The sequence below is a fragment of the Sphingomonas koreensis genome, from assembly GCF_002797435.1.
GTDB lineage: Bacteria > Pseudomonadota > Alphaproteobacteria > Sphingomonadales > Sphingomonadaceae > Sphingomonas > Sphingomonas koreensis.
In genome coordinates this window covers 1,672,501-1,730,171 of record NZ_PGEN01000001.1, presented here as the reverse complement: position 1 = coordinate 1,730,171, position 57,671 = coordinate 1,672,501, and the positions used below count along the sequence as shown (strand labels likewise).

The window sequence follows — 57,671 nt, the reverse complement described above, 5'->3', positions numbered from 1 at the left end:
AGAATGCCCTCGGGGTCATAGCCTTCGGGCCCCTTCACATAGAGGTGGTCGCCCAGCAGCACGCGATCGACCGATGCGACGAAGTTATGCCCGCGCTGCCAGATGTCGTTCGGCAGGCCGTCAAGGGCGGGAAGCAGGGCCAGCGGCCAGTATCCGATCAGCAGCACCGCGATCAGCGCCATGCGCACCCGCGGCCCGGCGAACAGGAAGAGCAGTGCGCACGCGCCATAGACCAGGCCGATTCGCTGGAGCACGCCGAACAGCCGCCAGTCGCGGTCGCCGAAATCGGCGAACCAGTAGAGGTTGGAGAGGATGAAGCCGAGCAGGATCAGCCGCCCGGTGCGGCTCAGGATCGGGCCGGTCGGCGCACCGGTTGCCGCGCGCTGCCGCAGCGAGAAGGGGATCGCGATACCGACCATCGTCAGGAACGCCGGGAACACCAGATCCGCCAGCGTCAGCCCCTCCCAGGATTTGTGCAGCAGGATCGGCGCGACATCCGCCTCGGCGCCATATTTCATCCCGGCCGCCGCGTTGACGAGGATCATCCCCGCCACGGTCAGGCCGCGCAATACATCGAGCGAAATCAGGCGCATCGCATCTCCCCCCTATTGTCTTCCAATGCCGCGGAGCAATTTCATTACGCTGCCATAAATTTGCAATGGACAGACCGCGTAATTTGTAGTCTATTGGTAATAGTCCAATTGCGCAATTGGTCTCATATAAAGGATCGATCGAACGATCCGGGGGTATTAGGGAAGGGAATCGGGGAATGATCGGATCGACGGTCAAGGCGATTGGGGCTCGCCGCCATAATCTGTTTCAGGGGATCTGCGTCACCGCGCTCGCCAGCGCGATCGCGATGCCCGCCTCGGCGCAGGACGCCGCCGTCCAGACCGCGGCGAGCGAAGAGGCCGCGGCCGAGGACGTGGTCATCACCGGCGCCCGCCGGAACCTTGAATCGGCGCAGAACCGCAAGCGTAACGCCGATACGGTGGTCGATTCGATCACGGCTGAGGATATCGGCTCGTTCCCGGACAAGTCGGTGGCCGAAGCGCTGCAGCGCGTGCCCGGCATCACCGTCAACCGCTTTTCCGGCACCGACGATACCTCGCACTTCTCCGCCGAGCCGTCGGGCGTCATCATCCGCGGCCTCAACCAGGTTCGTTCGGAATTCAATGGCCGCGACACGTTCAGCGCCAATTCCTCGCGCGGATTGAGCTGGCAGGACATCTCGCCCGAACTGCTCGGCGGCATCGATACCTACAAGAACCAGACCGCCGACCTGATCGAGGGCGGTATCGCCGGCACGGTCAATCTGCGCACGCGTCTGCCGTTCGACAGCAAGGGGCGGCTGATCTCACTCTCGATCAAGAACACTTATGGCGACATCGCCAAGAAATCGTCGCCGGAGGTTTCGGGCATCATCTCCGATCGCTGGGAAACCGGGATCGGTGAGATCGGTTTGATGGTGAACGGCGCTTATGCCCACGCGATTACCGCGAGTCAGGGCGTGCAGTTTGGCCGCATGGGCGTCTTCCGGAATGCGTTTGGCGAACTGAAGCCGACGGACCCGGCCGGCACGCAATATCTTAAATATATCCCGAGCGGCATCTATCTTCGCGAGAATGAGTATGACCGAAAGCGCTACGGCGTATCGGCTGCATTCCAGTGGAAGTCGAACGATGAGTCGATGCTGTTGACTGGCCAGTATAACAGGTCGCAGTATAACAATAGCTGGCGTGAATATTCGGTATTCTCCAACGTACTTGATCTTTTCGGTCGGCCGTCCGATTCTACGATTGGCCCGCCGCCCACCCCGGACGATCTTGCCGAGGTCTTTCCGCTCGATGGAACATCGTTCAAGTTCGATGACGATGGTGACTTCCTGAGCGGTTGGTGGTCTCCGCCACGCGCCTATTTGGGCGATCCAACTGCAACTATCCCAGACAACGCGTATCTTGGGCTTGGTTTGAACTCCGCTGGGCAGCCGTTCTACAACCGTTGCTATGGTTGGACCGGGTGTGCCGGCGCGACGTTGCGGCGTGCGCCGTCGGTCGATACGCAGTCCAACGCGCTGCGTAACAAGCAAGTTACTCAGGACTTCGGCCTGAATTTCCGTTGGGATGTCACGGATCGGCTGCGCGTGACGGTCGACGGCCAGTATGTCGATGCCAGTGTGGGCAACTACAATGCGTCGGTAACGACGCGAAGCTATGCCGACACGTTCGTAGATCTGACCGGAAAATATCCCCGGCTGGAGTTCAAGCCGACGGTTGCCACCAATATCAACCTGTCACCCGGCGGCCTCGTCAATCCGAACAACTATCATTACTACGCGATCACCGATCACACCGAAGACAGTGATGGCCAGGAATTCGCGTTCCGCATGGACGCGGAATATGATGTGGATTCGGGCTGGCTCGATGCGATCAAGGTCGGCGCGCGTTATGCGGATCGCGATCAGACCGTGCGCTGGGGCGCGTATAACTGGGCGAATATCTCGAACACCTGGACCAATACCCAGGCGTCCTATTTCAACCTGGACAAGCCGGTCTATCCGACGGGCAACTACGCAACCCACAGTTTCAGCAGCGATTTCTTTGCCGGCAATCAGCTGACTCACAACTCGTTCGTGTTCTTCAACATGGACAAGCTGGCGAATCGCGAGGATCTGGCCAAGGCGCTGGGTCGGCCTGCGATCGGTGTCGGTGACTATTTTCCGGTCTGTTCGAACGCCGGCTATCGCGCGGGCGAAACGGTCAAGGACAAGTTCGGCTGCTATCTGCCGAGCGAGATCCATAAGGTCAGCGAACGCACGGTCGCAGCTTATGCGATGGCCAAGTTCGGCGGCGACGGTCTGACGATTGGGGGTGTCCGGGTCTCGGGCAATGTCGGCGTTCGCCTGGTCTGGACCAATAACGCAACGCAGGGTGCAGCGACCTTCGCCAACCCATTCACTGCGGCTGACCGGATCTGTACCCCGGGAACCGACGGAGATACGGGGCGGCCCACGGCAACCGCCGGCTGCGTCATCGGAGCGTCCGAGATCGCGTTCAACAATGGTGCGACAGTGGCGGGCACGACCGATGTCAACCATTTCCACGCATTGCCGAGCTTCAACATTAAGTTCGATCTGACGGATAAGCTGGTCTCGCGCTTCGCCTATTCGCGGGCGATGTCACGACCCGATTTCGGCTTGCTCCGCAACTTCCTGACGGTCAGCCGGGTTTCGCCCAATGTCAACGATTTCAATAATACGAGGGTGACGCGCGACGCCGATGGAAGGCCCATTGCCTATGACTGGGATTATACCGGTCAGATGGGCAATCCGAGGTTGAAGCCGATCACGGCGGACCAGTTCGACCTGACGTTCGAATATTATATGTCGTCGGCCGGATCGCTGACGCTGACCGGCTTCTACAAGAAGTTTTACGATTATATTCAGCAGGGGTCGTTCGATCTTTCGGTGACCAACAATGGTGTCACCGAGCCGATCCGGGTTACCGGTCCGGTCAACGGAGAAGGCGCGGCCATCTATGGCGCTGAAGCAGCATTCCAGACCTTCTTCGATTTCCTGCCCGCGCCGTTCGACGGGCTCGGGGTGCAGGCCAACTACACCTATGTGAAGAATGACGGGATCGAGACCGTTGCGCTGACCAATGAGACCGCGGGCGGCATCGCGGGCGGCGGTCTCCAGTATAGCACTACGGCGGTGAAGGCGAAGGCGCTGGAGGGTGTCTCCGAACATGCCTTCAACATCGTCGGCATGTACGAGAAGGGCAAATTGTCGGCGCGTCTCGCGTACAACTGGCGCTCGAAGTTCCTGGTTACCGCGATCGACTGCTGCGTCGCCTTGCCGGTCTGGCAGGAGGCCGCCGGCTATATGGACGCGTCGATCCGCTTCCGGGCGACCAGCAATATCGAGTTCATCGTCGAGGGTACCAACCTGCTGGGGACCGACACCGTGCTCAAGCAGCAGGTGAACAACGACGGACTGCTCAAGGACAATGCCTGGTTCAAGAATGATCGCCGCTTCCAGATCGGTGCGCGGCTGACCTTCTGATCTAAGCGCCGGCGCCGGTTCGGGGGGACTGGCGCCGGCAACCTTGTGCGGTAAGGTTGATGACGATGGGGCGACCGTTCGAACTGGTGATTGTCGGCGGGGGGACCGCCGGCTGGATGTGCGCAGCGGCGTGCGCGGCGAAGCTGGTGCCGACGGGGGTGCGGGTGCGGCTGGTCGAATCCGAAGAGATCGGCACCGTCGGCGTCGGCGAGGCGACGCTGCCGCAGATGAAGGACTTCAACGACTTTCTCGGGCTCGACGAGGTCGAGTTCATGAAGGCGACCCAGGCGAGCTTCAAGCTCGGCATCGAGTTCGTGAACTGGGGGCATGAAGGGCATCGCTACATCCATCCGTTCGGCACCTATGGCCGGCCGGTGGGGGAGGCGGACTTCTTCAGCTACTGGATCCGCGCGCGGCGCTCAGGCATTGCGTCGCGGCTCGACGACTATTGCTTCCCGATCGTTGCCGCCTGGCAGAACCGCTTCATGCTGCCCAATGGCGATCCGAACGACGTTCGCAATGCCTTTGCCTATGCCTATCACCTCGATGCCTTTCTCTACGCCCGTTACCTGCGCGGCTGGGCTGAGGCGCGCGGGATCGAACGCGTCGAGGGGCGGATCGTCGATGTCGAGCGCGATGGCGGAAGCGGCGCGATCGCCGCCGTGACGCTCGCCTCGGGCGAACCCGTCGCGGGGGACTTCTTCATCGACTGCTCCGGCTTCCGTTCGCTGCTGCTCGGATCGATGCTGGGTGTCGAACTGGAAGACTGGTCGCACTGGCTGCCCTGCGACAGCGCGCAGGCGGTGCCGTGCGCGCGCTCGCAGGATTTCACCCCCTATACCCGCTCCACGCGGCGCAAGGCCGGCTGGCAGTGGCGCATCCCGCTGCAGCATCGCACCGGCAACGGCTATGTCTATTCGAGCGCGCATGTCTCGGACGACGAGGCCGCCGCGACCCTGCTCGCCAATCTCGACGGCGAGGCATTGGCCGAGCCGCGCGTGTTGCGCTTCAAGGCGGGCAAGCGCCGCCTCGCCTGGTCGCGCAATTGCATCGGTATGGGGTTGGCGGGCGGATTCCTCGAGCCGCTTGAGTCGACCAGCATCTACCTCGTCCAGATGGCGATCATGCACATGCTGACGCTGCTGCCGTCGACGGAGGGGATCGATCCGGCGCTGCCCGCCGAATTCAATCGCGTGATGGATGTCGAATATGACCGGATCCGCGACTTCCTGATCCTCCACTATATCGCGAACGAGGCCGATGCGCCGCTATGGGCGCATGTCACTGCGGTCGACTTGCCCGACACGCTTCAGGACAAGATCGATCGCTTCCGCCATCGCGGTCATGTCCAGGCCTATCGGGACGGGCTGTTCGGCCCGCCGAGCTGGCAGGCGGTATTCGTCGGGCAAGGGATCGAGCCGCTCGCGGCGGACCGGCTCGCCGATGTGCTGCCGGCCGAGGCTCTCGCACAACGTCTCGAAATGCTCGCATCGACGATCGCGCGCGGTGCCGGGTCGGCACCGTCGCATGCCGACTTCATCGCCCGCTACTGCCCGGCGCCTGCGCCGTGAGCGGTCCGGTCGAACGGGTAGCGGTCTATGGCGGGGGCGTCGCGGCACCGATGGCGGCGCTTGCGGTCGCCCGGGCCTATGGCCGGCTGGGCACGCAGGTGACCTGGGTCGATACCGGGGAAGCGCCGCCGCCGCATGCCGCACTGGTCGCCGTGCCCGACCTTGCGGCGTTCCATCGCCTGCTCGGGATCACCGACGCGGCGTTGATCGAAACGGCATCGGCGACGCTCAACATGGGCCAGCAATTCGCCGGCTGGTCGGGCGGAGACGATGCGTTTCTCCATGCTTATGGCGATGCGGGAACCCCTTTTGCGTCGTTGCCGCTGGTCCAGCACTGGACACGCGCGCGTCAGGCCGGGTTGCGCGTCGCGCTGGAGGACTTCTGCCTTGCCGCCGCCGCCGCGAAACAGGGACGGGCGGGCGAGGCGCGCGATCCGGCAACGCGGCAGGCGGTCAAGCATGGCTGGCATCTGGATGCCGCGGGCTATACCGAACTGCTGCGTGCGGCGTGCAAGGGCGCGGCTGTGACGATCGTGCAAGGCGGGGGCGCACAGCCGCACGCTGCGGATGGCAGAGTGGACCGGATCGTGCTCGCGGACGGCGCAGCGGTGACGGCGGACCTGTTCGTCGACGCTGATGGCGCGCTGACCCGGTCGCTCGATCCGCACGGTGCGGAGGAAGGAAATGGCCTTTGCGACCGGATTCTCTGCGGTAGCGCCGCGCGGCTCGATCCGCTGCCGCTTTACAGTCGTGTCGCCGCGCATGAAGCGGGGTGGGTGACGCTGATCCCGCTGAGCGACCGGCTGGCGGTCGAAATCGCATATGACAGCCGACAGATGCCTGACGACGCGGCGCGTATGGTCATGGAGCGGGCTGCGGGCCGTGCTGTCGAAACGGGCGGGTCGGAAGCGTTCTCCGCAACGCTACGGCCGCGCCCCTGGTTCGCGAATTGCGTCGCGATCGGGCGCGCGGCGAGCGATGCGCCGCGGCTCGACGGGGCGGAACTGCTGCTGCTCCAGCTCGCCGTTGCCCAACTCGTGCTGCTCTGGCCGATCGATCGCGATGCGATGCCTGAGGCGGACATCTACAATGAGGAGCTGACAGGCTCATATGCGCGCGTGCGTGACTTTGCTGCGCAGCATTTCCGTCTCAACCGACGCCATGGCGAGCCTTTCTGGGATGCCGCGCGCGCTGCTCCGGTCTCCGCCGAGCTGGCGGCCAAGATTGACCTGTTCGCCGCGCGCGGCATGTTCGCGCATTTCAACTACGAGGCGCATGTCGAGGATGGCTGGGCCTTGTGCATGACCGGCCATGGCGTGGTTCCGCACAGCTTCGATCCGCAGGCGCTGCTGGTCGAGGATCAGGCGCTGATGGCGGAATTTCAGCGCCAGCTGCGCGCGATCGCCGCCGAGGTTCGCAGCATGGAGACGCATGCGGAGGCGCTCGCGCGGATCCGGAGCGGCGGGCGTTGAGCGCGCGGCCGGTTCGCCGGATCGTCATCGTCGGCGGTGGCAGCGCAGGCTGGATGACGGCGGCTGCGCTCGGCCGTGCGCTGGCGGGGCAGAGCCACAGCATCACGCTGGTCGAATCCGAGGCGATCGGCACGGTGGGGGTGGGTGAGGCGACGGTGCCGCCGATCCTCGACTTCAATCGTTATCTGCGGATCGACCCGGACGAGTTCCTTCGCGAGACCAATGGCTCGATCAAGCTTGGCATCGAGTTCGAAGGTTGGGGCGGTGCCGGTCACCGCTATTTCCATCCCTTCGGCTTCTTCGGCGTCGAGATGTCGGGGATTCACTTCCATCATTTCTGGCTGCGCCATGTCGCGGAGGTGGGGCCTCGGGACCACAGCGAGTATCATCTCGAGGCGATGGCCTTACGCGAAGGCCGCTTCGCGCGGATGACCCGCACGGGGCCTGTCCATCATGCGGTGCATTTCGATGCCTCGCTCTACGCGCGTTTCCTGCGCGGCCGTGCCGAGGCGTCGGGCGTGGTTCGGGTCGAGGGCAAGGTCGTCCATGTCCGCCTCGATCCTGAAAACGGCTATATCGACGCGCTGGCGCTCGATGACGGCCGCAGCATCGAAGGCGACCTGTTTATCGATTGCTCGGGGTTCCGCGGCTTGCTGATCGAAGGCGCGCTGGAGACCGGCTATGAAAGCTGGAATCACTGGCTGCCCTGCGACAGTGCCGTGGCCGTGCCCGCGGCGAACGCCGGCGACCCGCTGCCCTTCACCCGCTCGACCGCGCGCGAGGCGGGCTGGCAGTGGCGCATTCCGCTCCAGCATCGTGACGGCAACGGCTATGTCTATTCGAGCGCGCATCTGCCGCATGCCGAAGCGGCACGGCTGCTGAGCGAACGCTTGCCCGGCCCGGCGCAGGCGGATCCCAATTTCCTCCGCTTCACCGCCGGGCATCGCCGGAAAATCTGGAACCGCAACTGCGTCGCCATCGGGCTGGCGGGCGGATTTCTCGAACCGCTCGAATCGACCTCGATTCATCTCATTCAGACGACGATCATCCGTCTGCTCGCGCTGCTGCCCCGCGACGGGATCGATCCCAATGTCGTTGCGCGCTTCAACCGCGAATCGCTGCATGAATACCGGACGATCCGGGATTTCGTGATCGCGCACTACGCATTGGCCGGGCGCGACGACACGCCTTTCTGGCGCGATGTCGCCGCCACCGGAGTGCCGGACACGCTCGCCGAGCGGATCGAGGCGTTCCGCGCCACCGGCAACATCCTGTTCGAGCCGGGCGACCTGTTCGGCCCGACGAACTGGTACTGGGTGATGACGGGGCAGGGCGTATGGCCGCGCAGCTGGCACCCGATCGCCGATGGCCTGTCTTCGGCCGAGCTCACTGCGCGGCTGGCGGTGCTCAGGGGGCGGGTCGCCGAGCAACTCGCGGAGCTGCCTCCCCACGTCGAATTCCTGCGGCGGCTGTCGGCCTAACCCCGTTCACCGGGGCGCGACCGGCCAGGGACGCGTCAGCCGTTCAGTTCGGCGACCACGTCATAGGCATCGCCGCGATAGTAGCTCTGGGTGAATTCGGCGGTGCGTCCGTCGGACAGGAAGCCGCGGCGCTCGATGAACAGCCCGGGCGCGCCGGGCTCGACGCCCAGAACCTCTGCCTGTTCCTCGGTAAAGGCCACGGCGCGCAGCCGCTGGAGTGCGCGCACGGGGAGGTGCCCCGCCGCCTCGAGCGCTTCGTAGAGCGACGCTCCGACCGTTTCGACCGAGGGGAGGCAATAGGCCGGGATCGTCGCATATTCGAGCGCCATCGACGTATCGTCGGCATAGCGGATGCGGTGGAAGCGATAGACCAGCGAGCCGGGCGAGAGCCCCAGCGACAGCGCCTCCTCAGGCGTCACCGCGCCTGCCGTCTTGCTCACCCATTTGCTGTGCGGCCGCCGTCCGCGCGAAACCATGTCCTCCGAGAAGGAGGTGAGCTTGGAGAAGCTCTTCTCGACGCGCGGCCGGGTGACGAAGGTGCCCGCGCCGCGCCGCCGCGCGACGATGCCGTCCGCGACCAGCCCGTCGATCGCCTTGCGCACGGTGATGCGCGAGACGTCGAACTCTTCGGCGAGGTCGCGTTCGGTCGGGATTGCCTCTTCGGCCTTGACCACCTGTCCCTCGATCGCGTCGCGCAGGATCTTCTGCAGCTGGAGGTAGAGTGGGGTCGGGTCTTCCTTCTGGAGGGGACCAACACGTTCGATCAGCGACAAGGCTTGATGCTCCACCTTCACGGCTGCGCCTGGCGATAGTACCAGTGCGATCCCACCATGTGTTGCATTGGTATCGCAGCGTCAATCGTTAGCGCGCACAATGGGCGCCGAAAGCCCGCGATGGATGGCGCGAGTCAGCGCATGGTCCGGCGAATCCTGTGAAACTTCCCAAACCATGACCCCACCGGCCCTGGCCCGGGCGAGTTTTGCCTTGGCCTCGATCGTCGCCGGGCCGTTGTGGGTGACATAACGGCAGCCCGCGCACGCCTTGCCGACGACATCGGCCTTAGCGGCATCGGGCTGGGCTGCGACGAGGTCACGATAGGACCAATTGGCCTTTTCCCCGCCAAAGCCATAGCCATAGAAAGGAACCCCCAGCACCAGCCGCTCCGGAGCGACGCCGCGGGCGAGCCAGAGGTCCAGGTCGCGCTCTGCCATCGCCAGCGGCGAATGCTCTGCGCCTGCCGGCCCCCAGAACGGCCCGATCGCGTCATAGGACATGACGTTGACCAGATCGAAATAGCGGATCGATCCGACCGGGATCATCCCGCCCTCATAGGATCCGGTGGCGCAGGTGAGCAGCTTGCCGCGCGCCTTGAGCGCCTTGGACAGCGTTTCGATGAAGGGGACGTAGTTGCCCGCGCGGTCGATGGCGGTGAGCAGTTCCCCTTCGAGATCGATATCGACCCCGTCCAGGCCGAGTTGGTCGGCCAGCGCGACCAATGCCGCCGCGGTCGCCTCGCGCCTGTCGGGGGCGAGCAGCGCCTTCCAGTCGCCCGAACAATCCGGGATGATGCCGCCGGCGACCGAGATCAGCACCTTCGCGCCGCTTGTCTTGAGCCGGGCCACGCCGGCTTTCAACGAATCGGCCGTCACACGCGATCCGAATGCGCCGATCATGCAGGTCATGGCGCCGTCGCGAACGAAGACGCCGTCCGCATCGGGATTGGCGAAAGACAGGTTGAAATGGGTGAAGCTCGGCAGGTGCGTCCGGTCGATCGAGAGGTCCAGCCCTTTGAAGATGGCCACGTAGCCGACCGTGACCGGCTTCGCCGATGCGGCGGCCGGGCGCGGCGATAGGACTAATATGAAACCAATTGCCAAGCCGCACAGCCATTGTGCCAGCGTGATATGTCTCATGCCCCTGACATCCCCCTTGAAATGCCGCTCTTCGAAAGAGCGTTGACCCTGCGTAATGAGCATGACAAATTGAATACAAATTGTCGAGCGGGAGAGAGTGATGCGTAAAGCGGGCTGGGCGTTGTTGTCGGCTATGATGATTGCGGCGCCTGCCGTGGCGCGCGTGGAGGCGCCGGCGCAGGCCGCGCTCGATACGCTTGCGGAGTCACTCGGCTACCGGTTCGAGGTGGTCGACAATCAGCCCACCTGCCCTGAGAAGTCGCCGGCCTGCTTCCTGTCGACCATCACGCTGACCGTCCCGCAGGCGCTGCCCGCCGGGGTGCCGGGGAAGGGCCTGTCGCTCTATTTCAGCTTCCCCACCCAGCTGCCGATGATCGAAAGCGACATCTTCGAGCTGGAGTTCATCAATGGCGACCTTCAGCGGCTGAAGCTCAAGCCAGGTGCGGTGCTTAAGCCCGGCTCGACGCATGTCGTGAAGCTCTGGGGCACGGGCAAGTTCTTCTCCAAGGCATTCCCGATGCCTAACGCCTATCTCACGGCAGACGGGCTCAAGGCGCGGACGATCGCGGCGTCGCGCGCCAAGATCGATCCCGAAACGGGGCTCGAAGTGCTGCCCTTCGTCGCGCCGATGACCAATGAAGCGAAGCTCGCCACCAAGGGCGGCGCTGACCGCACCCGCTGGCTCACCGCCGAGCGCGCCTTCGATCTTCAGGCCGGACGGACCGCCCCCGCGGCGACGGGCGTGGTGATGCTGCCCAAGCCGGTGCTGGCGGTTCAAGGGGCCGGCACCGTCGATCTGCGCGGGGGCGTCGCGGTGACGCTTGCGGGTCTCGGCCAGGACTCGGTGGCGCCGGCATTGGCGGCGCTCGCCCGGATCGGGGTGAAGGAGGGCGGCAAGCTGCCGCTGTCGGTCCGCGTCGATCCGTCGGCGAAGCTGGCTGCGGAGGGCTATGTGCTCGACGTCAAGCCGGCAGGCATCACCGTCACCGCCGCCGATGCGGTCGGCGCCAGCCATGCGCTGCGCTCGCTCGCGCAGCAGGCGGCGTTCGAGAAGGGCATGATGAAGCCGCTACGGGTCGAGGATGCGCCGCGCTACGGGTTCCGCGGACTGCATCTCGATGTCGGCCGCAACTTCCACGACCGCGCCGAGATCCTGAAGCTGGTCGATGCCATGGCGGCGTTCAAGCTCAACAAGCTGCACCTCCATCTCGCCGAGGACGAGGGCTGGCGCATCGAGATTCCGGCGCTGCCCGAACTGGCGCAGATCGGCGGCAAGCGCTGCCATGATCCCGAGGAGAATGTCTGCCTGCTGCCCCAGCTCGGCGCCGGGCCGGACGGGACCAGCGACGTCAACGGCTATCTGACCACCGCCGACTATGTGACGATCGTCAAGGAAGCGGCGGCGCGCGGGATCGAGGTGATTCCGTCGATCGACACGCCAGGCCACTCGCGCGCGGCGGTGACCGCGATGGAAGCACGCTATCGCCGTCTTGCCGCTGCGGGCAAGCAGGCCGAAGCTTCGGAATATCGCCTGATCGATCCGGCGGACACGACCAAGTACAGCAGCGTTCAGCACTATACCGACAACACGCTGAACGTCTGTCTGCCGTCCACCTATCGCTTCATGGACACGGTGGTGGATGCGCTGGCGGAGATGCACCGCCAGGCGGGCGCACCGCTCAAGACCTTCCATCTCGGCGCCGACGAGACCGCGGGCGCCTGGGTCAAGTCGCCTGCGTGCGCGACGATGATCGCGGAGAATGGCGGGGACGCGACCAAGCTCACCTCGCGCTTCATCGAGAAGGTGACCGCCAATGTCGCGGCCAAGGGTATCCGCACCGGCGGGTGGAGCGACGGCATGGGCCATACCGATCCGGCCCGGATGCCGAAGAACGTCCAGACCAACATCTGGGGCGTGCTGCACAGCGGCGCGATCCGCGAGGCGCACGACCAGCTCAACCGGGGCTGGAACGTGGTGCTGTCGATCCCCGATCTCGGCTATTTCGACATGCCCTATGCGCCGCATCCGGACGAGGGCGGCTATGACTGGGCGTCGCGCGGGGTCGATCCCTATCAGGTGTTCGGCTTCATGACCGACAACCTCCCCGCCAATGCGGCGCTGGTGCGCAACATCCAGGCGCAGGAGAAGTCGATCGAGGACAAGCCGGTGCGCGAGCCGGGCCGCGGTATCGTCGGCATCCAGGCGCAGCTGTGGAGCGAGACGATCCGCACCGACGCCAATGTCGAATACATGCTGTTCCCGCGCCTGCTCGCGCTGGCCGAGCGCGCCTGGACGCCGGCGACCTGGGCCCCGGCCTATCAGCCAGGGGTGAGCTATCAGTGGCAGGATCCGCGGGTCGATCAGGCGAAGCTTGGCGCCGAATGGCGGAACTTCGCCGGCCGCGTCGCGGCGCAGTTCCCGCTGCTCGAGCGCGCCGGCATCGCCTATCGCGTCTCGCCTCCGGGCGCACGGATCGTCGGAGGCAAGCTGGAGGCGAACAACGTCTTCCCGGGCACCGCGATCGAATATCGCGCGAACGGCGGCGGCTGGACGCGCTATAGCGGACCGGTGGCTGTAGCGGGCGCGGTCGAGGTGCGCAGCCGCTCTGCCGACGGGAAGCGCGCGAGCCGGACGGTGCGGGTCGAACCGGCGCGCTGAGGGCAGGCGCATGCAGGAACTGGATGGCGGCGATCGCGATGGCATCGCCGCCGCCATGGCCGCGGCAGAGCGGCCAGTGGCGATCCGCGGCCTTGCCTCAGCCTGGCCGGCGGTGGCTGCGGCATGGGAAGGCGATGAGGCGATCGCGTCCTACCTCTCGGCGCGCGACATCGGCCGTCCGCTGACGGTTCTGGTCGCTCCGCCGGAGGTCGGGGGCCGCTATTTCTACGACGACGCGATGCGCGGCTTCAATTTCGGGACCGCGAAGATGCCGATGCGGGAATTGCTTGCGCGGCTGCTGGCGGAGCGTGGCCAGGACGATGTGCAGGGATTGTACGCCGGGTCGAACCCGACGCTGGCGAGCGTGGGGACCTTTGCCGCAGAGAACCCGCTCGACATCGATACCCAGGGCGTCGATCCGCGCATCTGGGTCGGTAACGCCAGCCGGATTGCGCCGCATTACGACATGGCGGCGAACATCGCGGTCGTGGTCGCTGGCAAGCGCCGCTTCACCTTGTTCCCGCCCGAACAGCTCGCCAATCTCTATGTCGGTCCGGTCGAGCGGACCGTTGCCGGACAGCCGACCAGCATGGTCGATCCCGACAACCCCGATCTGGATCGCTTCCCGCGCTTCGCCGAGGCGCAGCGCCATGCGCAGGTCGCTGAGCTCGGTCTTGGCGACGCGATCTACATCCCGCCTCTATGGTGGCATCATGTGCGGGCCGAAGCTGCGCTCAACGTGCTTGTGAACTATTGGTTCGCTCAGCCTCAGGATCGCTTCCCCTTCGCCGCGCTGATGCTCGCGCTCCACTCGATCCGCGATCTGCCGGAGCCTGAGCGGCGGGCGTGGCGGGCGTGGTTCGATCATTATGTGTTCGGCGAAGATGCGTCCGATGCGGCGGCGCATCTGCCTGCGCATGCTCGCGGCGTGCTCGGCCCGCCATCCCCTGCGCGTGATGCGATGATGACCAGCTATGTCGCGGGGATGATCCGCGGCGGCGGGCGCTGACGCCACGGGGCACTAGCCCTTGAGCCGAACCCGCCGCATAACCGCCGCAACCGGCGGGGGATCTGAATGGCGATTGCACTGGATTATGCGAGTGAGCCGCAGCGGCGTCGTGGGGCGTGGTACGGGCAGCTGTACGTGCAGGTGCTGGTGGCGATCGCTGCGGGTGTGAGCGTGGGCTATTTCTGGCCGGATGCGGGTGCGTCGCTGAAGCCTTTGGGCGACGCGTTCATCAAGCTGGTGAAGATGATCATCGCGCCGGTGATCTTCCTGACGCTGGTGACCGGGATCGCGGGGATGACCGAGCTCAAGTCGGTGGGCCGGGTCGCGGGCAAGGCATTTGCATACTTCCTGTTCTTCTCGACGCTGGCGCTGGTGGTCGGTCTGATCGTCGCCAACACGGTTCAGCCGGGCGCTGGGATGAACGTCGATCCGGCCAGCCTCGATACCGGGGCGGTCAAGGATTATGTCGCCAAGGCGCATGACAGCTCGATCGTCGGCTTCCTGATGGCGATCATCCCGACGACGCTGGTGTCGGCGCTGACCGGGGAGTCGCTGCTCCAGGTGCTGCTGGTATCGATCCTGTTCGGGATCGCGCTGTCGATGGTGGGCGAGCCGGCGGCGCCGGTGCGCGACCTGCTCGAGAAGACGGGCCTTGTCGTGTTCAAGCTGGTCGGCATCCTGATGCGCGCGGCGCCGGTGGGCGCGTTCGGGGCGATGGCCTTCACCATCGGCAAGTACGGCATCGAATCGCTCGCCAACCTGGCGGGGCTGGTGGCGACCTTCTACCTCACCTCGGCGATCTTCGTGGTGGTGGTGCTGGGCGTGGTCGCAAAGCTCGCCGGTTTCTCGATCTTCAAGCTGATCCGCTATCTGCGTGCCGAGCTGCTGCTGGTGCTGGGCACCTCCTCGTCCGAAAGCGCGCTGCCGAGCCTGATGGACAAGATGGAGCGGGCGGGTTGCGCCAAGCCGGTGGTCGGCCTGGTCGTGCCGACGGGCTATTCGTTCAACCTCGACGGCACCAACATCTACATGACGCTGGCGGCGCTGTTCATCGCGCAGGCGTGCAATGTCGATCTGAGCCTGGGCGACCAGATCGCGCTGCTGGCGATCGCGATGATCTCGTCCAAGGGCGCGGCGGGGGTGACGGGGGCAGGGTTCATCACGCTGGCCGCGACGCTGTCGATCGTGCCCGACGTGCCGGTCGCGGGCATGGCGCTGATCCTGGGCATCGACCGGTTCATGTCCGAATGCCGCAGCCTCACCAACTTCATCGGCAACGCCGTCGCCACCATCGTCGTCGCCCGTTGGGACAACGCCCTCGACACCGCCGCACTCCACCACGCCCTCAATGCACCTACTGCCCCAGGCCCCGCACGACCGGCCACCGAAAGCGACATGGACTAGACCGCCTTACCGGCCGCCTTGAGTTTCTCGTAGCGCTTGACCGATTTCACCATGTGCTGCCGCGCGGCGCGGCGGGCGGCATTGGCATCGCCCGTCTCGATCGCGGCATAGATCGCCTCATGGTCGCGATTGATCGTTCGCGCATAGCGCTGGTGCTTCTTGGGATCGCTCCCCTGCAGGTAAAGTTTGCGCGAAGGCACCAGCCGCACGCCGAGAAACTGGGTGAAACGCAGGAAATAATCGTTGCCCGTCGCACGCGCGATCGCGGCGTGGAAGGCCGCGTCGGCGGCGACCGATCCATCGACATCGGTGCTCGAATCCATCGTCGCCAGCGCTTTGCGAATCTCGGCGAGGTCGGCATCGGTCCGCCGCTCGGCTGCGAGCGCTGCCATTTCCATCTCGAACCCCATGCGCATCTCGAGCAAGCGCAGCACGTCGTCGATCTCGCTGACCTCGTCGGGGGTCACCTGAAACGCGCGATACTGCGCGCCCTCCGCGACATAGGCGCCCGACCCGCGCCGCGAGATCAGCAGGCCGCGGGCGGCGAGCCGTGAATAGGCCTCGCGTACCACGGTGCGACTGACCCCGAAACTCTCGGTGATCGCCTTCTCGGTCGGAAAGCGCGAGCCGGGAGGCATGTCGCCCCGTTCGATCTGTTGTTCGAATCGCTGGACCAGATCGTCGGCCAGCGACGCTGCCTTGGTCGCCATGGGGCGAGCGTTACCATCGCCGGAGACGGGTTGGCTAGGGCCGGAAATCGGGTTGCTGGCCATCGACATAGGCTTGCCAGGCCTCGCGCGTCGCAAAATCGAGCCCGCGATCCCAGGTGGCGCCGGCATGGTAGACGAACGGCTTGCCCGGCGTGACGCGTACCAGGATCAGGTAGTTGTCGGCGTCCTCGGCAAAGCCGGCAAAAGCACGCGGGTCCACCATGATCGCCGCCGCCATCGTCCCCTTGACGGGATCGGTCGGCCCCCACCAGCTCATCCGGGCACGGGCTTGATCCTTCACGATCTTGCCGAGCGGCGCGCCTGCGATCGGACGTTTCGAAACGCCGATGCCCACGATCATCTCGCCCGGACGGTCGGATCGCAGCGTCGATGTCATGCGCGTGAAGTTCGTGCCCGCTGGCAGCGTAAAGCGCCGCGTCTCCCACACGCTGCGCGCGACATCGACCGGCCATGGTGCATAGTCCACGGCGAAGTCCGCTACCTTCGGCCCGGCGCTGGCGACGCGCGGCCGTACATAGTTGCGTGAGGTCCAAAGTTTGTTGTCGTGCCAGATGCCGAGACCGCCCACGCCGCGGCCTGTGCCGACATTGTAGAAGTCGAGACCCTCGCCATGGTCAGCATGCTGATCGCCGGTGCGCAGTTGCCGGTCCATATACGGCCAGCGCACGCGCTTGCCCCAGGCGTCGATGCCGGAAGAGGAGGGCGGCTCGGCCTTCTCCAGCGCGCGGCCGTAGATGCGGAAGGCGATCCGGTCATTCTCCCACAGCAGATCGTCATAGCGATAATCGGCGATCGCTACCGCTGCGCGCGCCTGTTGCTCGGCTTCGGTAGCGGGCCGTAGCGGCTTGTGTTGCTGCGCCAGCGCGCTGCCGGCGACGAGCGTGAGGAGAAAGGCCGCGCCGCGCATCACCAGCTCCACATGGTTCCGTCTTCGAGCCGGTTCACGGGGAGGTAGGCGCGATCGTAGGGGAAGGTCCCGGCCAGCGTCTCGTCGATCTCCACCCCCAGGCCCGGCACCTCGCCCGGGTGCAGCATGCCATCGGCAAAGCTGTAGGCATGCGGGAATACCGCGTCGGTCTCCGGCGTATGGCGCATATATTCCTGGATGCCGAAATTGGGGATGGCGAGGCCGAGATGCAGCGCCGCCGCCATCGTTACCGGCGACAGGTCGGTCGCACCATGACAGCCGGTGCGGATCTGGTGAAGGTCGGCCAGCGCGGCGATCTGGCGCATATGCGTGATCCCGCCCGCATGCAGCACGGTTGCGCGGATATAGTCGATCAGCCGGTTCTCGATCAGCGCCTTGCAATCCCAGATCGAGCTGAAAATCTCGCCCACGGCGATCGGCGTAGTCGTGTGCTGGCGGATCAGGCGGAACGATTCCTGATCCTCGGCCGGGGTCGCGTCTTCGATCCAGAAGGGGCGATAGCGCTCCAGATCCTTGCCCAGCCGAGCCGCCTCGATCGGGGTCAGCCGGTGATGCACGTCGTGGAGAAGATGGACATCCCAGCCCAGCGCCTCGCGCGCCGCCTCGAACAGTTCGGGCACGATGCGGAGATATTTCGACGTCGACCAGACATTCTCGCTGGGCAGCGCAGCGTCGGCGGGCTCGTAGAAATATTTGTCCTTCGACACGCCATAGGTTGATGCCATTCCCGGCACGCCGCATTGCAGGCGGATCGCCTTGTAGCCCTGCAGCTGATAGTCGAGCGCCGCCTTGATCGTCTCCTCGATCGAGGTGCCATTGGCATGGCCATATACCATGCAGCCTTCGCGCGAGGCGCCGCCGAGCAGCTGGTAGACCGGCATTCCGGCAAGCTTGCCCTTGATGTCCCACAGCGCCATGTCGACCGCGGCGATCGCGGTCATTGTCACCGGTCCGCGGCGCCAGTACGCACCCTTGTAGAGATATTGCCAGATATCCTCGATCCGGTGCGCGTCGCGGCCGATCAGGCAGGGGGCGACATGGTCGGAGAGGTAGGCCGCCACCGCAAGTTCGCGCCCGTTCAGCGTCGCGTCGCCGATGCCGGTCGTGCCGTCGTCGCACTCCACCTTCAACGTCACGAAATTGCGCCCCGGAGAGGTCACGATCACCCGGGCAGACACGATCTTCGGCATTCCATCCCCTTTTATCTCGACGGAGAGTTGTGTGACAACCTTATTGACAGATCGGTTCGAAAAGGAAAGAGATTGTTACCGGTGTCAAGAAAAATAGTACGACAAATTCAGCTGGAGGTGGATGTGGGTCGAGCCGAGTTCCGGATTTCGAATGGGGTCGCAGCAGCATGTCGCTGACCCTGTTGGCGCTTGCGGCCGCACCGGCGGCACAGGTCGCGGCGCAGCCGACGATGCCGGAGCCCGCCGCTATTCTTGCCGAAACGCGGCGCGTCGCCGACTGGCAACTCGCCAATCGCACCAACTGGGCGACGATGCCCGCGGCACGGCCCAGCGTGCGCAACCCGCGCGATTGGCAGCAGGCGGCGTTCTGGATCACGCTGACCGATCTCGCGCAGCGCGACCGTCGCTATGGGAAGCCGCTGCTCGATCTCGGCGGCGAGCTCGGCTGGAGGCTGGGCGACAAGCCGCTCCATGCCGATGACCAGCTCATCGCCCAGGCGTGGATCTGGGCGGCGCAAAACGGCGCTGGCAAGGCCGCGATCGCGCCGGCAATCGCCTATTTCGACAACGTCCTGGCCAATCGTCCGGCGGGAAGCCTCGAGTTCGTGCCCGTCGCACCGGGGCGCAACTCGTCCGACTGCACCGATCGCTGGTGCTGGTGCGATGCGCTGTTCATGGCCCCGCCGACCCTGCTTCAGCTTTCGAAGATCACCGGCGACAAACGCTACGCCGATTTCGCGCATGAGGAGTTCAGGGCGACCACCGACTATCTCTACGATGGCGGGGAGAAGCTCTATTTCCGCGACAGCCGCTTCTTCGACGTGCGCGACGCCAAGGGGCGCAAGCAGTTCTGGAGCCGCGGCAACGGTTGGGTGATGGGTGGCCTCGTCCGCATGCTCCAGGCCATGGATCGCAAGGATCCCGAGCGGTCCTATTATGAGAAGCTGTTCCGCGACATGTCGGCGCGGCTGCTGACGCTGCAAAAGGCCGACGGCTACTGGCCCGCTTCGCTGCTCGACGATGATCCCGGTACTCCGCCGGAGACGAGCGGCACCGCCTTCTTCACTTACGCCTTCGCCTGGGGTGTCGATGCGGGGCTGCTCGATCGCGGTGCCTATCAGCCAGCGGCGATCAAGGGCTGGAGCGCGATCACGCGTGCGGTGCAGCCCGACGGGATGCTCGGCTGGGTGCAGCAGGTTGGCGACCGGCCCGACAGCGTTTCGGCCAGGGAGACGCAATTCTACGGCTCGGGCGCCTTCATCCTCGCTGGAACCGCGATGTACGATCTTGCGCGCAAGGTGAAGCGCTGATGCGGGTTTACCTACCTGTGCTCGCCGCATTGCTCATCGCCAATGCGGCGCCTGCCGATGGCTGGGCCGGAAAGCCGCACGGCCCTGTCTACGCCGCCGATGTCGCGCCGATGGACCGCACGGTCCGCACGCGGCTGATGCCGCAGGTCGAGACGCTGCTCGAGCAGTTGCTGCGCGAGAAGCGCGGCATGAAGCTTGGCGGGGTCGCGGTGTTCGAGAGCGGGGACAAGTTCCTGCCCGGCAAGATCGCAGCGGCGATGGCGTATCGCATCACCGCGATGGAGAAGGGCGATCCCCGGCTCGACCAGCGGCTGCGCGACTTTGCCGATATCGCGGAGCTGACGCTCGACGATCCGAACGACAGCTGGGGCATCTATTACTACGTCTCGGCGCTGCACGACCTCAACCAACGCGGGCTGCTCGATCGCGCCGTGCGTCCGGCAACGCTGGCCAAGCTCAAACAGCAGCTCGACTGGCGCCGCTTCGTGCGGTCCGATCTCACGCTGATCGATCTGCCCAACAACTATTATGGCGTGGCCTTCTCGATCGCGCGGTTGCGGCACCTGATGGGCTGGGAGGATGCGTCCGGCGCGGACCAGCTGCTCGCGCGCACGCTCGATCACTATCGCAGATATTCGGGCGAGTTCGGCTTCGCCGACGAGACCGAGGGGAAGGGGCGGTTCGACCGCTATTCGGTGTTGCTGATCGGCGAGATCGCGCACCGGCTGATCGAAACCGGAATGACACCGAGTGCCGAGGTGAAAGGCTGGCTGCGCAAGTCGGTCGATCTGCTGCTCCCGCGCTTCAACCTGACCGGCGAAGGGTTCGAATATGGCCGCAGCATCGGTGCCTATGGCGAAACTGCCTTTGTCGAGGTGCTGACCGCCGCCGCGCTGCTCAAGGTGCTGACGCCGGAGGAGGAGCGCATGGCCTATGCCTTCTCCAGCCGGATCAGCGCGCGCTACATGGACTTCTGGGTCAATCCCGCGAGCGGATCGGTCGATCTGTGGGGACAGGGACGGCGCACCGACGCCTATCGCGGCATCCATCGCATCTTTGGCGAGAATCTGAGCCTCGCCCGACAGCATATCTACACCAATGCGATCTGGAACCGGCTTGGCTATGCCGGTCACGCGTCCGATCGCAGCTATGCGAAATGGCTGGAGACGCTGCCGCGCTCGACCGTCACCTGGTTCGCGCGCGGCGAGTATGACCGCGCGTTGGTGAGCGTGCGCGATCGCCAGAGGCTGATCGGGCTTCCGATCATCAACGGGGCGGAGGGGCAGCACATGCACAACCCCTATTTCCCCGTGCCTTACTCGCCCGGCATGCTCTCCGGTTCTGCCGACGCGGCCTATCCGCATCTCGTCCCGCGCATCACGCTGGCGGATGGCGCCGTGCTGATGCCGCTCGCCTTCTTCAAGGATGTGCGCGTCACGCGGCGCGGTGCAGTGACCGAGGTGCGCTGGCGGCAGGAGGCGCTCGACCGGATGGGCGGAAACGACGCCCGGCCCGACCGTCGCGCGAGCATCGAGACGCACTATATCCTCGCGCCCGGGCGCATTACCCGAAGCGACCGGCTGCGCCTTGCGCCCGGGGTGCGCGCCGCACGGATCGATCTCGAATTTGCGAGCTTCTCGGGCGCGCCGTCGATCCGGGCAGGACAGGTGACCTTCGGCAACGGCGAGGTGCGTGGATTTGCCGCGACGGGATATGATGGGTGTACGGCTGGAAAGGCTGATTCGCCTGAATATCGAGCGCCGGTGGGTGGCTTCGCGACCGTGGTGCGTTGTGCGAAAACCGCGCCATCCGGTCGCGCCGGCATCATAGCGCTAACATGGGAGTTGTCGTACAACAGGTGATCTGATCGGTTGACTCTCGCCGACAAAGTTGTAGGACACATACCTATGACACCGGTATCAAACCGGGAATCGGGGAGGATGGAATGAAGTCTGGATCGACGGTGAGACGTGGCACTCTGCTCGCTTCGGCGGCGCTTGTGGCAATGGCGCCTGCATCTGCGCAGGACGCGCCACCGTCCGCCCCGTCTGCCACCGATAGTGCTGCAGAAGAGGAAATTCTGGTCACCGGCGCGCGTGCGACGCAGCGCACCTCGATCGAGTTCAAGCGCAATGCCGATGTCGTTGTCGACGGTCTGGTCAGCGACGAGATCGGTGCGACCCCGGACAACAGCGTCGGCGACACGCTCGAGCGGATCGTCGGCGTCTCGGCCGATCGCTTCAAGGGCAATGCCAATGAACTGTCGGTGCGCGGCCTCGGTCCGACGCTCAGTTTCTCGACCTTCAACGGGCGCGAGGTCTCGACCGCCGGCCCGGACCGCTCGGTCGCCTTCCAGCAATTCCCGTCGGAATTGGTCAATGGCGTGCTGGTGTACAAGTCGCAGCGCGCCGACTTCCTCGAGGGCGGGGTCGGCGGCGTGATCGAGCTGCGGTCGATGAAGCCGCTAGACTATGGCAAGCGCCGCATTCAGTTCGAGGTTCGCGGCGACTTCCAGCCGAAGGACGACGACGTCTATCAGCATAGCGGCCTCGGCTACCGCGCCAACCTCTCCTACACCGACACGTTCCGGACCGGCATCGGCGATATCGGCATCTCGATCGGTTATCAGCGTCAGGACACGACGACGCCGGAGGATTACTACAACACCAATTCGACCTTCCAGGCATGCAACACGATCGCCAACAACCCCTCGCTGGTGACCGGTTCCGCCGCTGTGCTGGTCGCCTCCGGCGCGGGTGCCAATTGTACGGCCGCCAGCGGGCCGCGGTCGATCCCGCCCAGCACGGGCGCGACCCCGGTGCTCGTCGGTGAAACCCGTGGCGACGTCTATTTCGCCAACAGCTCGCGTAGCTTCCGTACCCAGAAGACCTCCGAAGTCCGCGACGGCATCATCGGCGCAATCCAGTGGCGGCCACATCCCGACTTCGAGATCGCGCTCGACGGCCAATATTCGAACCGCGCCAGCCTGGAGGACCGCAATGTCCTGCAGATCACCGAGGGACTTCGCGGTATCCAGCCGCTGGTCATCGGTACCGGCAGCAACGGCTATTCGCGCGGCGCACTGATGAGCTACCGCGGCAATTCGAACCTTGAGAACCAGCTCGAGAAGCGCCAGCGCAACGAGGAGTATCTGGGTGGCGGCATCAACCTGATCTGGTCGCCCGAACGCTGGAACATCGCGTTCGATGGTTCCTATTCGCGCAGCCATCGCACGGAGACGCAGAAGCAGACGCGCATGCGCTCGACCACGCGCGTGCCCTACACGCTGACCTATAATGGCGACGATGTCGTGCCGACGGTCGATTTCGGCAGCTTCGACATCACCAACCACGCCAACTTCCTCGCCGTCGGCAGCACCTCGGTCTATGCGCGCAACCGTTTCGTCACCGATCGCGAGGACGTGATCTGGGCCGGCAAGCTCGACGTCACCCGCGAGTTCGACGGGTTCGTCAACTCGGTGAAGTTCGGCGCCCGCTACTCGGATCATCACCGCACCAACGACAATGCGCGCAATGCCGATCTCAATACGATCCCGGGTAGCGCGGCGCAGGTCGCTGCGCTGATAACCCAGGCCAATCAGCAATGCCGCGTGCCGTTCACCACCAGCTCGTACATGCAGGGCATGGGGACCAACGTCACGCGCTGGGCGACCTTCGACAATGATTGTCTGTTCCGGACCTTCACCGGCAGCGACGAAGCGCTGCCCTATCCCAGCGACGGGCGCGACCCCAGTGACATCGATGTGCGCGAGAAGATCTGGGCGGCCTATGCGATGGCCAATTTCCGTGCGGATGAAGGCTCGGTGCCGTTCAGCGGCAATGTCGGCCTGCGCTGGGTCAAGACCGACATCACCTCGATCGGCTACCGTCAGGGGTATCGCCTGACGATCAACTCGGGCAACGACACTTACGACATCGCGGTCGACCCCGCCCAGCCGCTGTCGGTGAACACGGCCAAGGGCAGCTACAATTATCTCCTGCCCAGCGCGAACATCGCATTCGACCTGTCGCAGCAGCTGAAGCTGCGTCTCGCCGCCTATCGCGCCATCGCGCGTTCGGGCATCGAGAGCTTCGGTGCCGGTATCAGCCTCACGCCGACGACGTCGGCGAGCGGGATCGGCAACATCGTGTTCAATGCCACCACCGGGAACCCGGACCTCAAACCGTTGCGCTCATGGAACGCGGACGCCAGCATCGAGCTCTATGCCTCGAAGGACACGATGCTGTCGGTGGCGGGCTATTATAAATGGGTCACCGGCGCGGTGATCGGCCGTTCCGAGCCGCGGCCGACCGACATCACCGTCACCACGATCCGCGACGGCGGCACGCCGACGACACAGACCTTCACCATCAATCCGGTCGGCCCCGCCAACGACCAGGATACGCGCCATCTCTACGGTGTGGAGGCGACGCTCAGCCATGTGCTGACCTGGCTGCCCGATCCGCTCGACGGCTTCGGCTTTCAGGGCTCGGTCAACCGCGCCTTCGCCAATTTCGAGTTTCCCGACACCTCGCCGATCGCCGCGTATGTCAGCCCGGCGAACCTGATCGGCCTGTCGAAATGGACGGCGAGCGGATCGGTATGGTTCGAGAAATGGGGGCTCTCGCTTCGTGCGAACCTTCGCTACCGTTCCGACTATTACAAGCCGAACGGCGGCACCAACCGCGAAATCCGCGACGGCACCTATCTGAACCTCTCGGCGCAGTACGACATTTCGAAGCACGTCCAGTTGAAGCTGCAGGCGCTCAATGTCACCGGCACCCCCGACATCATGTACAAGGGTGGCTTCGACAGCATCGCCGAAGTCTCCAACAGCGGTACCCAGTATTTCTTCGGGTTCCGGGTGCGCCTGTGAACCGGGCTGACGCGATGAAACTAGGCCGGACCATCCCTCTCTCGGTCCTTGCCGTCACCGTCGCCGCGGGCGCCTTGCCCGCGGCGGCGGCTTTTTCGCCCGCCGGCCCGGCTGCGGTCTGCCGCGCGAGCGACGGATATGCCGCCGACTTCGGTGGGCGGCGTACCTTTACGTTGCGTCCGGTCGAGCTCGAGGCGATCAAGGCATCGCTGGCGAGCGATGCCGCCGTCGGCCAGGCCTATCGCGCACTCCGCGCCAGGGCCGATCAGGCCCTTGCCCGCAAGCCCGGCTCGGTACTCGACAAGCGCACGGTCCCGCTGTCGGGCGACCGCCGCGACTATGTGAGCCTCGCGCCCTATTGGTGGCCGGACCCCGCCAATCCCGGGGGGGCCTATGTGCGCCGCGACGGGCAGGTGAATCCGGAACGCGAGACCAACCGCTTCGATCGCAGCGCGCTCGGGCGGCTGGTGAGCGATACCGACGCGCTTGGCCTCGCTTATTACTATAGCGGTGAGCGCAAATATGCCGACAAGGCGGCAGCGCTGGTCCGTGCCTGGTTCCTCGATCCCGCGACGGGTATGAACCCCAACATGAACTATGCTCAGGCGGTGCCCGGGCGCGAGAATGGCCGGGCCGAAGGCGTGCTCGACACCAGCGGGTTCATCGCGGTGATCGACGCGGTGGGGCTGATCGGGCCATCCGGGGCGCTGTCGCCGGACGAGATCAAGGCGCTCGAAACCTGGTTCTCGCGCTATGTCGACTGGATGCGGAGCAGCCCCAACGGCAAGGCCGAGGCGGCGGCGCGCAACAATCACGGCATCTGGTACGACGCCCAGATCGCCCGCTTCGCGCTGTTTGCTCGCCGCGAGGATATCGCGCGGCGGACCGTGGGCGACTTTGCCAAGGCGCGGATCGCGAAGCAGATCGATCCTTCCGGCGCGCTGCCCCATGAACTGACGCGCACGCGCAGCTTCCACTATTCGATCTACACCCTCGACGCAGCCTATCATGTCGCCGACAGCGCGGTTTGCCTCGGTACCGATCTCTATGGTGCAGAGGTTGAGGGCCGCTCGCTGCGCAAGGCGACCGCCTATGTCGCGGCCTATCGCGGGCGGCAGGCGGACTGGCCCTACAAGGAGATGAAGTGGCCGGCGGAGGGATTGGAGTATCTGCTGACCCGCGCGGATGCGGCCTGGGGACCGGGCGCCTATCCGCGAATGGCGGGGGGCGACATGATATTGCGATACCGGATAGTCGCGCCTTGATCGCGCGCCGCACGCTGCTGGCGGCGGCACCGTTGCTTGCCTTTCCGGCAGGGGGGCGGGTATCCGGCTTCGATCTTCGCGCGGTCGAGCGGCCCCGCGTCATCCCGCGGGCGCGCGCGATGCTTGCAGAGCCGCCACGGACTATTGCCGCAATTCCGGCGCCGCGCAGCCCGGCCGGGCGGCAGGACTATTATTCCGAGGGCGATTACTGGTGGCCCGATCCGGCGAACCCCGGCGGGGCGTACATCCGCCGCGACGGCCGCTCCAACCCCGACAAGTTCGACGGGCATCGCGACGCGCTGATCCGGTTCGGCCGGATCGTCCCGATGCTTGCCGCGGCGTGGGAACTGACCGGCGAGCCCCGCTACGCCGCGGCGGCGATCCGGCATCTGCGCGCGTGGTTCGTCGATCCGGCGAGCGCGATGAACCCCAATCTCCAGCACGCGCAGGCGATCATCGGCGTCAATACCGGCCGCGCGATCGGGGTGATCGACACGCTCCAGATCGTCGAGGTCGCGCGCGCCGCCAGCCTGTTCGCCCGCCGCAACGCGCCGGGCTATGCCGCGATCCGTACGGAGGTGGAGCGCTGGTTCGCGCGCTATCTCGACTGGCTCACCACCTCGCCCTTCGGCACCGAAGAGCGCGACGAGAAGAACAATCACGGCACCTGCTGGCTGCTGCAGGCCGCGGCCTTCGCTGCGGTCGCAGAACGCAAGGACGTACTGGATTTCGCGCGCGATCGGCTGAAGACCGTGATCATCCCGGGCCAGGTCGCGCCGGACGGCCGCCAGCCGCTCGAACTGGCGCGCACCAAACCCTATGCCTATTGCCTGTTCAATCTCGACGTACTCGCGGCGTCGGCCTGGTTGTTGTCGAAGGCGGAAGGCGAACTGATCGGCTGGCGCACCGCCGACGGGCGTTCGATCGGACAGGCGATCGCCTTCATGACGCCCTACATCGCCGACAAGTCGAAATGGCCGTACGCGAAGGACGTCGAATATTTCGAGGGCTTTCCTGTGCGGCACCCGGCGTTGCTGTTCGGCGCGCGCGCGCTCGATCGCTCTGGCTGGCTTCGCGTCTGGACCGGCCTCAACCCCGATCCTGCGATCGGCGAGGTGATCCGCAACTTCCCGATTCGCCAGCCTCTGCTCTGGATGCGCTGAACTTCAGGCAAGCGCCCGGACGAATGCCGCAGCGCGCGCGCCGACCTCTGCGGCGCTGAAGCCTGGCCTGTAGAGCGCAGAGCCTAGACCGAATCCGGAGGCGCCCGCATCGCGCCAGGGCTGGATCGTGTCGGGGGTGATGCCGCCCACGGGCAGCACGCGGGTGGCTACCGGCAGCACCGCGCGCATCGCCTTGAGCGCCACGGGTGATGCGGCCTCGGCCGGAAACAGCTTGAGCGCGGTCGCGCCCGCGTCAAGCGCGGCGAAGGCCTCGGTCGGCGTGGCGATGCCGGGCAGCGAGATCAGACCGTGCGCCGCGGTGGCCGCGATCACGGCGGGGCTGGCGTTGGGCGAGACGATCAGCCGGCCGGCCGACTCTGCAACCGCGGTCACCTCCGCCTCGCGCAGTACCGTCCCGCCGCCGACCATCGCGCGATCGCCCAGCCGTCTTGCCAGCCGCGTGATGCTTTCGAACGGATCGGGCGAGTTTAGCGGCACTTCGATCAGCGTAAAACCGGCATCGGCAAGCGCGTCGCCGATCGCCTCGACTTCGCCCGGCTTCACGCCGCGCAGGATTGCGATCAGCGGGCATTGCGCGAAGGCGACGTCGAAGGCGGCGAGATGGTTCATTGGAAGACGTTTCCGATTGCTAGGATGCCGGCGACGAAGGCCGTTTGACTGTCTATCAGGCTGGCCGCGCGGTCATGCATCTCGATCGCGGCGATATAGAGATTGCCGAGCTCGGGGCCGGACAGGATGAACATTTCCGCATCCGGCGCCTGGTCGATCCGTGCGGCGACGTCGCTGCCGATCAGCAGGCCGCTGGCATAGGCCGCGGCATCGGCATCGTCGCGCGTCCCCAGAATCTTCGCCGCGCGGATGCCGAACAGCGATGCGGCAAGGTCACGGCGCTTGGCCTCCTCCACACCTTGGCGAAAAGCGGTGTTGGCGCTCACCTCGCCCGTAAGCTGCGCGGCGAGCAGGCCGTGGCTGCGTAGCAGCGCAAACAGCTCACCGGTCATCGCAGTGGTGAAGCCGGTAATGCGCCCGCCCCGCATCTGCGCCCATTTGCAGTGGGTGCCGGGCTGAACGAGCAGCGCGTCGCCCGGCGCCAGGCCGGCTGCCACCGCGCCGAGCAATTGCACTTCCTCGCCGCGCATCACGTCGGGCCGCTGATGGGCCAGCGTCGACACGCCGGGCACGATCGCGGTGCGCTCGTCGATCTTCAGCAGGTTCGCCGCGAGCTCGCCGACGCCTGCGGGGGCCGGCACATAGGGCGCCGTCCGCCAACCAATGTTCGATCCGACCATCCCGGCAATCAGCATCGGCAGATCGCCGAACCGCGCGCGAATGTCAGCCGCCTCGCTCGCAAAATCCCGTACCGCCGTCACCCCGCGATCGTCGCGTTCGGTGCGCGCGACCGCGCCGTCTTCCAGCAGGTAGACCCGGCGGTTGGTGGTTCCCCAGTCGACCGCGAGGAGCGGTTCCCGGGGCCTCACCACCATGTCGCGTACAGGGCGATCAGGATCATGATGATGATGACGCCCGCAACGTTGAAGCTGGTCGTCGTGCCGAACGAGACGCCCTGCATCGTGATGCGGTTGCTGTCGGCGGGGGCTGGGCGGACCAGCGAGACGACGACCGCGAGCGCCAGGCTGACGAAGAACACGATCATCATCCGGTTCATGAACGGGACCGCGTTGAGCGTGGCGATCCCGCCCCAGTCGGCCGGGAACCAGAACAGAAAGCTGAGCAGCACCGACGCCACCGCGCCGGTCAGCGCCCCCGCCTCGGTCGCGCGCGGCCAGAACAGGCCGAGCAGGAAGATGACGGTGATGCCCGGCGTCACGAAGCCGGAGAATTCCTGGATGTACTGGAACGCCTGGTCGAGGCTGCCGAGCAACGGCCGCGCGGTGAAGATGGCGAGCAGCGTCGCGACCACCGCGGTAGTGCGGCCGACCCGTACCAGCTGCTTCTCATGCGCGGCGGTCAGGCCGCTGTCGCCGCTCGCACTGGCTGTCGCGGCATCCTGCGCGCGGCTCTGCACGCCCTTTGCCTTGGCATAGAGGTCGAGCGTGAAGATGGTGGCGATCGAATTGATCTTGGAAGCGGTCGACGCGATGATCGCCGCCACGAGCGCCGCGAACACCAGGCCGAGCAGGCCCACCGGGAGCAACCTCATCATCGTCGGATAGGCCTGGTCGGGCTTGGCGAGATCGGGGGCCAGGATCACCGCGGCGATGCCCGGCAGCACGATGATCACCGGCATCAGCAGCTTGAGGAAGGCGGCGAACACCACGCCTTTCTGCGCTTCGGACAGGCTCTTCGCGGCAAGCGCGCGCTGGATGATATATTGGTTGAATCCCCAATAGCTGAGGTTGGCGATCCACATGCCGCCGATCAGCACGCTGAGGCCCGGCAGATCCTTGTAGAAGGGATTGTCGGGTGCGAGGATCATGTCGAACTTCCCGGGCAGTTCGGTGGTGAGGCGGGTGAAGCCGCCCATCACACCCGCATCGCCGCCGATCTTGCTAAGCGTGAGGTAGGAGATGACGAGGCCGCCGAGCACCAGCAGCGTGACCTGGACGATATCGGTCAGCGCAACCGCCTTGAGGCCGCCGCGCAGCTGATAGACCAGCGCGAAGGCGCCGAGGCCGAACAGCGCGATATCCTGATCGACCCCGGCGACCTGTGTCACGGCGATCGAGCCCAGCCACAGGATCGAAGTCAGGTTCACGAAGATGTAGAGCGCCAGCCAGAACACCGCCATCACGGTGCGGATCGTCGGCCCGAACCGCTGTTCCAGGAACTGCGGCATCGTGTAGATTTCGTTCTTGAGGAAGATCGGCAGGAACCATTTGCCGACGATCAGCAGGGTCAGCGCCGCCATCCATTCATAGGATGCTATGGCGAGACCGATCGCATAGCCCGATCCCGACATGCCGACGATCTGCTCGGCCGAGATGTTCGCCGCGATCAACGACGCGCCGATCGCCCACCAAGGCAGTGACTTGGAGGCGAGGAAATAGTCGGACGTGTCCTTGGCGTGTCCGGCCTTCTCGCGGCTCACCCATTGGGCCAGCGCAAAGATGCCGATCGCGTAGACGATGACGACGATCAGATCGATGTGCGACAGGCTTGTCACCGCGCTTCCTCTCCATGACGCGCGCACCGGTTCCTGCGCAAATACATATTATATGATAAATTGACCCTGTCCAGCGCACCCCCTAACGTGGCGCTGTTGGTTTTCGGATGGGGTGGTTTCATTGGCGTTCGAATTGTCAGTGCAGGCGCACGATGACCGGGGGCCCGAACTGGGCCGCAACCTGACCTATGGCCTGCTCGACACGCTGGGTCGCGCGATCGTGACCGGCAAGTACGAGCGCGACCCCTTTCCCACCGAGGCTGAGCTCGCCAGTCACCATGGCGTCAGCCGTTCGGTAACGCGCGAGGCAGTGAAGATGCTTGCCGCCAAGGGATTGCTCACTGCCCGGCCGCGCCAGGGCACGGCGGTGCGGCCGACCTCGACCTGGAACCTGTTCGACACCGATGTGCTGCGCTGGTTGCTCGAACGGCAATTCTCGGTCGCGCTGCTGAAGCAGTTCTACCAGCTGCGGTCCGCGACGCGATCCGCGCCCGCGATCCCGAAGCTGTGCGCGCAGCGATGCGCGCGCTGATCGGCGACGTGCTCGAACTGATCGACGAAGCGGAAACCGGCGAGAAACCGGAATAGCGGACAGAAGGAACGGGCGTGGACAGGATCAAGCTGGGGCTGGTCGGGATCGGCAAGATCGCGCGAGACCAGCATCTTCCCGCAATTGCTGCATCGGTCGATTTCGAGCTGGCGGCGACCGCCAGCCGGCACGGCCGTGTCGACGGCGTCGAAGGCCATGGCTCTATTGTCGAGCTGATCGCGGCGCGACCGGAGATCGATGCGCTCTCGCTCTGCACGCCGCCCGAGGGGCGGTTCGAGCAGGCGATGGCCGCAATCGCGGCGGGCAAGCACGTCATGCTCGAAAAGCCCCCGGCGGCCACCGTATCGGAGGCCAGGACGCTGGAACAGGCGGCATACGCAGCGGGCGTCTCGCTGTACGCGACCTGGCATTCGCGCGAGGCGGGTGAGGTCGATGCCGCACGCGACTGGCTCGCGGCGCGCCGGATCGATGCGGTGCGCATCCGCTGGATGGAGGACATCCGCCAATGGCATCCCGGCCAGGACTGGATCCTTGCTGCCGGCGGCTTCGGCGTGTTCGATCCGGGGATCAACGCGCTGTCGATCGCGACGCGGATCTTGCCCCAGCCGCTGACGGTGCTCGCCGCGACGATGGATATCCCCGCCAATCGTGCCTGCCCCATTGCCGCGTCGGTGCGCTTCCGCACTGGCAGCGCGGAGGTGGATGCGAAGTTCGACTTTCTCCAGACCGGCGAACAGACCTGGCAGATCGAGGTCGAAACCGATGCCGGTCTGCTACGCCTTACCGAGGGCGGAGGCAGGCTCGAGCGGCCCGGCCAGCCATCGCTGAGCGGACCGGACCGGGAATATCCTCGGCTCTATCGCGCGTTCGCGGAGTTGATCCGCAGCGGCCAATCGGATGTCGATCTCCAGCCGATCCAGCTCGTCGCCGATGCCTTTCTGGTTGCCGAGCGGCGGATCGTCGATCCCTTCCAGTTCTAGCGGCGGTACGGCGCGTTCAGACGCGCAGGTAACGAAAGTACCAGACCTCGTGCCCCTGCCGCCGCGCCTTGCGCTCGTAGCGGGTCTCGGGCCAGTCGGCCGGACGGGTGAGGAAGTCCTTGGCTTCCTTTGCCTGCCATTCGAAGTCGCGGCGCTGGTTCATCACCATCATCGCCCAGCGGCAATAGGTGGGATCGTCAGTGCCCAGCCGGAATTCGCAGCCGGGCTTGAGCTTGGCGGCGATCAGGTCGAGCGGGCCGTGATTGACCATCCGCCGCTTGGCGTGGCGGGCCTTTCGCCACGGATCGGGATGAAGCAGATAGACTCGATCCAGGCTGGCGTCGGGGAGCCGCTCGATCACTTCGAGCGCATCCCCCATATGCAACCGTACGTTCGCGAGATCGCCATCGCGGATATGCCCGAGCGCGCCGACCACCCCGTTGAGGAACGGTTCGCAGCCGATAAAGCCGTGATCGGGCCGCATCGAGGCCTGCCCGGCCAGATGCTCGCCCGCGCCGAACCCGATCTCCAGTTCCAGCGGGCGTGCGTCGCCGAACAACAGGGCCGAATCGAGCGAACCGGTTTCGGGTACCGCAACCTGCGGCAGCATCTCCTCGACCAGCGACGCCTGTCCGGCGCGCAGCTTGTGGCCCTTCGCCCGGCCATAGAGGCGGCGGATCTTCGCGGGATCGTTCATGGCGAGCGGCCCTAGCGTCGGGCGCGCGGAAAGGGAACTGCGGTTACTTGAACGTCGCCGAATCCAGCGTGAGCGTGCTCTTGCCCCAGGTCGAGACCCGCGAGGTGACTTGCCCGCCGATGATCTTGCCGATCTCCGCCGGTTCAGGCAGCCGGTCGCGGCCGAGATAGTTGATCGTCTCGCCCGGCAGCACGACGCTTACTGACCAGCTTTCCTTGCCATCCTTGCCATCCTTGCCGATGCCAAACAGGGTACTGGGGCTCGGCTGCGTCCACACCGCTTGTCCTGAATCGGTGAAGGCGAGCAGATAGCTGTTGTCGCTTTCCGCTGGGCGATAGACCGGTGCCGGTGCCTTGACCGCACGATCGCGGCACCAGGCGACCGGGGCTGCTTCCTTGGCCTCTTCCTTGCCCTTCTTGTCGCGCACGGCCGCGACCATCAATGCATCCATCAATGCGGATGCACCGTCGGGCTTGACCGGTTTCGAGGTGCCGTTGAGCTTGAGCGGGCTGGTGCAATCGGCGATCGCGGCGGCGGCGGGCGACGGCTTGATCTTGCCGGGCCAGCCGATTGCGGCGATCACGTCCTCGAGGCGGCGGGCCAGCGACGCCGTCTCCAGCGTCGTTGCGGAATAGCGGATCTTCACCAGCCATTCTCCCACCGGCACCATGGCGAGCGCTGTGCTGCGGTAGGGGGCGTCCGACAACGTCCAAGCAGCCTTCAAGCCTGAAGCCGTCGCTTGGCCGGGCGGGGTGAAGGTGAGCGGCATCTCGAATCGGGTCTTGCGTCCGAACGATGCGCGCTGCTCGACCGAACTGCTCGACACGTCGAACCACAGCGACGGCACGCCCGTGTTCACGCGGTAGATATAGACCGATACTTCTTCGCTGCTATCCGCCGGAAAATAGCGGAATGCGACGTCGAGCTGCGGCTTCACATATTCCTGGCCCTCTTTGCGCGGGAAACCCAGCAGGGTAACTGGCAGCGTGATCCCGCTATTCTCGTGTTTGAACGGCTTGTCCGCTTCGGTCGTGAGGGGGGCCGGTTTGGTCTGCGCGAAGGCGGGCGCGGCGCCCGCGATCAGGATTGCGGCGATCAGACGAACGGCCATTCCATCTCTCCCCCAAAGCGTCGATGCCGAGCGTGATCGCTGGCGCACAGATCCGCAAGCGGCTTTCGCGCCTCAGTTCAGCCGCTCGAAGGCGATGCGGCGTGCGCGCGGGTCGGCCTGGGTCAGCCGCACGTCGAGCGTGTCGCCGGGGGTCAGGCCCGACGCATCGACCCGTGCGGTCACCGGCAGGCTGCACAGCTGGATTGCGGCGCCCCGCTCGCCGATGTCGGTGACCACCGCGCCGAGCGTCGTGCCCTCATTGCCGGCGAGCATCACTGCCTCGGCCATGTCGATCACCGCCCGGTCGATCTGCCCGGCGCGGGCATCCGCGCGTGCCATCACCTTGGGCAGCTTCGCGAAGGCCTGTGTCACATGGTCGGGCACCGGCCGGCCGTTCGCCACCGCGAGGGTGGCCTGCACGACGTAGCGATCGGCCAGCCGCCGCAGCGGCGCGGTGGCATGGGCATAGGGTGCGGCGACGGCGGCATGCCAGGGCGTCTCGCCCGGACGGAACACCTGATAGCCCGCGCCATTGCCCGCGCGGCGGATCGCCAGCATCAGGGCGGCGGCACGCGGGTCGGCGGGGTCGAGCATACGTTCGAACTGAGTCAGCGTCGCATGGCTCGGCCATTCGATGCCAAAGGCGCGCGCTGTATGCCGCAGCCGCCGGACTGCATGGTCGCTGGGTTCCGCCATCACCCGGAACAGTCCGGTGCCATGTGCGATCAGCGCGTCCGCGACCGCCATGTTGCAGGCGAGCGAGAGCGCGGCGTTCTGGTCCTCCGAGGGATGGCGGTCGCGGAAGGAAAGTGTGAGCTTGCCGTCCGGCCCCGCGCTCACCTCCTGCTCGGGCGGATCGACGCGGGCCGCGCCGCGCTCGGCTTCGGCTGCGATGATCCGCGCCGACAGTTCGGTGAAGCCTGCGGGCAGGTCTTCCGGGCGAACGGTCGCATAGGCGAGCTTGGCATGGCTGCGGATCACGGCGCGCGTCGCCGCGTCGAGCTTCACAGCACCGTCGGGCGCGATACGGACGCTGAACACCACCGCGGGCCGCGGGCCATCGGGCAACAGGCTCGCCGCGCCTTCGGCCAGCACCGGCGGATAGAGGCCCGCCTTGCCGTCAGGCAGGTACAGCGTCTCGCCGCGCGTCCAGGCTTCGGCGTCGATCGGTCCGCGCTCATCGACGAACCATGCGAGGTCGGCGATGGCATAGTGGAGGATAAGGTCGCGTCCTGCAGTCTCGATCGCGAACGCCTGATCGAGATCGGTCGCGCTTGCGGGGTCGAGCGTCACGAAAGCGCGATCGGTCCAGTCCGCATGATCCGATGGCGTGCGTCCCGCCGCGGCATGGGCGGCCGCCAGCACCTCCGGCGGAAATGCCTGCGGCACCTGAAACTCGGCGCGGATCGCGGCAAGCTCGCGGGCAAGGGCGTGGGATGGATCGCGGATCGTCTTCATGACAGGAAGGCTAGCCGCGCGTTGCGCCGTTGCACAGCGCGAACGCGGCGATATCGTGCCGCCCGGACATCATGGGGGCAATGGATGCGGTACGGACTGGCAGCGATCGCAATGGCATTGGCGGCGCCAGCCGCGGCGGAAACACGCAACTTCTTCCTGACCGAGCTTTCGCCGCTTGCGATCGAGGTCAGCGAGAAGTCGATCGAGCAGCTTCAGGCGATGCTTGCGAGCGGCAGGATCACCAGCGCGCAGCTGACCCAGGCCTATCTCGACCGCATCCGCGTGCTCGATCGCGCCGGGCCAAAGCTGCGCAGCGTGATCGCGCTTAATCCGCAGGCGAAGGCGCAGGCGCGCAGGGCCGATCGCAACCGGCAGCTGGGAATTGCGGAAGGGCCGCTGTTCGGCATCCCGGTGCTGGTGAAGGACAATATCGACACCGCCGAGAATGCGACCACGGCGGGAAGCCTCGCACTCAAGGACAATTTCACCAAACGTGATGCGCCGCTCGTCGCCCGGCTGCGTGCCGCGGGGGCGATCATCCTCGGTAAGACCAATCTCTCCGAATGGGCCAATATTCGCGACAGCGATTCGATGAGCGGATGGAGCGCCGTCGGCGGACTCGTCCGCAATCCCTATGCGCTCGATCGCAGCGCCTGCGGCTCGTCGAGCGGCACCGGCGCGGCGATTGCCGCCAGCCTCGCGGCGGTGGGGGTGGGCACCGAAACCGACGGGTCGATCGTCTGCCCCTCGTCGATGACCGGGCTGGTCGGTCTCAAGCCCACGCTCGGCGCGGTCAGTCGCACCCACGTCGTGCCGATCAGCTCCAGCCAGGACACCGCCGGGCCGATGGCGCGCAGCGTCAAGGACGCGGCGGCGCTGTTTGCGGCGATGATCGGCAGCGACAGCGCCGACGCCGCGACGGTGGATGCGGATGCACGTCGCGCCGCGCTGACTCCGGATTGGCGCAGGGCGAGTCTCAAGGGGGTCCGGATCGGCGTGGTGCGGCCTGAGATGCGCGCCGGGCTGGCGGCGCTCTACGACGCGCAACTCGCGGTGCTGCGCAATGCGGGAGCTGAACTCGTCGAGGTCAAGCTGGCGCCGCCGCCGACGCTGCGCGGACTTGAATTCAAGTTGCTTCAGATGGAGCTGAAGAGCGACCTCGCCGCCTATCTCGCCACCACGCCATCGTCGGTGAAGGTGCGCACGCTCGCCGATGCCATCGCCTTCAACCGGGGATCGCCGGCGGAGCTTGCCTATTTTGGCCAGAGCATTTTCGAGATGGCGGAGAAGACCGGCGGTACCGCCGATCCCGCTTATGCCAAGACCCGCGACGACGCCCGCCGGCTCGCGGCCGGAACGCTCGACACGGTTCTGACGCGGAACCGGATCGCCGTGCTGGTCGCACCGACCACCGGCACCGCCTGGCTGTCCGATCCGGTGCATGGTGATCAGGGGAGCGGCCCGAGCGCCAGCCAGCTTCCGGCGGTGGCCGGCTACCCGCACCTGACCGTGCCGATGGGGCTGACAAGCGGCCTGCCCGCTGGCCTCTCCTTCATCGGCGCCAAATGGAGCGAAGGCCGTCTGCTCGAACTCGGCCATGCCTACGAACAGGCATCGCGTGCGCGGGTGGCGCCGCAGTACCGCCCGACGGTCGATGCGGGGCCGGGGGTTGAGGGCGCGCGCTGAACCCGGGACGTCAGTCGCGCTCGACCAGCCGCGCTGTCGGCCCGCTTGCGGCGGGCGTCACTGCCCAGACCTGCTTCCGGATCCCGACATAGATCGGCCTGCGCGCCGCCATGGCCGAGAAGAAATGGATTTCGGTCGGCACCGGATCGAGCAGGTGGGTGATGAACAGTGCTTCGAGCGACTTGCCGTCCGGCGATTCGGTGTCCGTCGGGAGCGCGATGCAGGTGTTGGTAAAGCGACGAATCGGTCCCGCCTTGCCCGCGACGTCGACCTCGAACAGATAGTGCGCGCCCAGGGGTATGACCTTCATTTCGGTCTGCGGCGTCAGGAAATAGACCGGGATGGGGCCGTCGGGCGTCGCGGGCGGCAGCGTCACGGTGTTGAATGGCTTGTCGACGCACATTTGCGCCTTCGCCTCGATCAGTGCGGCGCGGGCTGTCGTGACCGCGGCGATCATGCGGCGGCGCTGCGGGGTGAGCATCGCGGTGTCGGCCTCACCCAGCTTGCGGCTCTCGGCCAGCTTGCCGTTCTTGAACCGCGCCAGGTAGAGCGGCTTGGGATCGGCGCCGCGGGTGTAAAAGATCAGCTCGGCGGCATCGGCAGGGCCGTCGACGATCCAGCCGCCGATCTTTCCGGCTATGTCCCGAGCCTTTGCAAGCATGTCGTCGGTGCCGTGCCAGGCGGCCTGGTCGTACCAGTAGATCAGTTCGCCGCGCTCCCGGGCGCGGTCGAGTGCGGCCTGATCCGCCGGGCTGATTTGCGCCAGCGCGGGTGCGGCAGCGAACAGGGCGATCGTGGCGGTCAGGTATCTCGGCATGGCGTCCTCCCCTGCGCATCAGGCTAGTGCCGTGCGGGGCGGGCGCAATAGCCTTGAAATGTGGGATTTCGCCTGCTGCGCTCGGCACCGCCATGTCGCGATCCGCATCCGGACTCGCGCGCGTGATGCAATCTGACTTTTGGGACTTTCGGCTGCCCGGAAACGAAAAAGGCGGCGATCCCGGGGGACCGCCGCCTTCCTTGTCCGTTGCCGGAGGATCAGGCCAGCGCGGCCTTGAGATCCTCGACCAGGTCGGTCTTCTCCCAGGGGAAGAAGTCGCCTTCTGCCTTGCGCCCGAAATGGCCGTACGCCGCGGTCGGCGCGTAGATCGGCTTGTTGAGGCCGAGATGCGTACGGATGGCGCGGGGGGTCAGGCCGCCGAGCTTCTCGATGCCCTGGATCGCTTCCTCGATCTTGTCGTCGCCGACCGTGCCGGTGCCGTGCGTGTCGACATAGAGCGACAGCGGCTTCGACACGCCGATGGCGTAGGCGAGCTGGATCGTGCAGCGCTGGGCGAGGCCGGCCGCGACGATGTTCTTGGCGAGATAGCGGGTGATGTACGCCGCCGAACGATCGACCTTGGTCGGGTCCTTGCCGCTGAACGCGCCGCCGCCATGGGGCGAAGCGCCGCCATAGGTATCGACGATGATCTTGCGGCCGGTCAGGCCCGCGTCGCCGTCGGGACCGCCGATCTCGAAGCTGCCGGTCGGGTTGATGTGATATTCGGTCGCGTCGCTCAGCAGTTCGTTCGGGATCACGCTCGCGACCACCGACTTCACATAGGCGTGCAGCTCGGCTTCCTTCTCGCCCTGGTCATAGCCCGGGGCGTGCTGGGTCGAGACGACGATCGCGGTCGCGGCGACGGGCTTGCTGCCCTCATAGCGCAGCGTGACCTGGCTCTTGGCGTCCGGCTCAAGGAAGGGGGCGGCGCCCGAATGGCGGTCGGCGGCCATCTTCTCGAGGATCTTGTGGCTGTAGTCGAGCGTCGCCGGCATCAGGTCCGGGGTGTCGTTTGCGGCATAGCCGAACATGATGCCCTGGTCGCCCGCGCCCTCGTCCTTGTTGCCGCTGGCGTCCACGCCCTGCGCGATATGTGCCGACTGCGGGTGCAGATTGTTCTCGAAGCGCAGCGTCTCCCAGTGGAAGCCCGACTGTTCGTAGCCGATCTTCTTCACGGTCTCGCGGACGGTCTTTTCGACCTCTTCCGGCACGCCTGGTGCCCAGTTGCCGTCGGTGTCCATGATGCCCTTGCCGCGGATTTCACCGGCCAGCACGACGAGCTGGGTGGTGGTCATCGTCTCGCAGGCGATGCGCGCTTCGGGGTCCTTGGACAGGAACAGATCGACGATCGCATCGGAAATCTGGTCGGCGACCTTGTCGGGGTGGCCTTCGGAAACCGATTCGGACGTGAAGAGATAGCTGGAACGCATGATTTTCCTCGAGATGCTCAGGCCGTTGCCATGCCCGATTTGGAAAGCAGATGATATAAAGCTTTTGTTATATGCGGCCCACTAACGGGCGAAGCGCCGGATGGCAATCGCGCTGAGCAGGAGCAGTCCCGCGACGAGCCAGGCCGCCCAGTTGCCGAGCCGGGCGAACAAGGTGGGAGGGAGCGCCGCGGGCATCGGCGCCTCGATCGCCCGCGCCTCGTTCATTCCCGCGGCTGCGACGATGCCGCCGTGCGCGTCGATGATCGCTGAGATGCCGGTGGGGGTGGAACGCAGGATCGGCAGCCCTTCCTCGATCGCCCGCATCCGCGCCTGTGCCAGATGCTGAGGGGGCCCCCAGGCGCCGAACCAGGCGTCGTTGGAGGGGTTGAACAAGATTGTCGGGCGGTTGGCGGCATCGACCGTCTGGCCGGAAAAGATGATCTCGTAACAGATCTGCATGCCGACCTTGCCGAACCCGGGCACCTCCATCGTCGCCGGCCCGGGGCCTGGCGCATAATCGACATCCCCCATCACCAGCCGCGAGAGGCCAAGCGGCTGGAGGATCGTGCGCATCGGCAGATACTCGCCATAAGGCACCAGATGCGCCTTGTCGTAGCGGCCGTGGATCCGGGCTGCGGCATCGATGGAGAAGACCGAATTGGTCGCAGCGTCGAGCTGTTTGTCGCCGCCGAACAGCAGCCCCGTGCCGCCGACCAGTGCCACATCCTTCGGGCCCAGCGTCTGCGCGATCCGTTGCCGCACCACGAACGGATCGGCTCGGTTGTACCATTCGGGCGGATAGCCATCCTCGATCCAGTAATCGACCGCGCCTTCGGGCCAGACGATCAGCCGGGGAACGGCACCACCGGGAAGCATCGTCGCGCGATCGTTGGACAATGTGGTCAGCGCGAGCATCGAGCGTTCGGCCCGCGTGCCGTCGAGCGTGGTCTCCTGCCCGATATTGGGCTGGAGGACACGGACGAGTGGCGCTCCGGGGCGCGGCGGCGTGACGGCCGGGTTGAGCAGCAACGCGGCGGCGCCCGCTGCGATTGCCGCGCCGGCCAGCGGCCGATAGCTCCGCAACGTCGCAAGATAGAGCGTGCCCGCAACCACGACGGTAAGGCCCGACAGGGCGTAGGTGCCGGTCCAGCCGGCGAGCTGCGCCACCCCCGGAAGCGGCAGCCAGATCACGCCGAGCGGGTTCCACGGATAGCCGGTGAACATCACCCCGCGCAGATATTCGGTGACGATCCATGCCGCGCCCGCGATCAGCACGAAGGGCAGGCCCGGCCTGCGCAATGCACTGGCCCGGCCGAACCGCCAAGCCAGGCCCATCGCGATCGCCGGATAGACGGCGAGGTAGAGCGCGAGCAGCACGACCGCGAAATAGCCGAGCACCGGCGGCATCCGGTCCTGATAGGTGAAGGCGTGCTGGATCCAGTTGTTGCCCACGGTGAAATGGCCAAGGCCGAACATCCAGCCGCGCAGCAGCGCCTGCCGCAACGTCGGAGCCTCATGCGTCAGCCGCAGCAGGAGGGCGAAACAGATCAGGCCCGCGACCCACCAGTCGAGCGGAGCGAAAGCGGTAGCGGAGGCGGCACCGGCGGTGAGGGCGATCAGTCTGGGACGAGGCAGCATGGGGCGATGCTATCGGGCCAGACCGTGACAGATACAAGCATGCGGCGTATTAGTGTGCCATTACAGTTCAGGAGCGATCATGGCCGAGCCCGTCACCGTCGATATCCCGCACAAGCTGGGCCTGGAGGGCGCCCGCGCCCGGCTTGCAGGCGGGGTGGGCAAGATCGGGAGCATGTTTCCCGGCGGCGGCACGGTGCAGGAACGGTGGGAGGGCGACACGCTCCACTTCACCGTGAGTGCGATGGGGCAGACGGTGGCGAGCCGGCTCGACGTGTTCGAGGACCGCGTCCATGCCGAGGTCGATCTGCCGCCGATGCTGGCGTTGTTCGCCGGGAAGATCCGCGAGAAGCTGCAGAAGGAAGCGCCAAAGTTGCTCGAGTGAACGCGGCGAGGAGGCGTCCGATGATCCGATTGCTGACCGCATTGCCGCTTGTGCTCGTGGCGGCCTGTTCCGACGATCCGCCCAAGGCGCCGGCGGGAACCGAGGTGACCGCGAACGGCTCCATCGCTGCGCCTGCCCCGACGGTGACGGCGACGAACCTGCCCTCGGCCAGCGGGCCGGGCACCGCGTTCGGGCTGACGACGAAGCAGATCGAGGACGCCGATCTGGTCGATGCGGCGGGCAACGATCTGGGCGATATCCACCGCGTCGAGACCGATGCGTCGGGCAATATCGACGCGGTGATCGTCGAGATCGCCGACACCGATCCCGATCGTTTTGTCCGGCTGCCGCTCACCCGTCTAACCGCCATCGCCGATGGCGACGACTGGAACCTGCGCGCCGCGACCAGCCGCGCCGAGCTTATCGCGCTCCCGCAGGTCGAGCGCTAGGCGAGGGCGCGGGCTTTGGCGCCGCGCCCGGGGCGCTGACCCGCCAGATCACGTTGCCGACATCGTCCGCGACCAGCAGCGCGCCGGTTCTGTCCGCGGTCACGCCGACCGGGCGGCCCATCGCCTTGCCATCGGCATCGAGGAAGCCGGTGAGGATATCGACCGGCTTCGCCCCCGGTGCGGGCATGCCGCGTGCGCCGAAGGGCACGTAGACGACCTTGTAGCCGCTCGCGGGCACCCGGTTCCACGACCCGTGCAGGCCGATGAACGCGCCGCTCACATAGTTCGGACCGAGCTGCAGGTCCTGCGCGAAGGTCAAGCCCAGCGGCGCGGTATGCGCGCCGAGCGCGAAATCCGGTCGCGCGGTATATTCGCGCAGGTCAGGGCGACCGGGGCGGACGCGCTTGTCCTCATACCCGCCCCAGTAGTTCCAGGGCCAGCCATAGAAGCTGCCGAAATCGACCTGGGTCAGATAGTCCGGCGGCATGTCCGAGCCCATCATGTCGCGTTCGTTGACCACGGTCCAAAGCCGCTTGGTATCGGGGTTGAACGCCATGCCTACCGGATTGCGCAGACCCGAGGCGAAGACGGTCGCCCGCTTCGTCCGCGGATCCACCGCGAGGATCGCTGCGCGGTTCTTCTCGATCTCGATCCCCTCGTCGGCGATGTTGGTCTTCGATCCGACGCCGACATAGATGGTGCTGCCGTCTTCGCTGGCGACGACGCTGCGGGTCCAGTGGCCGCCGCCGGGCAGATCGACGACCTTCTCGCCCTTCGACGTGATCTTGGTCTCGCCCACCTTGAAGGGGAAGCGGATCAGCGCGTTGTGGTTGCCGACGTAGAGCGTCTCCCCAACCAGCGCCATGCCGAAGGGGGACTCGAGGCCGTTGCCCGCGCTGAGCAGGGTCGAGCGCACTTCGGCGACGCCGTCGCCATCCGCGTCGCGCAACAGCGTGATGCGGTTGGCCGAGGGCACGCCAGCACCCGCACGGCCCATCAGCCAGCGCATCACCTTGTTGGTGACGCCATTATTGGGCCGCGGCGGCGAATTGCTTTCGGCGACCAGCACGTCGCCATTGGGCAGTCGGTAGAGCCAGCGCGGATGATCGAGACCAGTAGCGAAGGCGTTGACGGAAAGACCGGCGGCTGCGCTGGGCTTGGCGCCTTGCGGCCAGCCGACCGCATCGGCGATCTTGACCGTGGGAATGGTCTGGTTGCGCGGGTCGCTCAGCTGCGGCCGTTGTCCGGTCACGGCATTGGCGTCGAACCGCGCCACGTCGGGACGGCTGAACCACCAGTAGAGGCCGCCGCAGCCGACGGCCACGATGCCGATGAACAGCAGGAATTTGCGCAGGCGGGTCATTCTTCGGATTCCTCGCGTTTCGCGGGCGGATGGAGACGGACGCGGCGGACGCGCGTCGCATCGGCCTCCAGCACTTCCAGCGTCCAGCCGCTGGGATGATTGAGGCACTCGCCGGCTTCGGGCACATGGCCCGCAAGGATGAAGGCGAGCCCGCCCAGCGTCTCGATATCTTCCTCGACTTCGCCCAGCCGCGGATCGATCGCCGCGGCGACATCCTCCAGCTCCGCGCGGGCGTCGGCATCCCAGCCGCCATCGTCGAGCGGGACGAACAGCGCCTCGGGTGCGTCGTCATGCTCGTCGTCGATCTCGCCGACGATTTCCTCGACCAGATCCTCGATCGTGATCAGGCCCTCGGTCCCCGAATATTCGTCGAGCACGATGGCAAGGTGGGTGCGGCTGGCCTGCATCTGGGCGAGCAGGTCGAGCGTGCCCATCGACTGCGGCACGTAGAGCGGCTGGCGCATCAGGCCGGTGATCTTGGCGGGCGGGCCGGCCCCGGCTGCGAGCGTCGAGAACACGTCCTTGATGTGGATCATCCCGATCACCCGGTCGAGCTTCTCGCGATAGACGGGCAGGCGGCTATGGCCCGCTTCGGCGAAAAGCTGGACCAGTTCGGCGAAGCTGGTCTTTTCCTCGACCGCGATGATGTCCGCGCGCGGCACGCCGACATCGCCCGCATCGCGCTCGCCGAAATGAAGGAGGTTGCGCAGCATCTTGCGCTCGAGCGGGGAGAGGTCGCCCTTCTTCGCGGGCTTGCCCTCGCCGTCTTCCTCGACCTCGTCGATCGCATCCTCGATGCGCTCGCGCAGCGTCTCGTTATTCTCTTCGCCGAACAGCAGGGTGCGCAGGCCGCGCCATATTCCGCCCTCGCTGCTACTTTCTCCGTTCCCGTTGCTACTGGAACCGTCCGCCATTTCCCGGGTCAATCCTCGCGTACCAGATAAGGGTCGGGGATCCCCAAAGTCTCGAGCGCGGCGCGCTCCATCGATTCCATCGCCTCGGCTTCGGAATCCCCCTGATGGTCATAGCCTAGCAAATGCAGCACCCCGTGGACAATCAGGTGCGTGGCATGCTGTTCGACGGTGAAGCCTTTTTCCTGGGCTTCCGCCGCGCAGACGCCATGGGCGAGGACGATGTCGCCCAGGATGACCTCGCCATCGTCGCTGTTCTGGGTGAGCACCGCGATCAGGTCCGGCTCGATCATCGGGAAGGAGAGGACGTTGGTCGGCTTGTCCTTCCCGCGATACTGGGCGTTGAGCTGATGCACCTCGGCATCGTCGGTCAGGCGCACCGCGATCTCGATCACGGCCTCCGCATCGGCGAGGCCGCCGAACGGCGTCTGCGCGACAGCGGCCGCGGCGGCCTGCGCGCCGATGGCATCCCAGTTGAGGTCAGGCCAGCCGTTCTCGCGCTGGACGGCTACGTCAAGCATCCGTGCGGCCTTCGCCCTCATAGGCGTCGACGATGCGGCCGACGATCGGGTGGCGCACCACGTCGCCGATGCCGAAGCGGATCATAGCCAGCCCCTCGATCCCCTCGAGCTTGTTGACCGCGTCGTTGAGGCCGCTGGCCGAGGGGCCGCCGGGCAGGTCGGTCTGCTTGGGATCGCCGCACACCACCATCCGGCTGTTCTGGCCGAAGCGGGTGAGGAACATCTTCATCTGCATCGGCGTGGTGTTCTGCGCCTCGTCGAGAATGACGAACGCATCGGCCAGCGTGCGGCCGCGCATGAAGGCGATCGGGGCGATCTCGATCTCGCCCGACGCGATGCGCCGTTCGACCTGTTCGGCCGGGAGGCAGTCGTAGAGCGCATCGTAGAGGGGGCGCAGATACGGATCGACCTTGTCCTTCATGTCGCCGGGCAGGAAGCCCAGCCGCTCGCCCGCCTCGACCGCCGGGCGCGACAGGATCAGGCGCTTGACCGATCCGGTGATGAGCTGCGCCACCGCCTGGGCGACCGCGAGGTAGGTCTTGCCGGTACCGGCCGGCCCGAGCGCGAAGATGATGTCATTCGAGACCAGCGCGCGCATGTATGCGGTCTGGGTCAGCGAGCGCGGGACGATCGTCTTGTTGCGCGTGCGGATCATGATCGGCGGCGCCGCGCCCTCGTCATTTTCGGCGCGGATGATGCCGGTGAAGGTCGGTTCGCTCGACATGGCGATCACCGCGTCGATCAGCCCGGTGTCGATGTCCTCGCCGCGGATCACCCGGCTGTGCAGCTCGGTCAGCACCTCGCGGGCATGCGCGACGGCTTCGGCGCTGCCCTCGATCACCACCCGCTGGCCGCGGGCATGGATATAGACGCCCAGCCGCTCCTCGAGCGCCAGGATATTGCTGTCATACTCCCCGAAGAGTTGCGGGAGCAGCTGCGGCCTGTCGAACGTCACCTCGACGCGCGAGCGCTCGCCATGCTGGGCGGGGACGGGTTTGCGGCTCATGCGGTCCTTTCGAGCATAGAAAAGTCACAAAGTTCATACTCCCATCGCGCGGGAGCATGACGGCCGGTTGACGAAGTTGACATATTCTTCGCGGGGTTCTCGCGCGAAGCTGACATGCGGCTATCGGGAGCCAAACCGGGATACAGCGCGGAGGTTCCGTTATACATGTCGTGTGCCGCAGGATGGCAGAGCGCGGCGCTGTAGGACAGGGCAAAATCACCCGCGGACGCTTTGGCCCGCGGGTGACGCATGGACGCAACAGTCGGCGGTCACGCCGGGACGAGGGCGCGGCCGGCTACTGCCTGCAGGAAGACCCCGATCGTCAGCGCGGCATAGATCGCGCTGCCGCCAAGTATCGCCGACCAGCGTAGCCTTGTGGGAAGGCCGGCTGCCGCCGCGCCGAGCAGCGGGATCGCCTGTTCGGCGTGAATGCCGAAGAAATGGGCGATGCGCAGGTCTCCCCCCAGCCGATTCCAGCCGAAGACGGGGACGCCGCCGCCGACCTGCCCGACTGCATGGCCCGGCTGCGAACTCATATAGCTGCCCATCCATCCGCCGAGGACGAAGGTGAGGACGAGCCCGATCGCGACCGCTGCGACGAAGCTGCGCTGAAGGCCGGGCGCAGGCCTGCGGACGATTTCCCACGCCAACGGTAGGGTCGTCGCGGTCAGGATCACCGCGCCGATGCCCATCAGCGCATACATGGCGATGTGGAAAGGCGTGCTGAGATTGAAGTGGGATTCCTGGCCCTGCGCGGCCTGGAAGCTGATGTAGAGCAGCTCGAAGCTGCCGCTGGCGATCAGCGTCCAGGCGGTGAAGCGCATCAGCCTGCCGCCGCGCCGCTCGGGCCGGACATAGCCCATGAACCAGGCCGTGGTGAGCGCGAACACGCCGACGGAGACGAGGAACTTGGCGGGCTTGACCCAGATATTCACCCCGCTCGCCAGCGTGCGCGGATCGAGGACCTGGAACGCCATTGCTATGGCGCCGAGCACGAGCAGGACGAGACCGTAACGGGTAAGTTGCGGGTGGCGGCGGTCGAACTCCGCGAACAGGGCGGCGGGGCCGGACGGGGAGAGCGTGATGACGGTCATTGCACGGTTTCCTTCGCTGGCAGCGCGGTGCGCGCGACGAGGTAGAGGAGCAGTCCGGCCGGGCCGAACAGGAAGGTGAGCGGCAGGCTGGGCAGGACGATCAGGGGCGAAATGCCGCGGCCCGCTGCATCGCGGGAGATCCAGGCGCCGACGAACAGGTCGAACGCCAGATAGTGCAGCCAGCCCGCAGTGAGCGCGGCATCGTTGGCGAACAGCGCGCGGACCGCCTCGATCGAGCCGAAGCCGCCGGTCTCGAACCCGGCGCGGCCCTGCCAGATCATCAGGATGTAGCCGACCGCGAGGATCGCGGGGATGACGAACTGTGCGCTGGCGAAGGCGTATCGGCGCGCCGGTTTGAAGAACAGGGCGACGAGGAGCGAGAGCCAGCCGAGCATCGCGAGCTTGCCGGCGAGGGAAAAGGTCAAGGACGGATCGAGCATGTTGCGACTCCAATCTGGACACCGTACAGATTGGATATGAAAGACGATTTAAACAGTGTCAAGATTGCCGGCGGAGAAGGCGCGCGCACCTATCACCACGGGGCATTGCGCGAAGCGCTGATCGATGCCGCCGAATCGATTCTGGAGGAGCGCGGGGTGGAAGGATTCTCGCTGCGCGAGGCGGCGCGGAGGGCTGGGGTTTCACCTGCGGCGCCAGGGCATCATTTCGGCGATGCGCGCGGATTGCTGACCGCGGTGGCGACGCGTGCGTTTCGCGATTTCGGCGATGCGCTGGAGGCGGGGGATGCGGGGACGACCCGGATGGAGCGGCTGCGCGGGCAGGGTCTGGCCTATGTCCGCTTCGCACTTGCCAATCGCGCGCGCTTCGAGCTGATGTGGCGCAAGGCGCTGCTCAATCGCGAAGACGCGGCGTACTGCGAAGCGGGCGATCGCGCCTTCGACATCCTGGATCGCGCGGCGCGTGGCAACGGCGCGGGCGAGGGGCCCGACCTGACGGTAATGGCGCCCTCGATCGCGGCCTGGTCGATCGTTCACGGCTTTGTCGAGCTTGCCCTGAGCGGCGCATTCGGAACCGGCCCGGAGGAACTGGAAGCGGCGACCGAGCGGCTGCTGCCGCGAGTGCTCGATCACCTGGTGATCGCAGGCTAGGCCGCTGCTTTCACCTTCGCGACGCCCGCAAGCGAGTTGGGGCCGGCCTGGACGATCTCGACCTCGACCAGATCGCCGATCTGCGCGTCGGTCATCAGATGGACCGATTGCAGCCACGGCGACTTGCCGAGCATCTGGCCGGGCAGCTTTCCCTTGCGCTCGATCAGCAGGGTGCAGCTTTTGCCGACGGTCGCTGCGTTGAACGCGGCCTGATCGCGGTTGAGCGCGGCCTGGAGGCGCTGGAGGCGGTCGTCCATCGCCTCGGGCGCAACCGCACCGTCCATCTCGGCGGCGGGGGTGCCGGGACGCGGCGAGTATTTGAAGCTGAAGCACTGGGCATAGCCGACCGCGTCGACCAGGCTGAGCGTGTCGGCGAACTCCGCTTCGGTCTCGCCGGGGAAGCCGACGATGAAGTCGCCCGAAAGCGCGATGTCGGGCCGCGCCTCGCGGACGCGGTCGAGAATGCGGAGGTACGAATCGCGGCTGTGCGAGCGGTTCATCGCCTTGAGGATACGGTCATTGCCTGCCTGCACCGGGAGGTGAAGGAAGGGCATCAGCTTCTCCACCTCGGCATGGGCGCGGATCAGGCCGTCCTTCATGTCGTTGGGGTGGCTGGTGGTGTAGCGGATGCGGGCAAGGCCATCGATCCGGTCGAGCGCGCGGATCAGGCCGTGCAGGCCGGTGCCTGCGTCATCGTCCCACGCATTGACGTTCTGGCCGAGCAGGGTGATCTCGCGCGCGCCGGCATCGACCAGCGACTTGGCTTCGTCGATGATCGCATCGAACGGCCGGCTGACCTCGGCGCCGCGGGTATAGGGGACGACGCAATAGGTGCAGAATTTGTCGCACCCCTCCTGCACCGTCAGGAAGGCCGAGGGCGGCACGCGGCGGCGGGCGGGGAGCGCGCCGAACTTGCTGGCGACCGGCATGTCGGTATCGACCGCGCTGGCGCCGGATGCGGCCTTCGCCACCAGGTCGGGCAGGTTGTGATAGGCTTGCGGGCCGACCACCACATCGACCTTGGCACGGCGCACGATCTCCTCCCCCTCGGCCTGGGCGACGCAGCCGGCGACGGCGATCATGGGGTTCTGCCCATGCTTGCGCAGCCGGCCGATGTCCGAGAACACCTTCTCGGTGGCTTTTTCGCGGATGTGGCAGGTGTTGAGCACGACGAGGTCGGCGGCATTGGCGTCGTCGGTCGCGACCATGCCCTGCGCCGCCATCAGCTCGGCCATGCGGTCGCCGTCATAGACGTTCATCTGGCAGCCGAACGACTTGACGTGAAAGGTCTTCGGTTGGGTTCTGGGGGTGGCACTCATCCCGGCGCGTATAAGCATTTGTCGCCTGCGGCGAAAGCGGCACCGGCCCGCTCCCCCGCCCGGCCACCCACAGCGTATTTCTGGATGGGTGGCCGGGCGGGGGAGCGGGCCGGTGCCGCCAAACAACAAAAGCACCTCTGGCGTTCCGCCCCCGCTGCCAATAGATAGCCGCCCCAAATGGCACGGATCGAGACCCCCAAGCGCGTGCGCGGCACGCAGGACATCTTCGGCGAGGAACAGCGCCGCTTCGCACGCGTGGTCGAGGCGTTCGAGCATGTGCGGCGGCTCTATTGCTTCCAGCAGGTTCAGGTGCCGGTATTCGAATCCACGGGCGTGTTCGCGCGGAGCATGGGCGAGACGTCGGATGTGGTGTCGAAGGAGATGTACACCTTTCCCGACCGCGGTGACGACCTGCTGACGCTGCGGCCCGAGTTCACCGCGGGGATTTGCCGCGCGTACATCACCGAGGGGTGGCAGCAGTTCGCGCCGCTCAAGCTGACCACGCATGGCCCGGTGTTCCGGTACGAGCGGCCGCAAAAGGGGCGGTATCGCCAGTTCCACCAGATCGACGCGGAGATCATCGGTGCGGCGGAACCGGCCGCCGATGTCGAGCTGCTGACATTTGCCGACCAGCTGCTGCGCGAGCTGGGGATCGGCGAGGGCGTCACGCTTCAGCTCAATACGCTGGGCGATGCGGAGACGCGCGACGCGTGGCGCGCGGCGCTGATCGAGCATTTCCAGAGCCATCGCGCTGACCTGTCCGAGGACAGCCTGACGCGGCTGGAGAAGAACCCGCTGCGCATTCTCGATTCCAAGGATCCGCGCGATCGCCCGGCGGCGGATTCGGCGCCGGACATCGACGCGTTCCTGACCGCCGAGGCGAAGGATTTCTTCGACGCGGTGACCGGCGGGCTGGACGCGGCGGGCGTGGCGTGGACGCGCAACGCGCGGCTGGTGCGCGGGCTCGATTACTATCGCCACACCGCGTTCGAATTCGTCACCGACCGGCTGGGCGCGCAGGGCACGGTGCTGGCCGGCGGGCGCTATGACGGGCTGATCGGCAATCTTGGCGGGCCGGAGACGCCCGGTGTGGGCTGGGCCGCGGGGATCGAGCGGCTGGGGATGTTGCTGGAGGCGCCGGCCGTCGAACAGGTGCAGGTCGCGGTGGTGGTCGAGCGCGCGGGTCTCGAGGCCAAGGGCATCGAGCTTGTCGCATCGCTTCGCCGTGCGGGCGTGGTGGCCGAGCTGTTCGCGACCGGAAGTCCCAAGAAACGCTATGACAAGGCGGTCAAGTCGAGCCCGGCCGAGATCGTCTCGATCGACGTGCGCGACGACGCCCCGGTGGTGAACCGCCGGACGCTCAAGAGCGAAGCGGTCGACGATGAGATGATGGCGACGCTGATCGCGGTGCTCGCGGCGGTATGACCCGAATCTCGCCCGACAAGATCGCCGCGATCGAGGCGCGGCGCGACGAGCTGCAGGCGATGATGGCGACGGGCGACCTGCCGTCGGACAAGTTCGTCGCGGTCTCCAAGGAATATGCCGAGCTCGAGCCGGTCGCGGCGGCGGCGGGGGCGGTGCGGCGGCTGCGCGAGGAGGCGGCGAGCCTCGCTGAGATGAGCCGCGACGGCGATCCCGAACTGCGCGCGATGGCAGCCGAGGAGCTGCACGAGAATGAGCAGGCGTTGGCCAAGGCCGAGCACGCGCTGGCGCTGGCGCTGCTGCCGCGCGACGTGGCGGACGAGCGTGCGGCGATGCTCGAGATCCGCGCCGGAACCGGCGGGGATGAGGCCGCGCTGTTCGCGGGCGACCTGCTGCGCATGTACACGCGCTATGCCGAGCGGCAGGGGTGGAAGGTCGAGATGATCTCCGCCAGCACGTCGGAAGCCGGGGGGTACAAGGAAGTCGTCGCCAGCGTGGCGGGCAAGGGCGTGTTCGCGAAATTGAAGTTCGAGAGCGGCGTCCACCGCGTCCAGCGTGTCCCGGTGACCGAGAGTGGCGGGCGTATTCACACGTCTGCGGCGACGGTGGCGGTGCTGCCCGAGGCGGAAGAGGTCGATATCGAGATCCGCAACGAGGATCTGCGCGTCGACATCTACCGTTCGTCGGGCGCGGGGGGGCAACATGTCAACACCACCGATTCGGCGATCCGGCTGACGCACTTGCCCACCGGGCTGGTCGTGATCCAGCAGGACCAGCGGTCGCAGCACAAGAATCGCGACAAGGCGATGCAGGTGCTGCGCACGCGCCTGTACGAGCTGGAGCGCGAGCGGCTGGCGAGCGAGCGTTCGGGCGCGCGCAAGTCGATGGTCGGATCGGGCGACCGGTCGGAGCGGATTCGGACGTACAATTTCCCGCAGGGGCGGGTGACCGACCACCGCATCAACCTGACGCTCCACCGCCTGCCCGAGATCCTCGAGGGCGAGATGGACGAGATGATCGGCGCGCTGGTCGCCGAGGACGAGGCCGAGCGGCTGGCGGCGCTGGAGTCGTGACCGTCCGCGCCGCGATCGCCGAGGCGGCTTCGCGGATCGCTTCGGAGACGCCCCGGCTCGACGCCGAGCTGCTGATGGCGCATGCGCTGGGCGTGTCGCGCCAGGCGATGCTGCTGTCGCGATTGGGCGATCCGGTCCCTGAGGGGTTCGCGGCGCTGGTCGAGCGGCGGCTCCGCCATGAGCCCGTGGCGTATATCACCGGCAGCCGCGGCTTCTGGACGATCGAACTTCAGGTCGGCCCCGGTGTGCTGGTACCGCGCGCGGACAGCGAGACGCTGATCGAGGCGGCGGTAGTGCATTTTGCCGGAACCGAGGGGCCGAAGCGGGTGCTCGACCTTGGTACCGGACCGGGCACGCTGCTGCTGGCCGCGCTGGCCGAGTGGCCACAGGCAAGAGGGCTGGGGGTCGACGCGTCCGAGACGGCGCTTGGCTATGCGCGGGAAAATGCGGAGCGGCTGGGCCTGTCTGAACGGGTTGAGTTGCATGCCGGGGATTGGGCCGCCGGCGTCTACGGCGCGTTCGACCTGATCCTGTGCAATCCGCCCTATATCGGCACCGGCGAGGATCTGGGGCCGGAAGTGCGCGACCATGAGCCGGCACGGGCGCTGTTCGCAGGCGCGGACGGCCTCGACGATTATCGCCGCATCGTGCCCGATCTGCCGCGGCTGATCGGGCCGGGCGGGATCGCGGTGCTGGAGATCGGCTGGACGCAGGGCGTTGCGGTATCGGCGCTGGTCGAGGCGGCGGGGCTGACCCCCGCCATCCGCAAGGACCTGGGCGGGCGCGATCGTGCGGTTACGGCAAGTTGAACTATCGGTGCGCGACACCAATATAGTGCTTGGAGATTGATGCCCCACCGGCTAAGGATGGCCGCGGGGATGGCACCTTCAACTTAAATCGTTGAAATGGAACGCCGACCCAATCCAAGGCATGTGCGCTGCTGAATGTCCGGCAGCCATGCGGGGCGCCGCTCCGGAGCGTTTCCGGCGCGACGTGCGGGGTAACACGCATCCGGGATCACTGATGATCGATGACGGATTGAGTTAAGGACAGGACACACAGACGTTGATGAACAATCGTCAGGCGAACAACGGCCGCCGTCGCGGCCGTGGTGGCCAGCGCCAGCAGGGTGGTGGCAACCCCAACCAGGGCAATGGCAACCGCATCGACAACCGTGCCCGGGGCAACGCCGCGCAGCTTCTTGAGAAATACAAGAATCTGGCGCGCGACGCCCAGATGGCCGGCGATCGGGTCAACACCGAATATTATCTGCAGTTCGCCGATCACTATTTCCGCGTCCTTGCAGAGAGCCGCTCGCGCTTCGAGGAGCAGGATCGCCAGCGCCGCAATCGCGACGATTTCGACGGCGACGACGAGGATTATGACGACGGCGCCGAGGGCACCCGTGCGAGCGAAGGCGAGCAGGGCGACGAGGGCGAAGAGCGTGGGAACCGCGAGCGCGGCGACCGCTTCGAACGCCGCGACCGCAACGAAGGGCGCCGGGACCGCAACGACCGGGACGGGCAGCGTGAAGGCCGCCGCGAGCGCGGCGACCGCGACCAGCGCCGAGAGCGGCAGCCCGAGAGCGAGGCCGGCGAAGCCGCTGCGCCTGTGGCTGCGAACGAGGATGACGAGGCACCGCGCGCCGAACCGCCGCGCCGCCGCGGGCGCCCCCGCCGCGAAGAGGTTGCCGATGCCGGCGATGCCGCCGATATCGCGGCGATCCTTCCTCCGGCGCTGGGCGTCGAGGGCGAGGTGGTGGCTGAGGCCAAGCCGCGCCGCCGTCGCGTGAAGAAGGACGAGGAGCCCGCCGCGGCGGAGTGACCGTCCCGATCCCGGGAAAGAAAAAGGGGCCGGTCCGCATCGTGCGGGCCGGCCTTTTTCGTTGCGGCGGCGCTTTGTCGATTGACTTGGCATGCCCCGTGACGATGGTGGCCCGCACATAGCGGAAGGAAGTGCGATGCGGCGTCTAACCTTGGCTCTTGCGGCGGCAGGCGCCGCGCTTCCAGGCATCGCGATGGCGCAGACCGCGCCCGCACCATCGGCGCAGGGCAACGTTTCGGTCACCATCTACAACAACAATCTCGCGCTGGTTCAGGACGCGCGAACGCTGAACGTTCCGCAAGGGCGCAGCCGTCAGGAATTCCCCGACGTTTCGGCGCAGATCAGGCCGGAAACGGTGACGCTGTCCGGTCCCGGCATCGCCATCGTCGAGCAGAATTTCGACTATGACCTGCTGAGCCCCGACAAGCTGATGGAAAAGGCCGTGGGACAGGTGATCACCATCGTCCGCACCAATCCCGCGACCGGCGCCGAAACGCGCGAGCAGGCCAAGGTGCTGGCGGCGAATGGCGGCATCGTCCTTCAGATCGGCAGCCGGATCGAGGTGCTGCGCGACGACGGGCTGCCGGTCCGCGTGGTGTTCGACAAGGTGCCTGAGAATCTGCGCGCGCGGCCGACCCTGTCGGTGACGGTCGAGGCGGACCGCAACGGCGCGGTGCCGACGCGCCTGTCCTATCTGACCCCCGGCCTTGGCTGGACCAGCGACTATGTCGCGCTGTTCGACGAGAAGGCGGGCACGATCGACGTGCAGGGCTGGGTCACGCTCAACAACAACACCGGCACGACCTTCACCAATGCCGACACGTTGCTGGTCGCGGGAAATGTCGGCGGTGGGCAGAACCGCTTCGCCCAGATGGCCTCGATGGGCGACGCCACGATCGAGCAGGCGGGGACCGAGAGCGGCACGCGCGAGCGGCTGGGCGACTATTATCTCTACCCGCTTGCCGAGCGCACGACGATCGCCAACGCACAGCAGAAGCAGGTGAGCTTCCTCGACGTGAAGGCGTCGCCTGCGCGCAAGGCCTATGAGTTCACCAATGGCTGGATGGGCGGCAACGATGTCCCGCGCAGCGCCGCGACCGCGATCAAATTCTCGACCTCGCGCAATGGCGGCCTGGGCGATCAGCTGCCGGCGGGCACGGTCCGAGTCTATATGCGCGACGCGCGCGGCGATCCCCAGTTCATCGGTGAGAACCGGATCGGCCACACGCCGATGGGATCGTCGATGTCGATCCGCACCGGCGAGGCGTTCGACGTCAAGGTCAAGGTGGTGGTGGAGGAGCGGACCAAGCTGTCCAATCGCCGCTGGCGTACGCGGATGCGCTATACCCTGAGCAACGCGCGCGACACGCCGGTCACCGTCGATCTGGCGCAGGACGGCCTGTGGGGCGATGTGAAGATCACGGATCAGAGCATCACCGGCGAACGCGTCTCGGCGGACCGCGTCGAATGGAAAGTGCCGGTCGCGGCCAACGCCAGCGCCGATCTCGTGGCGACCTTCGACACGCGGTACTGAGCGCCCGATGCGCTGGTTTCTGCTCCTGATGCTGTGCTTGCCGTCGCTGGCGCATGCGGGCGGGCAGACCGTGACGTCCGTCGATGTGTCGGACGTCGCGGTGACCATCTATCGCGACCCCTATCGCGATGCCGGTATGATGCGGGCGGGCTGGCCGGGCGGGTATGCGCTGATTACCGAAACGCGGACGATCACCCTGCCCAAGGGCGAAAGCCAGCTTCGGTTCGAGAATGTCGCCGAAGGGCTGCTCCCCGAAACCGCGATCATTACCGGCTTGCCCTCCGGCGTCCGCGAGAAGAATCGCGACGCCCGGCTGATCTCGCCCGCCGGGCTGGTCGATGCCTTCCTCAAGCGCCGCGTGCTCATTCGCCGGACCGATCCCGCGACGGGCCGGGTACGCGAGCAGAGCGCGATCATCCAGTCAGGCCCCGATGGCGGGGTGCTGATCCGGACCGATGAGGGGATCGAGGCGCTGCGCTGTTCGGGTCTGCCCGAACGGATGATCTATTCCGAGGTGCCCGACACGCTTTCCGCGCGGCCGACGCTCTCCATCCTGACGCGCAGCGACCGCGCCCTCACCGCGACGATCCAGCTGACCTATATGGCGCAGGGGTTCGATTGGTCGGCCAACTATGTCGGCAACATGGCGGCGGACGGGAAGAAGATGGGTCTCTTCGCCTGGCTGACCGTCGCGAATGGCGGGCAGCAGAGCTTCAGGGACGCACGGCTGCAGGTGATCGCGGGCAAGCCCAACAAGCGCCCGAACAATCCGCCGCCGCCGCCGCCCGCGTCCGCGCTCAACCTGCAATGCTGGCCGATCGATTCGACCAGCACGCATCCGCGGCGCGAATGGGAACGGTTGCCCATGCCGCGCGGCGCCGACCTGTCGCGGTTCGACGCGGTCGGGCGAAACGCGCCGGGCAGCTTCGAAACCGCCAAGCAGCGGCGCAAGCGCGAGCGCGAAGAGCGCGCCTTCGGGGGCGGAGGTGGAGGAAGCGAAGAAAGCATCGTGGTGACTGGATCGCGCATGCCGCGCTCGGCGCGCGCGCGGCTGCAGGCGCTCCCTTCGCCGGTTACGGTCGTATCGGCGGACTACCTCATGCCTGCCCCGCCTGCGCCGCCGCCGCCGCCCCCGCCGGGCGAATCTGTCGCCGTCGCCCAGGGCGCTCAGGCCCAGGCCGAGGCGCTGGGCGATCTCAAGCTCTACCGTGTTCCGATGCGGGTGACGGTCGCCGCCCAAAGCCAGAAACAGGTGGCGATGATCGTCCAGCCTGAGGCGCGGTTCGACCGCGTCTATCGCGCCAATGTGGTGGGCGGACGCCATACGCCGCAGCCGATGCGGTATCTGTTGCGCTCGATCAATAGCGGCGAAAAGGGCCTGGGCGTACCGCTGCCGGCCGGCGGGCTGTCGCTGTTCGAAACGGTTGCGGGCCGGCGCCTGCTCGCGGGCCGTGACGATGTCGCCGATCTGGCGGTCGGCGAAGCGGTCGAGCTGAAGCTCGGCCAGAGCCCCGACGTCCAATGGAAGCTGACTCGCGTCAAGGAAACGCAGGACCGGCAGGAGTGGCGCGTCGATATCACCAACGCGCGGAGCGTGCCGGTGACCGCCCAGATCGTCATTCCCCACGACCTCGCCGAGAAGCCGCCGGGGCTGGAGCGGGGACCGGAGGGCTGGATGCTGCCGGTCGAGGTGCCGGACAACGGCACGGCCAGCGTCAGCTACACGCTCAAGCGCTAGTCTCGCGGCCGCGTTGCAGCGTTGGCGCTAGCCGTGGCGATCCCGCTCGGTCGCGTCGCGCGAGCGCTCGTCATGGCCGGTGCCCGAGCTCAGGAAGATAAGGCCCATCAGCGCGCCGCCGAGCAGCACCGACAGGCCGATGCCGATCGCCATCGCGATCGAGGCATGGAGCTGGAACTCGCCGATCGCGATGTAGAGCGCGACGACCGCGACGATCGCGGACAGCAGGGCGACCGCTGCCACGATCCCGAAGATGCGGCGATAGCGTCTCCAGGCGAGCTTCGCATAGTCGGGATTGTCGAGATCGGGTTTCATCCCTTCCAATTGCGCCTGAAACATGGGATTCTCAACCGCCTCTGGAAGGAAAGGAGTCTGACGATGACGATCGCAGCAATCCTGAGCGGGAAGGGGCAGGATGTCATAACCGTGAGCGGCGGGGATACCGTGCGCGACGCGGTAGCGCTGCTCGCCGCAAGGCGGATCGGCGCGGTTCCGGTGATCGAGAATGGTGTGGTCGCGGGCATCTTTTCCGAACGCGACGTGATTCATTGCCTTCAGCACGAAGGCGCCGCGGCGCTGGACCGCGAGGTCCGCGGCGTGATGACGACGCCGGTGATCAGCGTGACGCGCGACGAGCCGGTGCTTGCCGCGCTGTCGCTGATGACTCAGCGGCGGATCCGGCATCTTCCGGTGGTGGAGGAGGGCGCGCTGCTCGGCTTTGTCTCGATCGGAGATCTGGTGAAGTACCGGATCGAGCGGATCGAGGCCGAGGCGGCGCAGATGCGCGCTTATATACAATCCGCCTGATCTGCCGCGAGCAACCTATCTCCGGATCATGCCGATCGCGTCCTCCACTGTCGCGCGCGCGAAGAGCCAGAGCCACGCACCATAGATTGCTGCCCCCGCTCCGCTGAGGATCAGCAGGTGGGGCAGCGGGCCTAGCGGTGGAAGCATCCGGTCGATCAGTACCACCGCCAGCGCCATCGCGCTCGCCGCGGTAATCGGCGGAAGCACCGCGGCGATCCAGTCGCGCCAGCTGAGCCCGATGACGGGCAGGCTGCGCGCCGCGGTGATGACGAGGAACACCGGCCAGATCGCGATCCAGGTGAGCGCGAGGCCTATGACTCCCCACTGCACCCCGATCAGGAAGGCGGCGGGAAGCAGGAATGCGCCGATCGCTGAAATCTGCGCGCCGATGCCCGGACGCCCGCGCGCGTCGGTCGCGGCGGCGAACAGGATCTGCAGCGTCATGAAGGGCATGGCGAGCGACAGGATCCGGACGATCGGTGCGGCCTCCATCCATTTCTCGCCCAGCGCGACATGCACCAGCGGCTCGGCCGTGGCGGCGAGCCCGAGATAGAAGGGCATCGCCGCGACCA

Annotated in this window: 48 protein-coding genes and 1 pseudogene (2 of these 49 only partly in view); 25 read left to right on the top strand and 24 right to left on the bottom strand. The window is 66.4% G+C overall.

What is annotated here, in order from left to right; translation table 11 throughout:
* Positions 1–593, bottom strand: partial view of an acyltransferase family protein gene (locus BDW16_RS08100; RefSeq protein ID WP_066579732.1) — the 5' portion only. 490 nt of this gene lie to the left of the window's left edge; only the first 593 of its 1,083 coding nucleotides appear in the window; it begins with the start codon at positions 591–593; its stop codon lies off the left edge, out of view.
* Positions 594–769: 176 nt separating this feature from the next.
* On the opposite strand from BDW16_RS08100, the gene BDW16_RS08095 reads away from it, so the two are divergent.
* The 4 genes from BDW16_RS08095 (at position 770) to BDW16_RS08080 (ending at position 8,587) form a co-directional block, all read left to right on the top strand.
* A complete protein-coding gene (locus BDW16_RS08095; RefSeq protein ID WP_066579730.1) occupies positions 770–4,063 on the top strand; it encodes a TonB-dependent receptor in 3,294 nt (1,097 codons plus the stop codon).
* Between the two features lie 65 nt (positions 4,064–4,128).
* Positions 4,129–5,634: a tryptophan halogenase family protein gene (locus BDW16_RS08090; protein WP_307695400.1), complete on the top strand. Its 1,506-nt coding sequence runs from the start codon at positions 4,129–4,131 to the stop codon at positions 5,632–5,634.
* Positions 5,631–7,106 carry a tryptophan 7-halogenase gene (locus tag BDW16_RS08085; RefSeq protein ID WP_066579722.1) on the top strand — a complete coding sequence of 492 codons (1,476 nt, stop codon included), beginning with the start codon at positions 5,631–5,633 and terminating at the stop codon, positions 7,104–7,106. The genes BDW16_RS08090 and BDW16_RS08085 overlap by 4 nt, the downstream gene beginning before the upstream one ends.
* Positions 7,103–8,587 (top strand): tryptophan halogenase family protein, encoded by a 1,485-nt coding sequence (locus BDW16_RS08080; RefSeq protein WP_083954346.1) that lies wholly within the window; start codon positions 7,103–7,105, stop codon positions 8,585–8,587. Before BDW16_RS08085 ends, BDW16_RS08080 begins: the two co-directional genes overlap by 4 nt.
* Before the next feature lie 35 nt (positions 8,588–8,622).
* Here BDW16_RS08080 and BDW16_RS08075 read toward each other — a convergent pair whose 3' ends face one another.
* Positions 8,623–9,375 carry a GntR family transcriptional regulator gene (locus BDW16_RS08075; RefSeq protein ID WP_371836707.1) on the bottom strand — a complete coding sequence of 251 codons (753 nt, stop codon included), beginning with the start codon at positions 9,373–9,375 and terminating at the stop codon, positions 8,623–8,625.
* 66 nt (positions 9,376–9,441) lie between these two features.
* Entirely contained in the window at positions 9,442–10,500 is a 1,059-nt protein-coding gene (locus tag BDW16_RS08070) for a glycosyl hydrolase family 18 protein (RefSeq protein ID WP_066579720.1), read from the bottom strand.
* Positions 10,501–10,600: 100 nt separating this feature from the next.
* Between BDW16_RS08070 and BDW16_RS08065 the strand changes: the two genes are divergently transcribed.
* From BDW16_RS08065 to BDW16_RS08055, 3 genes are all read left to right on the top strand, one after another.
* Entirely contained in the window at positions 10,601–13,159 is a 2,559-nt protein-coding gene (locus BDW16_RS08065; protein ID WP_241230568.1) for a family 20 glycosylhydrolase, read from the top strand.
* Between the two features lie 10 nt (positions 13,160–13,169).
* Positions 13,170–14,168, top strand: a complete 999-nt coding sequence (locus BDW16_RS08060) for a cupin-like domain-containing protein (RefSeq protein ID WP_100362728.1) — start codon at positions 13,170–13,172, stop codon at positions 14,166–14,168.
* 66 nt (positions 14,169–14,234) lie between these two features.
* Positions 14,235–15,572, top strand: coding sequence for a dicarboxylate/amino acid:cation symporter (locus BDW16_RS08055; RefSeq protein ID WP_100362727.1), 1,338 nt, complete (start codon positions 14,235–14,237; stop codon positions 15,570–15,572).
* On the opposite strand, the gene BDW16_RS08050 is transcribed toward BDW16_RS08055, so the two are convergent.
* From BDW16_RS08050 to manD, 3 genes are read right to left on the bottom strand one after another with little or no spacing between them, the layout of a single operon-like run.
* Entirely contained in the window at positions 15,569–16,282 is a 714-nt protein-coding gene (locus tag BDW16_RS08050) for a FadR/GntR family transcriptional regulator (protein WP_066581433.1), read from the bottom strand. The two genes, BDW16_RS08055 and BDW16_RS08050, sit on opposite strands and share 4 nt — an antisense overlap.
* 34 nt (positions 16,283–16,316) lie before the next feature.
* Positions 16,317–17,210, bottom strand: coding sequence for a DUF4861 family protein (locus tag BDW16_RS08045; protein ID WP_066581431.1), 894 nt, complete (start codon positions 17,208–17,210; stop codon positions 16,317–16,319).
* Positions 17,210–18,421, bottom strand: coding sequence for a D-mannonate dehydratase ManD (manD, locus tag BDW16_RS08040; protein ID WP_066581429.1), 1,212 nt, complete (start codon positions 18,419–18,421; stop codon positions 17,210–17,212). The genes BDW16_RS08045 and manD overlap by 1 nt, the downstream gene beginning before the upstream one ends.
* A 167-nt stretch (positions 18,422–18,588) precedes the next feature.
* Here manD and BDW16_RS08035 point away from each other — a divergent pair, with 167 nt between their 5' ends.
* The 5 genes from BDW16_RS08035 to BDW16_RS08015 all read left to right on the top strand — a co-directional run bounded on the left by BDW16_RS08035 (position 18,589) and on the right by BDW16_RS08015 (position 27,035).
* A complete protein-coding gene (locus BDW16_RS08035; protein WP_066581427.1) occupies positions 18,589–19,731 on the top strand; it encodes a glycoside hydrolase family 88/105 protein in 1,143 nt (380 codons plus the stop codon).
* On the top strand, positions 19,731–21,593 hold the full coding sequence (locus tag BDW16_RS08030; RefSeq protein ID WP_066581426.1) for a hypothetical protein: 1,863 nt from the start codon (positions 19,731–19,733) through the stop codon (positions 21,591–21,593). The genes BDW16_RS08035 and BDW16_RS08030 overlap by 1 nt, the downstream gene beginning before the upstream one ends.
* Before the next feature lie 101 nt (positions 21,594–21,694).
* The gene (locus tag BDW16_RS08025; protein WP_157926331.1) at positions 21,695–24,607 is read left to right on the top strand and encodes a TonB-dependent receptor; all 2,913 of its coding nucleotides are present in this window, start codon (positions 21,695–21,697) and stop codon (positions 24,605–24,607) included.
* Positions 24,608–24,621: 14 nt separating this feature from the next.
* On the top strand, positions 24,622–25,872 hold the full coding sequence (locus BDW16_RS08020) for an alginate lyase family protein (protein ID WP_066581418.1): 1,251 nt from the start codon (positions 24,622–24,624) through the stop codon (positions 25,870–25,872).
* Entirely contained in the window at positions 25,869–27,035 is a 1,167-nt protein-coding gene (locus tag BDW16_RS08015; protein WP_198585778.1) for an alginate lyase family protein, read from the top strand. Before BDW16_RS08020 ends, BDW16_RS08015 begins: the two co-directional genes overlap by 4 nt.
* A gap of 3 nt (positions 27,036–27,038) precedes the next feature.
* Here BDW16_RS08015 and BDW16_RS08010 read toward each other — a convergent pair whose 3' ends face one another.
* The 3 genes from BDW16_RS08010 to BDW16_RS08000 are packed head-to-tail and all read right to left on the bottom strand — an operon-like array spanning position 27,039 to position 30,180.
* On the bottom strand, positions 27,039–27,665 hold the full coding sequence (locus BDW16_RS08010) for a 2-dehydro-3-deoxy-6-phosphogalactonate aldolase (protein WP_066581417.1): 627 nt from the start codon (positions 27,663–27,665) through the stop codon (positions 27,039–27,041).
* Positions 27,662–28,540: a 2-dehydro-3-deoxygalactonokinase gene (locus tag BDW16_RS08005; protein ID WP_066581415.1), complete on the bottom strand. Its 879-nt coding sequence runs from the start codon at positions 28,538–28,540 to the stop codon at positions 27,662–27,664. The genes BDW16_RS08010 and BDW16_RS08005 overlap by 4 nt, the downstream gene beginning before the upstream one ends.
* Complete coding sequence (locus tag BDW16_RS08000) at positions 28,531–30,180, bottom strand: sodium/sugar symporter (protein ID WP_198585777.1); 1,650 nt, start codon at positions 30,178–30,180, stop codon at positions 28,531–28,533. Before BDW16_RS08000 ends, BDW16_RS08005 begins: the two co-directional genes overlap by 10 nt.
* Positions 30,181–30,301: 121 nt before the next feature.
* Here BDW16_RS08000 and BDW16_RS07995 point away from each other — a divergent pair.
* Positions 30,302–30,676, top strand: a pseudogene (locus tag BDW16_RS07995) (FadR/GntR family transcriptional regulator); the annotation flags it as partial.
* Positions 30,677–30,786: 110 nt separating this feature from the next.
* The gene (locus tag BDW16_RS07990) at positions 30,787–31,710 is read left to right on the top strand and encodes a Gfo/Idh/MocA family protein (protein ID WP_066581414.1); all 924 of its coding nucleotides are present in this window, start codon (positions 30,787–30,789) and stop codon (positions 31,708–31,710) included.
* A 16-nt stretch (positions 31,711–31,726) separates the two neighbouring features.
* Here the strand turns inward: BDW16_RS07990 and trmB are convergent, their stop codons facing one another.
* The 3 genes from trmB to BDW16_RS07975 form a co-directional block, all read right to left on the bottom strand.
* A complete protein-coding gene (gene trmB / locus BDW16_RS07985; protein ID WP_066581412.1) occupies positions 31,727–32,407 on the bottom strand; it encodes a tRNA (guanine(46)-N(7))-methyltransferase TrmB in 681 nt (226 codons plus the stop codon).
* A 43-nt stretch (positions 32,408–32,450) separates the two neighbouring features.
* A complete protein-coding gene (locus tag BDW16_RS07980; RefSeq protein WP_066581411.1) occupies positions 32,451–33,518 on the bottom strand; it encodes a hypothetical protein in 1,068 nt (355 codons plus the stop codon).
* A gap of 72 nt (positions 33,519–33,590) precedes the next feature.
* Positions 33,591–34,976, bottom strand: coding sequence for an RNB domain-containing ribonuclease (locus BDW16_RS07975; RefSeq protein ID WP_066581410.1), 1,386 nt, complete (start codon positions 34,974–34,976; stop codon positions 33,591–33,593).
* A gap of 84 nt (positions 34,977–35,060) precedes the next feature.
* Between BDW16_RS07975 and BDW16_RS07970 the strand changes: the two genes are divergently transcribed.
* A complete protein-coding gene (locus tag BDW16_RS07970; protein WP_066581409.1) occupies positions 35,061–36,662 on the top strand; it encodes an amidase in 1,602 nt (533 codons plus the stop codon).
* A 10-nt stretch (positions 36,663–36,672) separates the two neighbouring features.
* On the opposite strand, the gene BDW16_RS07965 is transcribed toward BDW16_RS07970, so the two are convergent.
* The 3 genes from BDW16_RS07965 to lnt form a co-directional block, all read right to left on the bottom strand.
* Positions 36,673–37,479 carry a hypothetical protein gene (locus BDW16_RS07965; RefSeq protein WP_066581407.1) on the bottom strand — a complete coding sequence of 269 codons (807 nt, stop codon included), beginning with the start codon at positions 37,477–37,479 and terminating at the stop codon, positions 36,673–36,675.
* A gap of 218 nt (positions 37,480–37,697) precedes the next feature.
* Positions 37,698–38,909 (bottom strand): methionine adenosyltransferase, encoded by a 1,212-nt coding sequence (gene metK / locus BDW16_RS07960; protein ID WP_066581406.1) that lies wholly within the window; start codon positions 38,907–38,909, stop codon positions 37,698–37,700.
* Positions 38,910–38,990: 81 nt separating this feature from the next.
* Complete coding sequence (lnt, locus tag BDW16_RS07955) at positions 38,991–40,547, bottom strand: apolipoprotein N-acyltransferase (RefSeq protein WP_066581404.1); 1,557 nt, start codon at positions 40,545–40,547, stop codon at positions 38,991–38,993.
* Between the two features lie 79 nt (positions 40,548–40,626).
* Between lnt and BDW16_RS07950 the strand changes: the two genes are divergently transcribed.
* Together BDW16_RS07950 and BDW16_RS07945 are read left to right on the top strand one after the other, a co-directional pair.
* Entirely contained in the window at positions 40,627–40,929 is a 303-nt protein-coding gene (locus BDW16_RS07950) for a polyhydroxyalkanoic acid system family protein (RefSeq protein ID WP_066581403.1), read from the top strand.
* Between the two features lie 20 nt (positions 40,930–40,949).
* Positions 40,950–41,378 carry a hypothetical protein gene (locus tag BDW16_RS07945; RefSeq protein WP_066581401.1) on the top strand — a complete coding sequence of 143 codons (429 nt, stop codon included), beginning with the start codon at positions 40,950–40,952 and terminating at the stop codon, positions 41,376–41,378.
* Here BDW16_RS07945 and BDW16_RS07940 read toward each other — a convergent pair.
* From BDW16_RS07940 to BDW16_RS07915, 6 genes are all read right to left on the bottom strand, one after another.
* Positions 41,350–42,732: a PQQ-dependent sugar dehydrogenase gene (locus tag BDW16_RS07940; RefSeq protein WP_174532082.1), complete on the bottom strand. Its 1,383-nt coding sequence runs from the start codon at positions 42,730–42,732 to the stop codon at positions 41,350–41,352. The two genes, BDW16_RS07945 and BDW16_RS07940, sit on opposite strands and share 29 nt — an antisense overlap.
* A 5-nt stretch (positions 42,733–42,737) precedes the next feature.
* Entirely contained in the window at positions 42,738–43,655 is a 918-nt protein-coding gene (locus tag BDW16_RS07935) for a hemolysin family protein (RefSeq protein WP_066581397.1), read from the bottom strand.
* Positions 43,656–43,663: 8 nt separating this feature from the next.
* A complete protein-coding gene (ybeY, locus tag BDW16_RS07930) occupies positions 43,664–44,173 on the bottom strand; it encodes an rRNA maturation RNase YbeY (protein WP_066581395.1) in 510 nt (169 codons plus the stop codon).
* Complete coding sequence (locus BDW16_RS07925) at positions 44,166–45,179, bottom strand: PhoH family protein (RefSeq protein ID WP_066581393.1); 1,014 nt, start codon at positions 45,177–45,179, stop codon at positions 44,166–44,168. The genes ybeY and BDW16_RS07925 overlap by 8 nt, the downstream gene beginning before the upstream one ends.
* Before the next feature lie 269 nt (positions 45,180–45,448).
* Positions 45,449–46,273 (bottom strand): hypothetical protein, encoded by an 825-nt coding sequence (locus tag BDW16_RS07920; RefSeq protein WP_066581392.1) that lies wholly within the window; start codon positions 46,271–46,273, stop codon positions 45,449–45,451.
* Positions 46,270–46,713 (bottom strand): ABA4-like family protein, encoded by a 444-nt coding sequence (locus tag BDW16_RS07915; protein WP_066581390.1) that lies wholly within the window; start codon positions 46,711–46,713, stop codon positions 46,270–46,272. The genes BDW16_RS07920 and BDW16_RS07915 overlap by 4 nt, the downstream gene beginning before the upstream one ends.
* A 36-nt stretch (positions 46,714–46,749) precedes the next feature.
* Here BDW16_RS07915 and BDW16_RS07910 point away from each other — a divergent pair, with 36 nt between their 5' ends.
* Positions 46,750–47,382: a TetR/AcrR family transcriptional regulator gene (locus BDW16_RS07910; RefSeq protein ID WP_066581388.1), complete on the top strand. Its 633-nt coding sequence runs from the start codon at positions 46,750–46,752 to the stop codon at positions 47,380–47,382.
* Here the strand turns inward: BDW16_RS07910 and miaB are convergent.
* Positions 47,379–48,713 carry a tRNA (N6-isopentenyl adenosine(37)-C2)-methylthiotransferase MiaB gene (gene miaB, locus BDW16_RS07905; protein ID WP_371836739.1) on the bottom strand — a complete coding sequence of 445 codons (1,335 nt, stop codon included), beginning with the start codon at positions 48,711–48,713 and terminating at the stop codon, positions 47,379–47,381. The two genes, BDW16_RS07910 and miaB, sit on opposite strands and share 4 nt — an antisense overlap.
* Before the next feature lie 165 nt (positions 48,714–48,878).
* Between miaB and hisS the strand changes: the two genes are divergently transcribed.
* The 6 genes from hisS to BDW16_RS07875 all read left to right on the top strand — a co-directional run bounded on the left by hisS (position 48,879) and on the right by BDW16_RS07875 (position 56,292).
* A complete protein-coding gene (hisS, locus tag BDW16_RS07900) occupies positions 48,879–50,126 on the top strand; it encodes a histidine--tRNA ligase (protein ID WP_066581384.1) in 1,248 nt (415 codons plus the stop codon).
* The gene (gene prfA / locus BDW16_RS07895; RefSeq protein WP_066581382.1) at positions 50,123–51,196 is read left to right on the top strand and encodes a peptide chain release factor 1; all 1,074 of its coding nucleotides are present in this window, start codon (positions 50,123–50,125) and stop codon (positions 51,194–51,196) included. Before hisS ends, prfA begins: the two co-directional genes overlap by 4 nt.
* A complete protein-coding gene (gene prmC, locus BDW16_RS07890) occupies positions 51,193–52,005 on the top strand; it encodes a peptide chain release factor N(5)-glutamine methyltransferase (protein ID WP_066581380.1) in 813 nt (270 codons plus the stop codon). Before prfA ends, prmC begins: the two co-directional genes overlap by 4 nt.
* Before the next feature lie 256 nt (positions 52,006–52,261).
* The gene (locus BDW16_RS07885; protein WP_075151135.1) at positions 52,262–53,020 is read left to right on the top strand and encodes a DUF4167 domain-containing protein; all 759 of its coding nucleotides are present in this window, start codon (positions 52,262–52,264) and stop codon (positions 53,018–53,020) included.
* Between the two features lie 136 nt (positions 53,021–53,156).
* A complete protein-coding gene (locus tag BDW16_RS07880) occupies positions 53,157–54,554 on the top strand; it encodes a DUF4139 domain-containing protein (protein WP_066581376.1) in 1,398 nt (465 codons plus the stop codon).
* Between the two features lie 7 nt (positions 54,555–54,561).
* Entirely contained in the window at positions 54,562–56,292 is a 1,731-nt protein-coding gene (locus BDW16_RS07875; RefSeq protein WP_066581375.1) for a DUF4139 domain-containing protein, read from the top strand.
* A 27-nt stretch (positions 56,293–56,319) separates the two neighbouring features.
* Here BDW16_RS07875 and BDW16_RS07870 read toward each other — a convergent pair whose 3' ends face one another.
* A complete protein-coding gene (locus BDW16_RS07870) occupies positions 56,320–56,607 on the bottom strand; it encodes a hypothetical protein (protein WP_066581436.1) in 288 nt (95 codons plus the stop codon).
* A gap of 63 nt (positions 56,608–56,670) precedes the next feature.
* Here BDW16_RS07870 and BDW16_RS07865 point away from each other — a divergent pair, with 63 nt between their 5' ends.
* Positions 56,671–57,099 (top strand): CBS domain-containing protein, encoded by a 429-nt coding sequence (locus BDW16_RS07865; protein ID WP_066581373.1) that lies wholly within the window; start codon positions 56,671–56,673, stop codon positions 57,097–57,099.
* Between the two features lie 15 nt (positions 57,100–57,114).
* Here the strand turns inward: BDW16_RS07865 and BDW16_RS07860 are convergent, their stop codons facing one another.
* On the bottom strand, positions 57,115–57,671 hold the end of the coding sequence (locus BDW16_RS07860; protein WP_066581371.1) for a lipopolysaccharide biosynthesis protein. 913 nt of this gene lie beyond the right edge of the window; 557 of the gene's 1,470 nt are visible here — the last part of the coding sequence; its start codon lies off the right edge, out of view; the stop codon is at positions 57,115–57,117.

Coding starts and splice junctions, on each gene's coding strand:
- hisS (WP_066581384.1), top strand. CDS start 48,879: ATGGCACGGATCGAGACCCCCAAGCGCGTGCGCGGCACGCAGGACATC.
- BDW16_RS08060 (WP_100362728.1), top strand. CDS start 13,170: ATGCAGGAACTGGATGGCGGCGATCGCGATGGCATCGCCGCCGCCATG.
- BDW16_RS08070 (WP_066579720.1), bottom strand. CDS start 10,500: ATGAGACATATCACGCTGGCACAATGGCTGTGCGGCTTGGCAATTGGT.
- BDW16_RS07975 (WP_066581410.1), bottom strand. CDS start 34,976: ATGAAGACGATCCGCGATCCATCCCACGCCCTTGCCCGCGAGCTTGCC.
- BDW16_RS07915 (WP_066581390.1), bottom strand. CDS start 46,713: ATGCTCGATCCGTCCTTGACCTTTTCCCTCGCCGGCAAGCTCGCGATG.
- BDW16_RS07875 (WP_066581375.1), top strand. CDS start 54,562: ATGCGCTGGTTTCTGCTCCTGATGCTGTGCTTGCCGTCGCTGGCGCAT.
- BDW16_RS07925 (WP_066581393.1), bottom strand. CDS start 45,179: ATGAGCCGCAAACCCGTCCCCGCCCAGCATGGCGAGCGCTCGCGCGTC.
- BDW16_RS08055 (WP_100362727.1), top strand. CDS start 14,235: ATGGCGATTGCACTGGATTATGCGAGTGAGCCGCAGCGGCGTCGTGGG.
- trmB (WP_066581412.1), bottom strand. CDS start 32,407: ATGAACGATCCCGCGAAGATCCGCCGCCTCTATGGCCGGGCGAAGGGC.
- BDW16_RS08020 (WP_066581418.1), top strand. CDS start 24,622: ATGAAACTAGGCCGGACCATCCCTCTCTCGGTCCTTGCCGTCACCGTC.
- BDW16_RS08095 (WP_066579730.1), top strand. CDS start 770: ATGATCGGATCGACGGTCAAGGCGATTGGGGCTCGCCGCCATAATCTG.
- BDW16_RS08045 (WP_066581431.1), bottom strand. CDS start 17,210: ATGCGCGGCGCGGCCTTTCTCCTCACGCTCGTCGCCGGCAGCGCGCTG.
- BDW16_RS07865 (WP_066581373.1), top strand. CDS start 56,671: ATGACGATCGCAGCAATCCTGAGCGGGAAGGGGCAGGATGTCATAACC.
- prfA (WP_066581382.1), top strand. CDS start 50,123: ATGACCCGAATCTCGCCCGACAAGATCGCCGCGATCGAGGCGCGGCGC.
- BDW16_RS07935 (WP_066581397.1), bottom strand. CDS start 43,655: ATGGCGGACGGTTCCAGTAGCAACGGGAACGGAGAAAGTAGCAGCGAG.
- BDW16_RS07965 (WP_066581407.1), bottom strand. CDS start 37,479: ATGCCGAGATACCTGACCGCCACGATCGCCCTGTTCGCTGCCGCACCC.
- BDW16_RS07950 (WP_066581403.1), top strand. CDS start 40,627: ATGGCCGAGCCCGTCACCGTCGATATCCCGCACAAGCTGGGCCTGGAG.
- BDW16_RS08010 (WP_066581417.1), bottom strand. CDS start 27,665: ATGAACCATCTCGCCGCCTTCGACGTCGCCTTCGCGCAATGCCCGCTG.
- BDW16_RS08005 (WP_066581415.1), bottom strand. CDS start 28,540: ATGGTGGTGAGGCCCCGGGAACCGCTCCTCGCGGTCGACTGGGGAACC.
- manD (WP_066581429.1), bottom strand. CDS start 18,421: ATGCCGAAGATCGTGTCTGCCCGGGTGATCGTGACCTCTCCGGGGCGC.
- BDW16_RS07910 (WP_066581388.1), top strand. CDS start 46,750: ATGAAAGACGATTTAAACAGTGTCAAGATTGCCGGCGGAGAAGGCGCG.
- BDW16_RS07945 (WP_066581401.1), top strand. CDS start 40,950: ATGATCCGATTGCTGACCGCATTGCCGCTTGTGCTCGTGGCGGCCTGT.
- BDW16_RS08050 (WP_066581433.1), bottom strand. CDS start 16,282: ATGGCGACCAAGGCAGCGTCGCTGGCCGACGATCTGGTCCAGCGATTC.
- BDW16_RS08030 (WP_066581426.1), top strand. CDS start 19,731: ATGCGGGTTTACCTACCTGTGCTCGCCGCATTGCTCATCGCCAATGCG.
- BDW16_RS07870 (WP_066581436.1), bottom strand. CDS start 56,607: ATGAAACCCGATCTCGACAATCCCGACTATGCGAAGCTCGCCTGGAGA.
- BDW16_RS08065 (WP_241230568.1), top strand. CDS start 10,601: ATGCGTAAAGCGGGCTGGGCGTTGTTGTCGGCTATGATGATTGCGGCG.
- BDW16_RS07970 (WP_066581409.1), top strand. CDS start 35,061: ATGCGGTACGGACTGGCAGCGATCGCAATGGCATTGGCGGCGCCAGCC.
- BDW16_RS07980 (WP_066581411.1), bottom strand. CDS start 33,518: ATGGCCGTTCGTCTGATCGCCGCAATCCTGATCGCGGGCGCCGCGCCC.
- BDW16_RS08035 (WP_066581427.1), top strand. CDS start 18,589: ATGTCGCTGACCCTGTTGGCGCTTGCGGCCGCACCGGCGGCACAGGTC.
- metK (WP_066581406.1), bottom strand. CDS start 38,909: ATGCGTTCCAGCTATCTCTTCACGTCCGAATCGGTTTCCGAAGGCCAC.
- ybeY (WP_066581395.1), bottom strand. CDS start 44,173: ATGCTTGACGTAGCCGTCCAGCGCGAGAACGGCTGGCCTGACCTCAAC.
- lnt (WP_066581404.1), bottom strand. CDS start 40,547: ATGCTGCCTCGTCCCAGACTGATCGCCCTCACCGCCGGTGCCGCCTCC.
- BDW16_RS07920 (WP_066581392.1), bottom strand. CDS start 46,273: ATGACCGTCATCACGCTCTCCCCGTCCGGCCCCGCCGCCCTGTTCGCG.
- BDW16_RS07880 (WP_066581376.1), top strand. CDS start 53,157: ATGCGGCGTCTAACCTTGGCTCTTGCGGCGGCAGGCGCCGCGCTTCCA.
- BDW16_RS08090 (WP_307695400.1), top strand. CDS start 4,129: ATGGGGCGACCGTTCGAACTGGTGATTGTCGGCGGGGGGACCGCCGGC.